This is a genomic window from Streptococcus oralis (genome assembly GCF_001579175.1).
GTDB classification, from domain to species: Bacteria; Bacillota; Bacilli; order Lactobacillales; family Streptococcaceae; genus Streptococcus; species Streptococcus oralis_O.
On the sequence record NZ_KQ970759.1, the window covers coordinates 740,212 to 797,882 of the forward strand.

Here is a 57,671-nt window from a genome sequence, read left to right on the forward strand (position 1 = left end):
CAATACCATTCTCTTTACCTTTCCTATAGAACATATCCATCTCATCACTGGAAAAATCTTGCAACGCTTAGAAGTCTATAAAAACTATCAACATTTATATGACTTGCGAATGGCAATCCTACTCAACCTCTCCACCATTTACTTATACAATCAAGATAGAAATATGTGTAAACAAATATGCTATACTTTACTAGAAGATGCCAAGAACAAGAAAAGCTACGATAGGCTTGCTATCTGCTATGTCCGTATTGGGATTTGTACGGATGATTCTAAACTTATCCAAAAAGGTTTCTCCCTTCTGGAACTAACCGATGAAACCTCCATGCTAGCTCATCTCAAAAAAGAAGTAGAGACCTATCATCAACCAAAGGAAATATAAAAAAGTCGAGGGATTTCCTCGACTTTTACATATTTTTCTGTTAGCTAGTTCTTAATACCAACCGTTGTTAAGCCAGAAGTTCTTGGCAGCTGTCCATGAACCGTAACGTCCTGCAACGTAGGCATCTGCTACACGTTCTTGGTTTTCAGCTGAGTAGTCACCGTTCAAGTATGAATCTGTCAATTGGTAACGTCCGATGTAACGTCCGTTTGTAGCTGTGTAACTACCACCTGATTCTTTTTGAGCGATCCATTCTTTTGCTTCTGCTTCAGAACCACTTACTGTAGAAGCTGCTGCAGTGTTGCTTTCTGCTACTGGAGCTGCTGGTGCAGCTGGCGCTTCATAGGTTGTTGTTTCAGTTGTTTCTTCTGCAGTTTCTTCTGTAGCAGCTGGTGCTTCATAAGTTGTCGCAGAAGCTGCAGCGGTTGCTGTTACTGTCGATGGAGCTGTTCCTTCGATGACCAAGACTTGGTCCACAAAGATCAAGTGGATGTTTTCAATCTTGTTTTTTTCTGCCAATTTTTCAACAGTAGTGTTGTACTTCTCAGCGATTTCTGAAAGAGTATCGCCTGGTTTAACTGTGTAAGTTACATTTTCTTGGGCAGATGCAAGGGCTGGAGCAAAGAAAGCAAGAAAAGCTGCTATTCCTGCAAAAGTTGTTTTAATTTTTTTAGTTGTTAATGACATATCTAAAAATTCTCCTTTTTATCTATGATACTATTTTACTCCTCGAATATTACTGTTTCTTGACGGTTTCGTGTAGAAATATTACAAAAATGTTTTATATTTACCGTTTTACGGAGGTTTTTGTCACAAAAGACCTTGTTTTATACCATCTTTAATCATTTTGAGGTTTTAATAAGGGAAATAAGCGCAGAGGTTCATTCTTTGATATAATAGATATAAGAATCTTTGTAAGGGGAAACAGATGCACTCACTTCGTTTTCAATCTGTCTTTGATATTATCGGACCTGTCATGATTGGTCCATCAAGTAGCCATACAGCTGGTGCCGTTCGTATCGGGAAAATCGTCTCATCCATCTTTGACGATACGCCAACAGAGGTAGAATTTCAATTATTTAACTCATTTGCCAAGACCTACCGTGGTCATGGAACTGACCTTGCTCTCGTCGCTGGTATTTTAGGTATGGATACGGACGATCCCGACATCCCAAACAGTCTCGAGATTGCCCATAAACGGGGCATCAAGATTGTCTGGACCATTCAGAAAGACAGCAATGCTCCTCACCCTAACACCACTAAAATCACTGTAAAGAATGACCATAAGTCCATTAGTGTGACAGGGATTTCCATTGGTGGGGGAAATATTCAAGTTACGGAACTCAATGGCTTTGCCGTCTCTCTCAACATGAATACCCCGACCATCATTATCGTACATCAGGATATTCCAGGTATGATTGCCCATGTCACAGAAGCCCTCTCTCGTTTTGATATCAACATCGCTCAGATGAATGTGACTCGAGAAAAAGCTGGAGAAAAAGCCATCATGATTATCGAAGTCGATAGTCGAAGTTGCGAAGAGGCGATTGAAGAAATCCGAAAAATCCCTCATCTCCACAATGTCAATTTCTTTAAGTAGGAGGAAACATGTTTTATTCTATCAAAGAATTGGTCGAGCAGGCGGATCTAGACTTCCAAGGAAATGTCGCAGAACTCATGATTGCAACAGAATATCAACTAACCGGTCGGGAACGACCAGAAGTTCTCCTCCTCATGGAACGCAATCTAGAAGTCATGAAAGCCTCTGTCGAGCTCGGCCTCAGTGAAAATAAATCCCGTAGCGGCTTAACGGGTGGAGATGCGGCCAAACTAGACCGCCATCTCAAAAGTGGCAAGGCCTTGTCAGACTTTACCATCCTATCAGCAGCCCGAAATGCCATCGCAGTCAATGAACACAACGCTAAAATGGGCTTGGTCTGCGCCACTCCAACCGCAGGAAGCGCTGGTTGTTTGCCAGCTGTTCTCACTGCTGCTATCCAAAAATTAGACCTTAGCCATGAAGAACAACTTGATTTCCTCTTTGCCGCGGGTGCCTTTGGATTGGTTATCGCAAACAACGCTTCTATCTCAGGTGCTGAAGGTGGTTGTCAGGCCGAAGTCGGCTCTGCCTCTGCCATGAGTGCCGCAGCCTTGACCTTGGCCGCAGGTGGAACGCCCTATCAGGCTAGCCAAGCCATCGCCTTTGTCATTAAAAATATGCTAGGTCTCATCTGTGACCCTGTCGCTGGTTTGGTTGAAGTTCCTTGTGTCAAACGAAATGCCATGGGAGCCAGCTTTGCCTTTATCGCGGCTGATATGGCCTTGGCAGGTATCGAGTCTAAAATCCCTGTCGATGAAGTTATCGATGCCATGTACCAAGTCGGATCCAGCCTCCCAACTGCCTTTCGTGAAACAGCTGAAGGTGGACTCGCAGCCACCCCGACTGGTCGTCGCCTACAAAAAGAAATCTTTGGCGAATAAACTCATATATATCTATTAGGAGAAAGTATGCCCTCTATCTCAGCAATCTTTTTTGATCTAGACGGAACTCTGGTTGACAGTTCCCTCGGGATCCACAATGCCTTTACCCATACCTTTAAAGAGCTAGGAGTTCCAAGCCCTGATGCCAAAACTATTCGTAGTTTCATGGGCCCGCCCCTTGAAAGTAGTTTTGCGACTTGCCTTCCGAAAGAACAAATCTCAGAAGCTGTTCAAATCTACCGTTCTTACTACAAGAAAAAAGGGATTCACGAAGCAGAGCTTTTCCCCCGAATGACGGAATTGCTCCAAGAACTCTCACAAAACTACCCTCTCTATATCACTACAACAAAGAATACTCCGACTGCCCATGATATGACTAAAAATCTGGGGATCCATCATTTCTTTGATGGCATTTACGGTTCTAGTCCTGAAACGCCACACAAGGCGGATGTCATCCGTTATGCCTTACAGATGCATCAACTGCCCGCAGACCAAGTCCTCATTATCGGGGACACCAAGTTTGATATGATTGGAGCCCAAGAAACTGGTATTAAAAAGTTCGCTGTTACTTGGGGATTTGGAGAAGAGGCTGATTTGCTCAACTATCAACCTGACTGGATTGCCCATACCATTGACGATATCATTAAGCAGCTATAAATGATACACCATACAAAAATACTCCTAACACTAGTGAACTAGGTTGAGGAGTATTTTTTTGTATAGGTTGTTACTATAAACGATTATTTGCTATGAAACGACTCAGCCGTTTTTAACTAGACTAAAAATAGCTTAATATTTTCGTACCATGTCTTCAAACTGAGAGTCTTGCTTATTCTCTTCATTTTTTTCACTATTTTTTATCACTTTTTCTCTAAAGCGTTGACTGGGCATAGCGAGCATAACGAGCAGTGTTACTGCACCCAAAGGAACAAATACAATAAAGATATAGGCCCAATGGATACCCACATCTCGTAAGCGACGTACTATCAGTGCTAGTAGAGGAACAAACTCAACTAGCAACAAAATAATACACATACTGAAAAGCGCTATATTCATGATGGGATTATCAAATTCTAATCCAGTAAACAGCGAGTAATAGACGGGAAAGAAAATCACCATATTTAGCAGCCAAACCCACCAAAACTCTGGACGTGTAGAACGACCAGAAAAATTTAAATACCCCTTCCAAAAATTTTTATAAGCATTCAGCATGCATGGACCTCCTTTCATTATATCTATTTACCATCTAGCCCATATCTTTATCTTGCTTTCGAAAATAAATTTATCGTTTCAGATCTACTTAATCCTCAAAAACCAGCCTCCTGCTTTAAACAGAAAACTGGTTTAGCATTTTCATTTTAAAAATCAGTCGAAATCCTTACTCAGCATGGGTTGTTTCATTTGCAAAAGAAATGATCGCTTCTTTGAGCTCATCTCCACTGAGTGAACGGAACTCCTCTATTTTTTGATTGATGGCTTCTAGAGGCATGACATTTACCTTACCAACGAAAATCTTGTCCATGACTTGATTATCAACCAATTCGGTCGAAACCAAGAGTTCTTCATAGAGTTTTTCCCCTGGTCGAATCCCAACTTCAACGATTGGAATTTCACTTTCAGTGTGTCCACTTAGAAGGACCATTTTCTTAGCCAAGTCATAGATCTTGACTGGTTTGCCCATGTCAAGGATAAAGACTTCTCCGTCCTTGGCATAAGCGCCTGCATGGATTACCAGACGACTGGCCTCTGGAATGGTCATGAAGTAACGTGTCATACGGAAGTCTGTCACCGTTACAGGACCACCTTCAGCAATTTGACGTTCAAAGACAGGAATCACGCTACCACGGCTACCGAGAACATTCCCAAAACGAACTGCACAGTAGGTTGATTTGCTACGTTGGTTAAAGCCAGTGACAATCAATTCTGCCACGCGCTTAGTTGCACCCATAACATTGGGTGGATTGACCGCCTTGTCAGTCGAAATCATGACCATCTTAGGTACTTTGGCCTCATCCACAGCCTTGGCAACATTGTAGGTTCCGAGGATATTGTTTTTGAAGGCTTCTTTTGGATTGCGCTCCATCATCGGAACGTGCTTGTGGGCAGCGGCATGGTAGACAATGGCTGGCTTGTACTGCTCAAACACCTGCAAGAGACGGTCGTAGTCCTGAATATCTGCAATGATAGGAACATAATCAATCCCTTGGAATGTACGGATCAATTCATGATAAACGAGGTAGATGGAATTTTCGCCATGCCCCAGCAAGATGACACGCTCTGGATTGAAGCGGCTAACCTGACGACAAATCTCCGAACCAATCGAACCACCAGCTCCTGTCACCAAGATAGTCTTACCTGTCAGTTCTGAACCCAGACGGGACTCATCCAGACGAATTTCCTGGCGTCCTAAAAGGTCTGTGATATCAATTTTCTGGAAGCCGCTGCCTCCACCTGGTTGGTGAAGTCCTTGCACAACTGTCTCAACCTTAGGCATCTTGTAACATTTGACGCCTAGCTTATTACACATCTGCAAGATGCGTTCGTACTCTGAAGGGTCAAGTGAAGGAATCGCTACGATGACACGCTCGATTTGGTGACGTTTAGCCAATTCAGGCAGATTGTCATAGGAGCCCAAAACTGGAATTCCACCTAGTTTTTGTCCCTTTTTCTTTTCATCATTATCCAAAATCCCCACCAGCTCAAGCTCGCTAGTTGGATGCTGGTAGCTGTTCATAAAGAGGGCACCACCATCACCAGCACCAATCAAGAAGGTCCGACGGTGTTCTCCATCTCCACTACCTTTTTTACGTTTGGAGTAAATCAATTGCCAAGTGATACGAGGAAGCAAGATGAGGAAGGTACTCAACAAAATGAAAAGTACGATGAAACGGATAGAAAATAGTGGAAGAAAGGCATAGCAGATTCCATAGGAAAGAACACTACTAAATGTTACTCCAAAAAAGATTTTCATGAAATCCGTAATCTTACTGTAGCGGCTAATACTAGCATTCAGCCCCCAAAAAGCAATCATAATCTGATAGAAGAAGAAGGCTAAAAGAGTATAGATCACGTAGTCCACAGGCGCAGGATTTATTAGGCCATAAAACAAGATATAAGATACGATGATGGAAACCACCATACTCAGAATGTCGAATATCCCCCAAAACACCTGTTTTTGTTGTTTATTCAAAATTTCAACCAGATCAATAACATAATCTGTTAGTTTTTTATTCATAGGAATTTACTCCCCCTTAAAAGAGTCAGATGATACTGTTGTTATGATAACCTGAATCATTCAGTCTATCGGGGCTTACTTTCTCTTTCTTAAAAGTTTGACGAAGATAAACTGACGTACAAAGCCTGGACAAAGTGCAACAATGGCCTGAATGGCTACACTTTTAGCATATTCCATGTAAGAAATTTGCCCTCGCTCAAGCATCCGTTGGCGAGCTTGACGATAGAGTTTAAGGTAACGCAAGCCACCTCGACGCTCAAACATCCCTGCACCGACACGAACCTTACACAAGATTTGATCTAGGTTCCCAGTCTTGGCACCTGCAGCAATCATATTGAGCCAAAGGAGGTCATCCTCCATGTAAAGGCCATCTTCATAGTTGCCCGCCTTGAGGACCATGTCCTTTTTGAACATGACTGTCATATGGTTAAAGGCGCTTCTCATTCTCTGATAAGCCACAATGTCTGCATGCTGAGTTGGAACACGACGATAAGACACAATCTCATCTGGATTGTCAATGAACTCTGCGATATGCCCACCTAAGAGGTCGAGATCTTCTTTCTCCATTAGCTGAAGCTGTTTCTCAAAACGATCCGGAACGGCTAAATCATCCGTATCCATGCGGGCAATAATGTCATACTGGCACTGTAAAACACCGTATCGAAGAGCCAAGCCTAAACCTTGGTTTTGTTCTAAGGGGCACCGTTTAACTGGAATGTCTGACTGAGTTTCCACTTCATCTAGCACCTGATAGAGTTCGGGTGTGAGCGGCCCGTCCTCAACAAGAACAAGCTCGCTCGGTTTCAAGGTCTGGTTTTGAACACTTTTGATAGCATCTCTTAAAAACGTCGGATTTTCCTTTACATAGACCGACATCAAGACGCTGATTTTTTGCTTTTCAGGCACAGTTTTTCTCCAATGTATAGATTTCCTTCCACTATTTTATCACAAATTCTCCTAGTTTCCTATTTTTATATCAAATCAAGGAAAATTCTAGTAAAGAAATCTGTCTCTTTTCACTTTATTTTCACTTCCATTGATTGATCTGTCTTGGCTGCCATTACTTGACATTATAAGGAAAAAACCTTAAAATAAGCTGTTATTAAAATCATCCTATCGAGGTTTTTATGAAAAAACAATCACTCTTTTTTGTTCTAGGAATTGTCTTAATCGGGACTGTTTTACGCTCTCCCTTTACTGCTCTTCCAACTATTTTAGGAGATATCGCTCAGGGACTAGGAGTGGAGGTTAGCTCTCTTGGGATTTTAACCAGTCTCCCTCTCTTGATGTTTGCTCTTTTCTCTGCTTTTGCGAGCCGCTTGGCACAAAAAATCGGGTTGGAACATCTCTTTACTTACTGTCTTCTCCTCTTAACTGTTGGCTCTGTCATTCGGATTTTCAATCTTCCCCTTCTCTATCTAGGGACCCTAATTGTGGGAGCAAGCATTGCGATCTTCAATGTACTCCTCCCAAGTATGATCCAGGCAAATCAGCCTCAAAAGATTAGTTTCCTAACAACTCTCTATGTCACTGCCATGGGAATTTCGACAGCCATCGCTTCTTATCTTTCGGTCCCTATCACCCAAGCTAGTTCTTGGAAGGGACTCATCCTCGTTCTCAGCTTTCTCTGTCTGGTCACTCTGCTAGTCTGGTTGCCAAATCATCGCCACAACCACCACCTAGAAAGCCAAAAAGAAAAGCAAGTCAAAGAGAATATTCTAAAAAGTAAAGATGTCTGGGCTATCATTATCTTTGGCGGGCTTCAGTCCTTGCTCTTTTATACAAGCATGACCTGGTTGCCAACTATGGCTGTTAGTGCTGGTATTTCTAATAGTGATGCGGCTCTCCTTGCTTCTATTTTCTCACTGATCAGCATTCCTTTTTCAATGACTGTTCCAAGTCTGACGACTCGTCTGTCAGATGGTCACCGTCGAATCATGCTAGCAATTATCTCTATCGCTGGGATGACAGGAATTGCCATGCTCTTGTATCCAGCTAATAATTTCCTCTACTGGTTAGTCGTCCATCTCTTGATTGGAACGGCCTGCAGTGCCCTCTTCCCCTACCTCATGGTTTGCTTTTCTCTTAAAACCAGTTCTCCTGAAAAGACAGCTCAGCTATCAGGACTAGCGCAAACAGGGGGCTACATCTTAGCTGCTTTTGGACCTGCCTTGTTTGGTTATAGTTTTGAACTTTTTCAATCTTGGATCCCAGCTGTCCTTGCCCTTCTAGTCATCGATATCATCATGACCGTCTCACTCTTTATGGTGGATCGGTCTGAAAAAATCCTTTAAACTTCTAGTTTTTACTAGGAGTTTTTTATATGTAAAATTTTTACACATATTTCTTGACAGGGCTTTCAACTTGAGATACAATATATTTGAAAAGAGTATATATAAAATTTTTATATAATATAAAGGAGGTTTCCCATGTACTTCCCAACATCCTCTGCCTTGATCGAGTTTCTCATCTTGGCTGTACTGGAGCAGGGGGATTCTTATGGTTATGAGATTAGTCAAACTATTAAGCTCATCGCCAATATCAAAGAATCTACGCTCTATCCCATTCTCAAAAAATTGGAAGCCAGTGGCTTTCTGACCACCTACTCTAGAGAGTTTCAGGGGCGTATGCGCAAATACTACTCCTTGACCAATCGGGGCGTAGAGCAGCTCGTTACTCTAAAGGAAGAGTGGACGCTCTATACCGACACCGTCAACGGCATCATAGAAGGGAGTATCCGCCATGACAAGAACTGACTATCTGACTCAGTTAGAAACCTATCTCAATAAACTGCCTGAAGCTGACCGCATCGAAGCTATGGACTACTTTAAGGAACTATTTGACGATGCAGGTTCAGAGGGCGAAGAGGAACTCATTGCCAGTCTAGGAACACCAAAAGAAGCAGCTCATGATGTCCTCTCTAACCTCCTCGACAAAAAGGCCAATGAAGGCCCTGCTCAAAAGAATGACCGCCAACTGCTACACATTGCCCTCTTGGCCTTACTAGCAGCCCCTATCGGCATTCCTGTTGGAATTGCAATTATCTTAACCATTATCGGGCTTTTTATCGCAGCTGTCTCCGTCATTTTAGCCTTCTTTACCGTCTCTGTAACGGGTATCCTGCTAGGTGGACTCTTTATCGTAGAGAGCTTTAGCGTCCTAGTCGAAGCCAAATCTGCCTTTATCTTGATTTTTGGGGCCGGTTTGCTTTCTATCGGTGCTTCTTCTCTTGTTCTACTAGGTATCTCCTATGTAGCTCGTTTCTTTGGCCTCCTAGTCGTCCGCTTGGTGCAATGGATTCTTAAAAAAGGAAAGAGAGGTGACAGACATGCGTAAATTGACAAAAGGATTTCTCATCTTTGGTGTGATTTCTACAATCCTTGGTTTTATCTTGATCATTGTAGGGGCCCAGTCCAATGGTATTCAAAGTTTGCTTGCCATGTCAAAAGACCCCATCTATGACAATCGTATCGAAGAAGTGACCTTTGGAAATGAAGTGGAAAAACTTGATCTAGCCCTTGAAGAACATAGCCTAACCATCACAGAGTCTGTAGATGACAAGATCCACATCACCTATCATCCGCCCGTGTCTGATCGTCACGATCTAAGTACTGGCATGAGTGACAAAACACTGAACGTCACTGACAAACAAGCCTCCCAACATCGTTTTCTCGGTTCAGGAATCGAAGGTCTACTTCGTATCGCCAGCAACTATTCTCATCGTTTTGACGAAGTCGTTCTCTCCCTCCCTAAAGGAAGAAAGCTGCAAGCTATCACCGTCTCAGCCAATCGTGGACAAACTAATATTCGTCAAGCCAACCTTGAAAATGCAACCATCAAAACAAAAGGCTATCTCTTAAGACTAACAGAAAGTTCTATCAAGAACAGCACACTAACGGCACCTCATATCATCAATATCTTTGATGCCGAATTGACAGATAGTCAGGTCAAGACGGAGGGAGCACACATCTATGCTGAAAATATCCAAGTTCACGGCAAGGTCGAGCTAGAGGCTCATTCAACTCTACAACTCATTCTCTCCCAGAAAGAGACCGACCGTATCAATCTAGAAATTTCTTCTCAGCATGGTGGTATCTATCGTCAACCCAAAGAAGAACATCGTGGACAAAAAGAGAATGTACTTGCCAACCCTTATAAAACGGAAAAAGCAGATATCAAGGACCTGCTCATTGCAAAAGCCAACCAGGATATCTACCTACCTAGAGAAGAGTACTCTTCTCCATCTAGAAACCATTGACAAAAACGCTTTCATCTGCTAGTCTAAAGATAGAAAACGACCATAAAAAAGGAGGTTCCACCATGACACAAGAATGGTTTGAAAGCGCCGATCTTGAGAAGAAATCAGCTCAGACGAAATCAGAAATCCAGTCCGACCAACCAGAGACTTCGGAAACTGTGGAAACCGAACAACAAGCAAGCCAAGAAACTCCTGTCTTACCTAAAGAGTCGGAAAGGCATGAGGAGGAAGCTCCCGAAACGATAGAAGAAGCCCAAACCGAGGAAGAGGGAGAAGGGAAAGCTGAAGAGGAACACAAGCAAGAAAAACCAGCAAAAGAGAAAAGTATCTTCAGCAAAGCTTTAGAAAGCCCCTATATCCCAGATATTGACCCTCGTAAAACTGCTCGATTCAAAGAAGAAATCGCACTATTTTGGACTTGGCTGCTGGATGCTATCCAAGAACCAACTGCCAGCAAAACTACGGACCAAAAGCATCGTTACAGTGTCTTTGCCCTACTCACCTTGCTGTCTTCTATTAATCTTTTCTTTAGTATCTATCATATCAAGCACCTCTACTATGGCTATATGGCCTCTATTGCCAATAGTTTACCTAACCAGCTCCCACCTTTAAATCTCTTTGCTGGACTCTCCATCTTGGTCGCTAGCGCTCTATTTTACTTTTCCATCATTCTGGGAGGCTTTACTGTCCGACGTGTGCTGGATCAGGAGAGCGACTTTACATTCCAAGAAGCCTTCGATCGGTATAGCAGACTCTTTGCTATACCACTTATCCTAACAGCTCTAGCAAGTTTCTTTGCACTCTTTGGTGGCATGCGATTTGCTGGCATCCTCACTCTTCTAAGCATGGCCATCTTTGCCCTTGGCAATCTCTTTGTGATTAGCAAGCCAAGTAAGACCAGTAGCCTCGACCCATTTTATCGATTCCTGCTAGCTGTCTTACTTGATGGCGCCATTCTCTTACCCTTCTTCATTGCAGAGTTAGCGCTGACAGTGGACTACCTTCGCATCCTGACATTCTTTTAATCAAAATCCCTGCCATTTGTTAATGACAGGGATTTTTATGCTTACTCTTTTTTAAACAAGGCCTACTAGATGGTTGCCAATCCTTCAAAATCTTGTCCTAGGATGGGTTGAACTTCTAATTGATTGGCATCTAATTGCTGGTAAAATGCTTTTGGTAGTGACTCTAGAAATTTTTCATAATCCAAGCGAGCGATGGCTTCATAGTCTTCTGCTTTTGATCCATCACCAGAAATCTTCACTAGGTCAATCTCCCAAACAAGCTCCTTGCCTGCCAGTTGCTCGGTATAAGGAGCTGGTACAACGGGTTCCTTTGGCAATATTGTCTTGACTCCCTGGGCTAGGTGATAGATACCGTGCACCTTGCCTTGGGCGTCTGGGTAAAATTTCACACTGGCAAGGTAGGCATCAGAGCCTTGAACCTTCTTGACCAGCTCTTCAAAACGTGCCAATCCATCCTCAGCCAAAAAACTCTTGAGGTAGTCCTTGTTGAGATAGATAGGGGACAAGAGTCCTTGGCAATAGACTAGACGAGCTACTTTATCATCTAGATAATGCTTGACCGTTTGTCGGAAATAAACTTCAAACTCAAATCCTTCTAACCCTTCTACCTCTTCCCCCAACTTACCAGATAGGGCATGGAGGAGAGTCTCTACAATCTCCCAGTCCGCTCTAGTAAGAAAATCTGGAATCACCACTTGATAGCCTTTTCGACTATCCGCATAGTTCACTTTAAAGAGAAATTGCGACTGGCCTACAATCCCACACTCGATATACTCGAGACGATTGAGGGGCTGACGGAGATAGACTGCATCATAACTATGCGACTCCAAGCCCTCCACCAAGGCTAAGATAGACTTGGCAGTCAAGACCTCCTGTTGTCCTAGAATGCTTTCTTTATTTGGGATAAAAAATATTTTCGCCATAACTGGCCTCCTTTGAAATCGTTTACATACAGTATAACCTATTTTCCTGAAAGATACAGAAACAAACTTTAGATTTTTAGACAAAAAGCATAGAAAAACAGCCCCTGAAAATTGCTTGACATTCAGCAGACTAAAAGTAATCGGTATTCACACACCCTAGAAATGCAATAAAGACGACCAAAGGAATCGTCTTTATTTAAGGTAAGTATTTCTTTATAATCTCATATATCTTTTTATGATTGTAGATCTTTTTAATTTGCTTATCAATTTAATTGCCTATATGTTCCTTCTTAGCATCATTTCTTCGTATAGGATTTATTTTCATAAAATCTTGCTAATTAAAGTCACAAAATCAATACATATTCTGAGAATATATCTGAATTTCATAAAAAAGCAATGAATGAACTTCTAAGAAAGCAAAACTCATTCTGAGCACTTCTTATTTTTTACCCTGCTGCGTCAGCTCCTGATTATAGGACAAGGCTAGCTTAATCCAGTAAGACAGTTCTTTTTGTCCTTCGCCATCTAAATCAATATAGCCATGATAAAGCCTGCCCTTCATTAACGTCACACTAGCACCATTTTTAGGCAGAACCTGCTTTTCCATTTCCTTACCGATGCGTACCATAACAAGTTCTTGACTTCTCGAACTTACAGTAACGGTCATTTTACCTCGGACCATAAAAGCCAAACCACCAAACATTTTTTTCTCTTCTACCTCTTCTTCGAAAATACGAGGAGGAAGTTCCGTAGCTAAAATGGTACGAATCTGTTGAGCTAAAGATTTACTATATGCCATCGCTCTCCTCTACATCATCATCACATCCCAGCCGATACCAAAACGGTCAATTAAGCGGGCATAAAACTTAGCAAAAAATTGATTCTCTAGAGCATAGAGAATCTGTCCACCTTCAGCGAGCTTGGCAAAAAGCTCATCAGCTTCTTCTCTACTGTCTGGGCTCAGAACCAACCACTGATTGGGCTGGTGATTGCTAGGAATAGATAGGTCGTTAAAAATGCCTACATCTTCACCATTCAGGGTTAAGTTTTCCGTATCTAAGGCAATCCAAGCAAGCTTATCCCGTTTTTCTGCAGGAAGGTCAGCTGGATCCATCATCTCACTGGCTCGGACAAGTCCCTTAATCTCTGTCTGAAAAAGGTCAGCATAAAAACGAAAAGCTTCTTCGGCCTGACCATTAAAACTTAAAAACACGTCTAATTTCATTATTGTTCCTCCAATTTTATATATCTGAGAATAAATCTCTAATATCAGTTTATCAATTAGGATAAAAATTTTCTTATTCTCAATTGCGCTTGTTTGGCTAGGGAACGCATGATTAAAACTGGAAGATTAACTGTAATAGGTGGATCGCTCGGCAATGGCCTGCGCATGCTGATTTCCTCTTGATAGATGCTATCGCCTGCAAAAGTGAGAGGCTCATCGCTGCCCCAGCGAAAGTTATGCTTCAAGACATAGTTTTTAGTTAGGCGTAAATCCTCCAGCAATTCACAGGCCAAAAGATAGTAGCGACCATCGGGTACATTTTCAAAAGTAAACCGTCTCTCCTGACTCAGTGCGACTCCGATAACCGGCTCTTCTTTGGGTATGCGGGTTTTAAAAAGCCCGACACAGCTAATGCGTGGTTCATAGCCCTCAGGATAAGATAGCGCCACAGTCAATCGATTGCCGCTTTTACAGTCGGTATCCTGATGCAATAAAGCTCCCTTCTCATCCAGCTGTTTTACCATAAAATCATAAGCCTTGGTTGATTCTTGGTAGTATTTTTTAGGCGAAAGTCCAGTATGCCGCTTAAAAGTATTGGAAAAACTGCCTAGACTATCATAACCAGCTTCCATAGATGTCTCGGTCACATTTTGCCGGCTTTCTACAATCTCCTGAATCCCTTTTTCCATCTTAAGAGCTTCCACATATTGCTTGATAGAAAATCCCATCTTTTTCTTGAAAGTTCTGGATAGATGGAAAGGACTATAATGGAAATGCTCAGCCAAATCGGTCAGACTCAGCTCTTCATCTGCATGCTGACGCAGATAGGCTGCCACTTCTTCCATGATAGCTTTAGACATAGACCTGCTCCTTTCCCATTTATTTAAGCTCATTATATCACATCAAAAAGAAAGGACAAAAAATCAAAACCGAAGAAAGAAAATCAGAAATCAAGTGATACTCCGCGAGATGCCCCAAAAACATGAGGAAATAGTCTGCTTTCCCAAATCTCTGTCCAACAAACCTTTTACCTGTAGATAAATGATGAAAAAACTTTAGACGCTTGAGTCGTCTAAAGTTTTTAGTTTTTCTTAGGAATTTAGAAACTTGCCTTACCATCAAAAATAGTCAGCTTATGTAAATTTTCCATGCCTGCAATAATAGGTCTAGCTTTTGCAATGAGATTTTGAAAAACTTCCAAGGTCAGACTGTCATTGTGAGCTTGCTCGCTCTCCCAAACCTCATAAATATAGATGCTGTTGGGTTCATCTGCCTTCTCACCTAAGATATAGCAGAAACAAGTATCAAGATTTTGCATTTCTTTAACAACTTCTTGCATATAAGCAGCAAGTTCCTGCGCCTTTCCTTCTTTGGCAATTAATTTACCATAAACGCAAAATTTTTCCATTAGGATCTCTCCTTATTACTGAGCTACCACTGTTTCCAAGCTTTCACCGATAGCTGCTAGGCGCTCAACAACTTCTGCTTGTGTCAATTCATTTTCTGAAACATAGCGGTTGCGTGGATGAACACGACACTCGTGTGAGCATCCACGAAGGTACTTGTCTTCATTTTCTTCTGATGTTAGGATACGACGATTACAGAAGGGATTTCCACAGTTGACATAACGTTCACATGGTGTTCCATCAAACCAGTCTTTTCCTACGATGGTTGGGTTGACATGGTTAACATCAACTGCGATACGCTCGTCAAAAACATACATTTTCCCATCCCAAAGCTCACCTTGGACTTCTGGGTCTTTACCGTAAGTTGCGATTCCTCCGTGCAATTGGCCGACATCTTTGTAGCCTTCACGAACCATCCAACCTGAGAATTTCTCACAGCGAACGCCACCTGTACAGTAAACCACGACACGTTTGTCCATAAATTTTTCCTTGTTGTCACGAACCCATTGTGGCAACTCACGGAAGTTGCGGATGTCTGGGCGGATAGCCCCACGGAAATGTCCTAGGTCGTACTCATAATCGTTACGTGTGTCAAGGACAACGGTATCTTCGTCAAGAAGGGCTTCTTTGAACTCTTTTGGAGACAAGTAGGCACCCGTTGTTTCAAGTGGGTTGATATCGTTGTCAAAGTCATTATCTTCCAAACCAAGGTGGACAATTTCTTTCTTGTAGCGAACAAACATCTTCTTGAAGGCTTGTTCATTTTCTTCGTCAATCTTGAACCAGAGGTCTTCCATTCCTGGTAGGCTGTGAACGTAGTCCATGTATTTTTGAGTTGTTTCGTAGTCACCTGAAACAGTTCCATTGATTCCCTCGTCAGCGACTAGGATACGACCTTTAAGGCCGATTGATTTACAGAAAGCCAAGTGATCTGCAGCAAATTGCTCTGCATTTTCAATTGGGGTATAGAGGTAGTAAAGTAAGACACGAATATCTTTTGCCATAAGATTTGTTCTCTTTTCTATTCTTAAATTTTCAGAATTTTTCATTCAACTATTCTAGTATACCCACTTGAGAAAACGAATGCAATTTATTTGACCGGAAATTAAAAAGGAGCTAATCCCAACGAATGTCTACTCCAATTTAAAAAATCCTTGGATGATCCAAGGATTCATTTTTAAACCTTTTTAGCTTTAGCCATATAGAAGAGTTGGAGCAGAATACCAATGATAGCCATACCGATAACGATAAAGAAGGCCATTGTATAATCTCCTTGATCTGCCTGTGCAAGACGTGCCCCTAACTGAGGACCAGCAATAGCAGCTACTCCATAAGCAGTAAACATCCATCCATAGTTTGTCCCTACGTAGGTCACTCCCCAGTTTTCAGCAGTAATTCCTGGGAAGGAACCGAGGAAGCCACCAAATGACAAGGCAACCATCATGATTCCAAGGATGGCCAAGATGCTTCCAGGACCTTTGAATAAGGCTGTGAGCAACAAGCCAGTAGCAACCGCTCCAAACATGGCAATAACGGTAGGGTAGCGGCCAATCTTATCAGATACCGTACCCCAGAAGATACGACCAAATGTATTTGCAATGGATACCAGCATAACAAAGAGGGTCGCTTCTCCAACAAGTTGGTATTGGTCTGAGATTGCTGCTGCAGTTCCGATAATCATCATTCCGCCTGTAGCACCAAGAACATAAATCAACCATAGAAGCCAGTAATTTCCATCACGGAGCATTTCTTTATAAGTTTTTCCTTCCGGTTGAGCATTCCCAGCCGCTGGAGCAACAGTAGGAGCTTTGGCCATAACAAGGGAAGATGTACAGATCACTAGTAAAAGGACAATACCTAATACCTTAAAGGTAGAGTAAATCCCCATAGAAGCAATCAAAGATTTTGCAACCGGTCCGATAATTAGTGGACCCAAGCCAAATCCTGCCGCTGTCAATCCACCAGCTAGGCCTTTTTTGTCTGGGAACCACTTTGTCGCAATGGACGTAGATGCCCCATAGGCAGAGCCGATACCAAGTCCTAGGATGACACCGTACGTTAGATAAAGCACGGGTAGTGAGTTGGCAAAACCAGTCGCAAACATCCCTGTACCAAAGAGAATACCACCTAGAAAGACAAACTTTTTAGGTCCAACCGAATCTACTTTGGGACCGAAAAGAATCATTCCAACAGGTACCATAGCAAAAGAAATGCTAAAGGCTAAGGAGGTCTGAGCTTGAACCCATCCTTGACTAGCATTGGTTTCTAGGAGTGCCTTCTGAAAGACCGACCAGGCATATCCTGCACCTAGAGAGAGATTCGTTAAAATGGCCGCAGCCAAAATTAACCATCGATTGGGTGTTTTTTTCATATGAATAACCTCATGTAATATTTCTTGTTCCCAAAAGGGATAGCAAACAACTTTTTATCGGATTTTCACTTGCTGTGTTTCACTTGAATCTTTCATAATTTACAAAATATGAACAAGCTGAAATCAGACATAAATGAAACATTTAAGAAGGAATCCTGTCCACTTCTTAAATCAAAATCCAGTTAAATTTCACAATGTTAAGCGCTTTCATCGTACTCTTATTATATGCTAGTTCATTCTAAAAATCTACTTAATTAAACTAATAGAGGTATTAGTCCAATTAATCGATATCTATATTTTATACTGGTATTTCACAAAGTTTTTAACAAGATTTTTTTACTTTTAGCTACTCTAATAAAAAAACCACTACCTCCCCCGGGAGTCCCAGAGGAGGTAGTGATAACATTTTTTAGGAATGAATACACGAAATCAGTTTGTCTTATGATTTTTTGCTTTTCAAAAATTCGTCGTATTGTTTTTGCATTTCATCCAATACTTTTTGGTATGCACCTTCAGATTTCAGTTTTTCCATCAATTCTGGAATAGCTTTATCTGGGTCTACAGTACCAGTGTTGATAGCTGTATCGAATTGTTGCATTGTGTTAGTGATTGCAGAGATTTCAGATTTTACGCTATCAGTGTTAAAGATGAATCCAAGCGCTGGAGATTCTTTAGCTTCTGCCAATTGTTTCTTAGAATCTTCGATTTGTTGGTCTGTAACGTTTTCGTTGATATAAAGGATCCAGTTGTTACCAGTGTTCCATCCACCCATGTGAGTGTTTCCTTTGTATCCTTCAAGGACACGAACACGGTTTTCTTTACCTGGAATTTTCTCCCAGTTCTTGCCTTCTGGACCGTAAACAAGTCCGTTCAAGAGTTCAGGGTTAGTGTTCAAGAGGTTCAACACTTCCATTGATTTTTCTTTGTTCTTAGAGTTGTTTGAGATAACAAAGTTAGCAACTTGAGTTGTTTGGTTTTTCTTGATGAAGTTAGTGAATGGTTTGATTTGGATGTCTTTGTTAGCTACACGAGAGAGCAAGCTGTTACCGTAGTCAGCTGGTCCTACTGTTTCTTCACGAACGAACCAAGTGTCTTGTTGAAGGTCAAATGAAGTGTCGCTTGTTGCTACGTCTTTTGGAATATATCCTGCTTCGTAGAATTTGTGAAGAGTCTTCAAGTGCTCTTTGAAACGAGGAACGTCGTAACGGTTTACGATCTTAGTAGTATCCCCTTCAAGGTCGATAACGAATGGAAGTCCGTTTGCTACTGGGTAGTCAAAGTTTTCAGAAGGGATGAAGTTCTTAGTAACTGCAAATGGTACTACATCTGGAGCTTTTTCTTTGATTTGTTTCAAGACTGGTTCAAGTGTTTCGTATGAATTTACACCTGAAATGTCGATACCGTATTTAGCAAGAAGAGTTCCGTTGAAGGCAAAGTTTTGTGAAGATGCAACGTTAGCCGCAACTGGAACAGCGTAGATCTTACCGTTTACAGTGTTCCCTTTGATGTAAGCTGGGTCAAGTGCTTTATAAAGCTCTGCTCCTTCTTTCTTGTACAATTCTGTCAAGTCAGCATAAGCACCTTTTTGCGCGTTTACGATGTAGTTATCTGCAAAAGCGATATCGTAGTTTTCACCTGATGATGTGATAACGGACATTTTCTTACCGTAGTCACCCCATCCAAGGTATTGGATATCCAATTTAGCGCCAACTTTTTCTTCGATGATTTTGTTTGCATTTTCTAGCAATTCATCCAAGTTGTCTGGTTTGTCACCGATTTGGTACATTTTAATAACAGGTTTTTCTCCTGATCCTGAGTCAGCAGCTTTTTTGTTGTTACCTGAAAGGTTTCCACAAGCAGCAAGACTTGCAGCCAAAGCTACTACGCTAGCAGATGCAAAAGCATATTTTTTCCAGTTTTTCATGATAAAAACTCCTTTTTTTATTTTTAAACTTATAAACGATTTAATGATTTTAACTTCAGCCACTAAGATGAAGTTGGGAAGGGAGAAACGATGTTTCTCAGTAAGTCCTATTCTTTCACACCACCGATGGTCAAACCTTTTACAAAGTAGCGTTGGAAGAATGGATACAGAATGGCAATCGGAAGGGTTGCAACGACAACCATGGCCATACGCCCTGTTTCCTTTGGAAGAGCGACTCCCAGTTGACCAGAAAGACCGACTGCTTTGGCGATGTAGTCCATATTTTGTTGGATTTGCATGAGCAAATACTGCAATGGATACAAGTTGTCACTCTTAATGTAAAGAAGGGCGTTAAACCAGTCGTTCCAGAAACCAAGAGCTGTCAAAAGCGTGATGGTTGCGATACCTGGTAATGACAATGGTAAACAGATTTGGAAGAAGATCCGGGCTTCACTAGCACCATCGATACGAGCGGACTCCAGAATGGCTTCTGGAATGGTCTTCTTGAAGAAGGAACGCATCAAGATGATGTTAAATGGTGAGAGAAGCATTGGAACAATCAAGGCCCAAACTGTATCACCTAGTTGAAGCAAACGAGTTACCACGATATAGCCTGGAACCAAACCGGCGTTGAACAACATACTAAGTAGGACGAAAACTGTAAAGAATCTGCGGTACTTAAAGGTTGTCCGTGAAATGGCGTAGGCATAAGTTGTTGTGATAAAGACATTTGTCAAGGTTCCGACTACTGTTACAAACACTGAGATAAAGAGCGCTTGTAATATCTTATCTTTAAACTGAGCCAAAAACTCGAAGCCATCTAATCCAAACTGTGATGGGAAAAAGCTATATCCATGTTGAAGGATGCTCTTTTCATCTGTGATGGAAATCATGATGACAAAGATAAAGGGTAAGATACAAGAGAGAGCAATCAATCCAGAAATAATACTGAAGAAGATATCTGCCTTCTTACTGAAGGAGTGAATGCCGACATTATCAATTTTTGCTTTTTTAATTTTTTCTGCCATGCTTTCCTCCTTTCTAGAATAGTGCTGAATTTGGATCGACTCGTCTTGCGAGTATATTTGATAAGATAACGAGAATCAAACCGACAACTGACTGATAAAGACCAGCTGCTGATGCCATACCAATATCCGCTGTCTGAGTCAAACCATTATAGACATAGACGTCTAGTACGTTGGTTACATTGTAGAGCTGACCAGCATTGTGTGGGATTTGGTAGAAAAGACCGAAGTCTGCACGGAAGATGTTTCCGACTGCAAGGATAGTCAAAACAGTTATCAGCGGTGTCAACTGTGGAATGGTTACATTGCGAATCCGTTGCCACTTGCTAGCCCCGTCCACTGTTGCTGCTTCGTAGTAGGTAGGGTCAATTCCCATGATAGTCGCATAGTACATGACACTGCTATATCCGAATCCTTTCCAGATACCTAGGAAAAGGAGAAGATATGGCCAAATACCTAAGTCAGCATAGAAGTTAATTTCCTTCAATCCGATGGAAGAAAGGAAGTGGTTGATCACACCCTTGTCAATGTTGAGGAATGCATCTGTAAAGAAACTGATGATAACCCATGACAAGAAGTACGGGAACAACATAGACGTTTGGAAAATTTTAACCATTCTCTTAGAACGAAGCTCACTGAGGATGATGGCAATTCCAACCGACACAATCAAACCAATAAAGATGAATCCAAGGTTGTAAAGGACGGTATTTCGAGTAATGATAAAGGCATCTTTAGAACTAAACAAGAACTTAAAGTTATCGAGGCCGACCCACTTACTATTCATAATACTGTGGATAAATCCTTCACCACTCATATGGTAATCTTTAAAGGCGACCACATTTCCAAATACTGGGATATAGAAGAATAGAATCAACCAAAGTGCCCCTGGTAAAACCATCAAGAGAAAAATCCAGTTATCTCTCAAGGTCTTTGAAAACTTTTTCATAATTTCCTCCCATTTTATTCCTAAAAACTGATTTCATCGAATTTTTAGGTTTGATAACGATTACATAATTAGTATACTCTTATTTCAAGAATAGTTTAAACTACTAATTATAGAAAAAACTCCACAAATTATTTTATGTGGAGAAGTTTTTTATAAGAAATAGGTTTCACGAGAAACACTCTGAACAGGGGACACTGTTCTTGTTTTTATACTCAATGAAAATCAAAGAGCAAACTAGGAAGCTAGCCGCAAGCTGCTCAAAGCACTGCTTTGAGGTTGCAGATAAAACTGACGAAGTCAGTAACATCTATACGGCAAGGCGAAGCTGACGTGGTTTGAAGAGATTTTCGAAGAGTATTAAGTCGTATAAATCGTCGATGCGGTCGCAATGGTGTGCCACTGGTTGGCTGTTGTGGCTGCAAAGTCCTTGTCTCCATAAAAATCATTAAATGGAAGGATTTCGACTTCTAATTCTTCGATACGGTCAATCTGACCAGACAGATAATCCTCTATACGGCTTTCTGCTCGTTTGATGCGTTGCAAGAGTCCGCCCATACGGATATCGACCGTATCCAAACCAAAGACCTTGTTTTCTTTCAGCCATTGTTGGCTAAAGAGTTTGTGGAAGGTTTCTATCTCACTTCTGAGTTTTGGTAATTCTTCTCTGGCGATTTGCTGCAAGCTGACTTTGTCACCGACTTTATAAGTTTCACGGATGCGTCGTCCCACATCCACTTTGCTACTTAAAATAGCATTCAACTGAGCCTGAGTTTCAAAGAGGTAAGAGTAGGCGCCAGCTTTTTCTTTGATTTCAGCAAGGGTCTCCGCAGCATGCGCGAAGTGTGGCTTGTCCTGTTCAGGTGTCATGTGTCGATCAAGAATCGGACAGAGAACATCCTGATAAAAGACATAGCGGTTGGGATTGATACCACTGAGATTGCCTGGTAGATCTGGCAAGAGGTTGGCTAGGTCAATCTGCATGAAATCCTCAACTGATAGACCCGTATTGGTCTTGAAGTGTGCAGACAAACGGTCTAGGTCATTGCGGTAGCTGAGTTCTGCCCAGATTTGCAAGCTGGGTAGGATAGAAAACTGGGCTGTCTCGCCACCATTGTCCCCCCAACCAGTTACGATGACTTCTTTTATCTGATTAGCACGACAGGCTTTATTGGCCTCTATAGCCACTAGACGGCTGAAATGGTTGTGTGGGGTAAAACCAATCCACTTCCAAGCACCACCTGCAAAGGCGATATCTTGGCTAATCTTGTGGTGATTACGGAAATTACGATTGTACTTTTCTTCGCTATCCTGGTAATAATCCCAATAAACCAAGGTTACACGATCTTTGAGACGGTCTAGGTAGACACGAGTTTCCTCAGGAATTTCCACATCACGATCGTACTGGCCATCTGCTGACATGAGTTTGAAGAACATGTCACTCCACATCTGGCAGTGGAAACCATATTTGTCTGCGATATCCAGCACGCGCTCCAAGTGTTGACACATGAGGAGACTACGGTCCACAACACCGTTCAAAATGAGGTAGCGTCCCAAACCAACCAAGTGGGCTTCATCCATCCCAATATTGACCTTGCGTGTCTGCAGTTTAGACAGAGTGGCAAACATCCCGTCAATTAGGTCGTAAACTTTTTCTTCGCCAATGAGGAGGATATCTTCTACATCACGGAGCTCTTGTACTTCTTTGACACCCCATTTGACAAAGGCCGACAAGTGGGCCAAGGTCTGGATGCAAGGCACAAAGGTCATGTCAAACTGCTGGGCGTAGGCTTCTATTTCCTGCAACTCCTCAGCCGAGTAGGCACCACGGAAATAACCAAAGTAAGGTTGTCCCTCAATCTGATAAGTATCTTCCATGTAAAGCTCAAAGGTTGAGTAGCCCATAAGAGCCAAGACTTCAATCATCTGTTTGGCAGAAGCCACATTTAGCACTGCATTTCGCGAACAGTCTGCCATGTAAGCCAAATCTTCGTAAGCAGCTTGTTCTTCAATCTCTACCTTATCACCTTCTACTAGAGCTGTTGCCAACAAGGACAAGGCGCGGTAAAGTTGGTGAGGTTTGCGATAAGTCAGTTGATAGTGGCCATCCTCACCCTTGATAGAGATAGAGGCTTGGTCAGACTGAGCGACTGCTACCTCTACATCTGCTAGCGAAATATGCTTTTTAAGCAACTCTAATGCTTGCTCTTGTTTGGGACTAAGTCCTGTAAAAATTACCATTGGTTTTCCTCCTGCAGCCAGTTGACAAGGGCACCATAGAGATTGGCATCTGCGTGATAGGTGCAGGCTTGAATCACTGGAGTGATGGTATATTCTTCATAGCTTTCGACAAATTCATCGACAGCTTTTTTGACGCCTTGGATAAAGTCTGGATTTTGACTGATAGAGCCTCCCAGACTAATGACATCTGGATCGATCAGATACTGGATATTGAGCAAGCCTTGAGCCAAATTACGGTTCATTCGCTCAATGGCTTCTTGGCAAAGGGCATTGCCTGCTGCAGCTTCTTGGTAAATCTTGCGACCATCCCAGTCAGTCTGACCAGATTTTTCAATTACGTAGCGAACCATGTTTCCTGTAGAGGCTAGTAGCGACCAGTTGTTGAGTTTTTCAGCTGGTTCAATGATTGTCATATAGCCAAACTCACCACCTAAGCCGTGGCGACCTCGGTGAAGTTTGCCATTGATAATCATAGCTCCGCCGATTCCTGTCCCAATCACGACACAGGCTGCATTTTCAATCTCTGGATGAGCTAGCAGTTCACTAAGTCCAACACAGTTGGCATCATTTTCTAGATGGACAGGTAGCTGATGATGAGCAAGAGCCTCATACCAAGAAAAACCGTGAATATAAGGTACGGCACTGATTCCCTCAATTACACCTGTTTCTTGATTGACCGCGCCTGGAACGCTCATGGCAATGCCCTTATAATCTTTCTCTGCCAAGCATTGGTCTAGCCAAGTCAGTAAATCTTCTAGGGTTTCTGGTGTCGGTATACTTGTCTTATCTAGTATTTTTCCATCAGGAGTCAGACTGGCAAACTTAATCCCAGTCCCTCCGATATCAATGGTTGCAATGGTCATATTTTCACCAAAAAGGGGCGAATTAGTAGTTAATCCTTACTCTTTCGCCCCTCCTTTCTATCTCATAGTATTCGTTATAGAACACTTTAAAACTGTTAGATTTCTTCTTTTTTAATCAATTCTGTACGAATTTCTTGTGGAGCCAATAGTCCTGAATGAACTGGATATGGTCGCTCAAGTAAGTCAAGAATGGTTTGTTGGTGTTCTGATATGCGCACATTTTCTTGACTCATATTGTAGTAACGGAGAACATATCCTTCTTCATTTTCCGACACTTTAAAGGCTGTTGGGCAAACTTGTGGTAAGCTGAGTGCCGCATGACTCAAGAGGCTACCAGTCGCTGCAACACTTCCTTCTTGTTTAGCAACCTGAAGGCTAGTGAATGGTGTTTGGAAGGCTTTGGCACGACGGAAAGCTGAGAAGCGTTCTTGCGCTTGGTGGAATTCAATCGCAAACTCGACTTCAAACTCACGCAAGCACTGAGCCTCTGGCGTTGGGAAGTAACCCCAGTCACCTAGCTCGCCTGAAGCACGAAGGATGGTCACTGCAATGGTATTGTCCCCAAGGATTTCATACTCGTGCAGTCCTTTATTGGCCACCGTCACTCCTTTTTCATCATCATAAAGGCTGACAAAGGCTTGTTGGTGTTGTGGATTTTCAGGATTTTCCCAAGAAGCAGCTGGTTTATTTGGTCGTGTCACCACCTCATAGATGCTTTCAGAGTCATTGCTTGGACGTGTGTTATGAGTCTTAACCAAGAGACGGATACGGTGGTCCTTGGCTGTGTTAGTAAAGCGAGTCTTGAAGCGGATTTGTGGATTATCAACAAAGACAGTCATCTCTGTTTCAAGAAGAATACTTGTCAATTCTTCTGAACGCCCAGCTTCACGCGTCATAAACTCGATGATGCCTCTTTGTTCTGCATCCAGTTTTTCGTCTGCACTTACTGGAATTGTCAATTCATGCTTGAGCAAAATCTTGGCAAAACGAGCTGTATTTTCCAATACTTCACAGCCTTTTAGTTCTGCGTAGATAGGCTCTGTTCCTTTTGGTTGGAAGTAGATGTACTCATTTCCAATGTCACCACGATCTTCAAAGCGAATAACATCTTCATAAGCTTCATGAGTTGTCTTGTCGTAGACCGTGACGTTTTCATCCACACTTACTGTTACAAATGGCGTATCAATCACTCCATTTTGGTAAATACCGTCACGGCCTTCTTGTTCTCCTTCAAGCAATTGGAAGGTTGTCCAAGAGAGAGGGGCTAGATGAACAGGGACTGTCACGCGCACTTGTCGAGCGATACGAGCTTGACGGAACTTGTCTTTTGGCAAATCATACTCAAAATTAGCTCCCAGATCTTCGATTTTCGCTTCTACAGCATGTCCTTCCAAGTCTTCGACACGGTAGTTTGGCAAGGTCAAGGCTGCCATTTTCTTGTAGCCTTCTGTTGGGTGCAATTCCTTGAAATCACAAATCGCCACATCAATCACTGTGCTGACAGTGTCAACCTTGTCATGCAAGCCTGTATTGATGACCGTAAAGAGATGGTCGCTTTGAGCTTCCTGAGTTGCAATTTTACCCTTCCACTCGTTGAGAAGATTGGTCTTAACGAAGTTTCCGACTTGGTTGACCTTGGCAAAACGTGTCTCCATCTCGTAGTGAACTTCGTCAATACTACAGCCACAGATACTATCATGGGGCGCATTTTGTAGAAGGACTTTCCAAGCATAGGTCAACTGGTCCTTGTGGTTATGTCCGCCAGTGATGACCGTCAATGGTTCCACCACTTGTTCTAGCAGGTTGCTATTTTCTTGGAAAGCTTGTTTGAGGTAAATACGGGATGAAGAAGTGTTGGCAAGTGTGTACCAACCATCTGTTTCCTGACTGGTCAACTCACCTGTAACCGTAGATAGTTGCTCCGGCAGAGCACTTTCTACTGCGTGGATATAGTCATCAAATGAACTATGCACAAAGGTCACATCTGGGAAGAGTTCATTTGCCACACGAATGGCTTCACTCAGATTTCGCTGTACAGGCTGGTGGTCACATCCATTCATCATCAACCATTGGTTGGTCGAAGCGTAGTCACGCACGTCTGCCAATTTTTGTTTCCAGAAGGTCAAGGCCTCGTCTTTATCCACTGGAATTTCATTCCCATTACTGTACCAGTTGGCAAAGAGGATACCGAGGACACGACTTCCGTCCGCACCCTGCCAGTACATTTCTGAAAACTGAGAAGTAAACTGCTCATCTTCGAGGACTTGGTTGTCAAATCCAATCGGCTTGACACCACGGCCAAAGGCTGCCACGTGAATGCCTGATTTTTGAAGGATTTGAGGAGCCTGCCCCATATTTCCAAAGGTATCTGGGAAGTAACCAACCTGGGTTGATTTGCCCCATTTTGCACATTCTGCTTGACCTATCAAGGTATTGCGAACATTGGCTTCGCTGGAAATCAAGTAGTCATCCTGCAAGATGTAAAAGGGACCAATTTTGAGTTTGCCTTGGTCGATGTAACCTTGGACTTTGTCGCGATTTTCAGGACGAATTTCCAAGTAGTCATCAAGGACAATGGTTTGACCATCCAAGTGGAAGCTCTTGAACTCAGGATCATTTTCAAAAAGGTCAAAAAGATTATCAAATAACTCCACCAACTGCATACGGTGGCTTTCAAAAGGCAAGTACCACTCACGGTCCCAGTGACTGTGTGAGATAATATGTACAACAACATTTTCCATGAAGTAAAACCTCATTCTAAATTAAATTTTTAACGTTTTAAATGTGAATTTGTGATTCTTTGCAAGAACCTATTGAGCTAAGGCTCATTAGCGAATACCCAGGTAATCCAAGACTAACTCACAGAACATCATGTTGGCCCATGAGAACCATTCGCGAGAGTAGAGCGTTGGATCATCTACGTGGAAGCTTTCGTGCATGACACCTGTGCCACCATCGCAGGCAACGAGCTGATCGAGCAAGAATTTCTTCTCCGCCTTATCTCTTGTTGTCAAGCCTTGGATAGAAAGGGCGATTGGCCAGATATAGCGGTAGAAGGTATGAGAACTTCCGAGACCGCTAGCGTATTCTCCTTGGTAGAAGTATGGATTTTCAGGGCTCAAAATGGTCCGACGAGTTGCTTGGTAAACCTCATCGTCAATCGCACAATAACCAAGATAAGGCGCAGCCAGCAGACTCGGTACATTTGGATCATCCATGATGCTAGCATTTCCTAGACCATCCACTTCAAAGGCGTAAATCTTTTCACCCTTGCTATTGGTGGTGTAGGCATAGTTTTCGATCCCTTCTTGGATCTCTGCTTGCAGACGTTTAGCGTCTGCGATGACACTCTCGCTATCAGCTAGATTCAATTCTGCAAAGATTTCTTGCACATACCCCAAGACAACGACTGCAAACATATTGGATGGAATCAAATAGCTATACTGACAGCAGTCATCACTTGGTCGGAAGGCTGACCAGGTCATACCTGTCACTGCAAAATCAGGTCCAAAACCATTATTTACCAAGGTATCTTCTTTTCGATCTGTGTCGCGGACAAAACGATAAGGAGAGTTGTTGTGATCTTGCTCTACCGTCCAGAGATGAAGGATTTCCTTGGTTGCTGTGACAAAAATTTCATCAAACTGGCTGGTTTCCCCTGTTTCTTTCCAAAGGAGATAAGCCAGCTGCAAAGGATAGCAAAGCGAGTCCACCTCATACTTGCGTTCCCAGATCCAGCCGTTAAGATCTGTGTGGTCAGTCTCGTGGTGGCCCTTCCAGTTCTCCTCAATGTTAAAGGAATTGGCATAAGGATCCTTGAGTACCAAGGTCATCTGGCGCTTGACCAAACCTGCAATGGTCTGACGCAGAAGGGCATCTCTTTTAGCCACATGAAGATAGGGTCTGAGTTGGGCCGTCGAGTCACGAAGCCACATAGCAGGAATGTCTCCTGTGAGCACAAAAGTTGAACCATCTTCTAGGATCTCAACCGTATTGTCCAAGGTGTCGGTATAGCAACGTTCAAAGACATCCACCCACTCCGGATGGTCCTTGGCACGCTCTGCTACTTCATCCAGCCACTCTCTGACGATTTCTTTAGAATAAACCATTTTAAATTTTACCTCTTTCAAACAAGTTTCATGTTCAGTATATAGTTTTTGAGACAGAAAATACATACACAAATGATAGTCATTTTTCTACAAAATTGCTTACTTTCGAACTCCATATCTAAAGGTCTCATTTTTCTGATATAATGTAGAAAAACAGCTAAAGGAAAGACTATGAAACCACTACTTGAAACCATCGATACCCGCTTTGGGACTGCTAGCAAGCATGCCTTTTCTCGAGGAAATACCCTACCCTACACGGGCGTTCCTTTTGGGATGAATTATTTTGTGCTTCAGACCAGTGACCAGGAGGGTTCTTGGTTTTTCGATCCGCATCTGCCCATATTTCAGGGAATTCGCTTAACCCACCAGCCCAGTCCTTGGATTGGCGACTACTCTTGGCTCCTTCTGACACCTGTTACAGGCCAGCTAGGTGGAGACAGCCTCTTCCATCGTCAGTCTTCCTATGACCTAGACAAGGCCTCCTTCCAGCCTCATTATATGAAGATTTTCTCCCTGCGCTATCAGATTGAAACCCAGCTCACACCGACTTGCTATGGCGCTTCTATGCGCCTAGAGCAAAAGCAAGGCAAAGCCCTCGCCCTCTATCTTCACGCAAAAGATGAACTGACAGTGGAGCAGGTAGATAAGCGGACTCTGTCCCTCAGACAAGAAGGCAAAACAGAGACCAATAAAAATCCGCTGATACTCTTCACCGCCCTACAAATAAATACGGAGATTCTTGCTGTCAGCCAAGAAAGCAGAGACTGGCGAATTGACCTCGCAGACAGTCATGCTGAGATTCAACTAGCGACTTCTTTCATCTCTCCTTCTCAAGCGCTGCTTAATCTACCTCAAACGGACTTTGATAGCTGTAAAGCAAGTGCGAAAGCGAACTGGGAAAATCTCCTCCACCGTTTTGATATCGTGGAGACAGGGGAAACCGACCGAACCTTTTTTGACCACTGCCTCTACAGACTCTTCCTCTTCCCACAGACATTTTATGAGGTGAACGAGTCAGGGCAAGCCATCCACATGGATTTGTCTACTGGTACTGTCAAGCCCGGTGTCCTCTTTAGCAACAATGGTTTCTGGGATACCTTCCGCACCACCTTCCCTCTCTTTGCCCTTATTATACCAGAACACTATCACCGCTTTCTAGAAGGTTTCCTCAATAGCTACCGCGATACTGGATTCCTGCCTAAATGGCTGGCTCCAGATGAACGTGGTATGATGCCTGGTACTCTATTGGACGGCATTATCTCAGATAGCGCCTGCAAGGAAATGGCTCCCGACTTGGAAGAGGAACTCCTCCAAGCCATGCTGGAGACAGCCACCAAGTCCGACCCTCTTGGCATCAACGGTCGCCACGGTTTAGCTCAATACCAAGAATTAGGTTATCTCTCTACTGACCACCACGAAAGCGTCAGCCACACCCTAGACTACGCCTATAGTGATTTTTGCATCGCCAGCTGTGCCGAAAAACAAGGTCAGAATGACATCGCCCAGACTTATAAGGCCGCATCGCAGAATTTCCGTCATCTCTTTGACTCTGAGACGGGCTACATGCGAGCGCGAGACAACCAAGGCAACTTCCGACCTGACTTCTCTCCTTACAGTTGGGGACGAGACTACGCCGAATGTTCTGCCATTCAAGCGACTTTGGGCGTTCTACACGACATCCCTAGCTTAATCCAACTGATGGGTGGAAAAGGAACCTTTAGCCACTACCTTTTGAAAGCCTGTCAGGATGCTCCTCTCTTTGAAACGACTGGCTATGGTTATGAGATTCACGAGATGAGCGAGATGGCTACTGCTCCTTTTGGACAAGTCGCCATTTCCAACCAACCTAGTTTCCATATCCCTTATCTCTTCCGCTACAGTAACTATCCTGAATACACTAGCCTTCTCATCAAGACGCTACGTCAGAAGACCTTCAAACCAAGCTGGGATGCCTATCCTGGCGATGAGGACAACGGCAGTCTCTCTGCTTGGTACATCTGGTCGGCTCTTGGATTCTATCCAACCTGTCCAGGCAAACCAAGCTACGACCTCGGAATTCCCCTCTTTGACCATCTGCGTGTCTACCTAGCTAAGGAAAATAAATGGCTAGATATCCATGCTGAGCAAAACTACAGCCATTTTAACTTTGTCAAAGAGTGTCGATTGGACAAGACCCCTGTATCTAGCATCCAACACCAAGACCTCTTGAAAACTGAGCAACTGACCTTCACCCTCAGCTGGCTACCAAATCACTAATAACCAAAAGAACCTTTGCATCGCGCAAAGGTTCTTTTATGAAACTTGGACTTGAAGTTGATCTACAAGCTGACCACCCACCATTAGATTCAGATAGAAATCCAAGGTTTTATCTCCTGCGAAATACAAGGTTGGAAGCGTCAATCTTTTTTCAGTCTCGCCAACTTGAAACGCAAGGACTTGAATCTCATCCTGATAAGCGACACCATGCACACCCGTCCCTGGTTGAATCGAAATCTTAGCTTCTAAAGGACCACTACATTCTCTGCGCTTAACTGTAAAATAGGCATCTTCTCCCTTGATCACAGCGAGACTTTTTTCTGAAAACTCCAGTTGCTGAACAGCTTCTTTTTTTGACAAGCTAGGTGTTTTATAAAGTGAAATTTTAGTTAATACTGGCAAATCCTGTGCCTCTGTGATGATGACACGCACCTTCTGAGCCTCTACCATGGATCCTCGCAAAAGGCGTTTATAGCCCACTGTAAATCCTGATCCAAACTCCTGCCAGGCACCATCCAATTCTACCTGAACATGGAAAGCAGCGATGCGTTGCCCTAGTTTCAAATCTTCTCTCAGCTCGATTACATCAAAAGTTTTAGGAATTCCTAAATCAATCTCTAACTGAATTGGCAGTTCTGCATCACTTGCCCAAGAACTAGTCTCCAGTCCATCTGTCAGATGATGACAAGCAAAGTCTTCTGATAGAGCCGGACCAGATACCTTGCTTCCCAGAGCCAAATCTTCTTTATAGAGTTCGTCACGGTAGGCCCTAAATTCATACAATCGCTGGATATCCCTTTCATCAAAGAGACCATCTTGGTTTGGAGGAATATTGAGCAAGAGAGGGGTTCCCCGCCCCACTGAGTGAAAGTAGATTTCGACCAATTCCTCAAGAGACTTGGGATCCTGATCCTCATGGTAAAACCAACCCGGCCGAAGGGAAACATCTGCCTCACCGATTGAAAACAACGTACCCGAGGGATCACCGTGCTGTAAATAATCTAATGCAGCCTCTGTCCCCAACTGATCGGGCTTGACTTTTTGCCACAAGGGATCCCCTGCATAGCCCCGTTCATTGCCAATCCAGCGAATACTAGTTGCCTCAGTTGAGAAAATCAAACAATCGCCCTGCAAGTCACGAATGGTTTCAAACCAAGTCTCAAACTCATAGTTGACCTGCTGGGCCCCTTCCCCTCGAGCACCATCCATCCAAACCTCAGTGAACTTACCGGCATTCCCATAGGCAGGATTTGACAAGATTTCCTTCAATTGAGCCAGATAGTAAGCATTGTAGTCCGCTTCTCGGTCCACATGATAAAGGGGACTATGGGCATCCCAAGGAGATAAATAAACTCCCATATCCATGTCAAACTCAGTTGCAGCTTGGGAAACTTCAAGGAGCAAGTCCCCCTTTCCATACCTCCAAGGGCTAGCCTTGACCGAGTAGTCTGTATAAGCGGTCGGGTAGAGGACAAAACCATCATGGTGCTTGACCACCAAAATCAGCTTTTTAAAACCCGTTTCTTTGAGCACCCGAACCCACTCACGCGCATCCAACTTGGTCGGGTTAAAGCGCTCAGGCTCCTCCTGACCTGTTCCCCATTCCTGGTCATAAAAGGTATTGGGGCCAAAATGGATGAAGGCAGCTAGTTCATCTCCCAGATAAGCTAGCTGGACCTGACTTGGTAATGGTCCATGCGGTTTTATTTTTGTCATCATCTCATATCTCTTTCTCTGATTATTTCTCTTGTTTCCAAAGTTATCCACAGGTTGTGGATAAGAAAACCTGCCTAAAAATTAACTTTCCCAAACACCAGCTCTTAGATTTTGAAACTGTCACCCTCAGGCAGCCTGCTCAAATCCCCACTGCGATACGATTTCTACTAGAAAACTAGCTCGTTACTAGTTGCCGATACTATTCTCAAGATACCTCTAGGCTACTAGCTGAATGTCCTGCTCTCCCCAGACTTATCCACAACTTGTGAATAACCCATTCTTCCTAGTTGTTACCTCGTTGACTATAACAAAAAATCTAGGTAGCGTCAATAAGATAAGGCTGTCTTCCTAAATACTCGGAAAAGATTCTATAATTTGTACAATATACATTCTTAACAGAGTGGCTAAAAGGCTTTTCAGATAGATTTCATATAATTTACTAACATCCTTTCAAAGCATCCTTATCAAGAACGCCCATTAAATCTACATATAAAAGTATCTTTTTCGATTAGAGAAAGGAAATTTAATATAAATCTTTAAAAAATTTTTTATCTTTTTTATTGTATATTTATCTATTTACTCCTTCTTTTTCCTCCCCTGTTGTATATTAACAGAAAACACTATAAAAACCATATTTTGTCGAAATTTTCTCTATATTTTCGTCCTTGACAAGCATTATTGTTTGTGTTATAACGAACATGTAAGCGGTATCAAAAAGTATCGAAGCAAAATTTTAAAGGAGGAAACCACATGTCTTCACATCCAATTCAGGTATTCTCAGAAATTGGGAAACTGAAAAAAGTTATGTTGCATCGTCCGGGCAAAGAGTTGGAAAACTTAATGCCGGACCACCTCGAGAGGCTACTCTTTGATGACATCCCATTTTTAGCGGACGCCCAGAGTGAGCACGACGCTTTTGCTCAGGCACTTCGTGACGAAGGAGTCGAAGTCCTTTACCTAGAGCAACTGGCTGCTGAATCATTGACTACTCCAGAAATCCGAAATCAATTCATCGAGGAATATTTAGACGAAGCCAACATCCGTGGCCGTCAAACTAAGATTGCAATTCGCAAGCTCCTCCAAGACATAGAAGACAATCTCGAATTGATCGAAAAAACCATGGCTGGGGTTCAAAAAACAGAACTCCCTGAAATCCCTGAATCAGCAAAAGGATTAACCGACTTAGTTGAGTCAGATTATCCATTTGCTATCGATCCTATGCCCAACCTCTACTTCACTCGCGATCCATTTGCTACTATCGGACATGCTGTATCGCTCAACCATATGTATGCCGACACCCGTAACCGCGAGACCCTCTACGGTAAATACATTTTTAAATACCACCCCGTTTACGGTGGCCTTGATTTGATTTACAATCGTGAAGAAACGACACGCATCGAAGGAGGCGATGAACTTGTTCTCTCTAAAGATGTTCTAGCTGTAGGTATTTCTCAACGGACGGATGCGGCATCTATAGAAAAACTACTTGTCAACATCTTCAAAAAAAATGTTGGCTTCAAAAAAGTATTGGCCTTTGAATTCTCAAACAGCCGTAAGTTCATGCACTTGGATACTGTCTTTACTATGGTGGACTACGATAAATTTACTATCCACCCAGAAATCCAAGGCAACCTCCGAGTCTTCTCTGTGACCTATGAAAATGAAGAATTGCAAATCGTCGAAGAAAAAGGCGATCTTGCAGAACTCCTTGCCCAAAACCTCGGTGTTGAAAAAGTAACCCTCATCCCATGTGGGGACGGAAACATCGTTGCTGCTGCTCGTGAACAATGGAATGACGGTTCTAACACCCTTGCAATCGCACCAGGTGTGGTAGTCGTTTATGAACGCAATACCGTTACCAATAAGAAACTGGAAGAATACGGTCTTCGCCTCATTAAGATTCGCGGAAGAGAATTGGTACGCGGTCGTGGTGGACCTCGTTGCATGTCTATGCCGTTTGAACGCGAAGAAATTTGACTTCCTCACCCTTCTGATAGATAGACAGATTATACTTGGCCAAGTCCCCTAGGACGAAGTATTAGAAAGAGGTTATCATGACACATTCCCTATTTCAAGGACGTAGTTTTCTAGCAGAAAAAGATTTTAGTCGAGCAGAGCTCGAATACCTTATCGGTCTTTCAGCTCACTTGAAAGACCTCAAAAAACGCAATATCGAACACCGCTATCTAGCAGGCAAAAACATTGCTCTCTTGTTTGAAAAGACTTCTACTAGAACCCGGGCTGCTTTTACAACAGCAGCCATTGACCTAGGTGCACATCCTGAATACCTAGGTGCCAACGATATTCAACTTGGCAAGAAAGAATCAACTGAAGATACCGCTAAAGTTCTCGGACGCATGTTTGACGGAATTGAATTTCGTGGTTTTAGCCAGGATATGGTAGAAGAACTGGCTCAGTATTCTGGCGTTCCTGTTTGGAACGGCTTGACTGACAAATGGCACCCAACTCAAATGTTGGCCGACTACCTCACAGTACAAGAAAACTTTGGTCATCTAGAAGGATTGACCTTGGTCTACTGTGGAGATGGTCGTAACAACGTTGCCAATAGTCTCCTTGTGACGGGAGCAATTCTCGGAGTCAACGTACATGTCTTCTCTCCAAAAGAACTCTTCCCTGACCAATCGGTCGTAGAATTGGCAAAAGGATATGCAAAAGAAAGCGGCGCCCACATCCTGATTACAGAAGATGCTGACGAGGCTGTCAAAGGAGCTGACGTCCTCTACACTGACGTTTGGGTATCTATGGGCGAAGAAGACAAATTTGCTGAACGGGTTGCCCTACTCAAACCTTACCAAGTCAACATGGAGTTGGTGAAGAAAGCTGGAAACGACAAGTTGATTTTCCTTCACTGCTTGCCAGCCTTCCACGACACCAATACCATTTACGGTAAACAAGTAGCTGAAAAATTTGGCGTAGAAGAAATGGAAGTAACGGACGAAGTCTTCCGCAGTCAATACGCACGACACTTTGATCAAGCAGAAAATCGGATGCATACCATCAAAGCTGTCATGGCAGCGACTCTTGGAAATCTCTATATTCCCAAAGTCTAACATTTAGTAACCAAGCACCTTAGGGACTCCGGCTAGTAAGCATTACAATCCATATTTCTAGAAATAAGAAGTTCGTTTAATCAGTTGCCACCTCTAAACAAACCTTCCTATCATCCTTTTATCACTAGTCTAATCCCTGTGGTGGTTTAAACCATTCTTATTCATTTTTGAACTCCCTTCGTCCAGATTGCCTCAATGCATCTACCTCTCACCTCATCAGAAATAGTATTTGCTCCAAGTATCCAATCTTGGTCTTGCTTTCAATCTTTTCTTTGAGGTCTGATAGGTTTGTATCTTAGTGAAAGGAGAGATCATGTCTCATCGGAAAATCGTCGTCGCCTTAGGCGGAAATGCCATCCTCTCCACAGATCCTTCTGCCCAGGCTCAGGAAGCTGCTCTGGTAGAAACAGCTCGTTATCTGGTCAAACTGATTCAAAACGGGGATGAACTCATCATCACCCATGGCAACGGCCCTCAGGTTGGAAATCTCCTGCTCCAACACTTGAAGGCTAATTCTGAAAAAAATCCTGCCTTTCCACTTGATTCTCTAGTCGCTATGACCGAGGGCAGTATCGGTTTTTGGCTCCAAAACGCCTTGGAAAATGCCCTAGTAGACGCTAACATCGAAAAGAGCGTCGCCTCTGTAGTCACTCAAGTCATCGTCGACAAGGACGACCCAGCATTCGCTGATCCAAGCAAACCAATCGGTCCTTTCTATAGCGAAGAAGAAGCAAAAGCAGAAAGTGAAAAGACAGGTGCTACCTTTAAGGAAGATGCTGGTCGGGGATGGCGTAAGGTAGTCGCTTCACCTAAACCAATTGGCATCAAAGAAATCAACAGTATCCGTACTTTACTCAATGACGGACAAATCGTCATCGCTGCTGGCGGTGGAGGCATTCCTGTTATCGAAAATGAAAACGGTTACTTGGACGGTGTTGAAGCCGTTATAGACAAAGACTTTGCTTCTCAACTGCTGGCAGAATTGGTTGAGGCAGATGTTTTTATCGTGCTCACTGGCGTAGACTACGTCTACATCAACTACAATAAACCAAATCAAGAAAGGCTGGAACGCGTTACCGTTAGTCAACTTCAAGAATACATCAAACAAGGACAATTTGCTCCAGGTAGCATGCTACCCAAGGTCGAAGCTGCCATTGACTTTGTCACCCACCACCCTGCTGGTAAGGCTGTTATCACCTCACTCAGCAATCTCGGTGCCCTGATTGAATCCGAAAGTGGAACAATTATTGTGAAAGACTAGTCAATTTTTAAACAAGCTTGATTAGGAGTACACAGGCAGACCAACATCATTCGTTTTATACTTTGTGACATAGTTTAGGAGGAAAAACAAATGAGTGAAAATACAAAAAAAAGGTTCCAAATGCCGTCATCTTACACTGTTTTGATCATTATCATTGCTATTATGGCAATCTTGACTTGGATCATCCCAGCAGGTAAGTATGATACAGACGAAGCAGGTAACCTCATTGCAGGTACCTATCAAACCGTTACCTCTAATCCCCAAGGGATTTACGATGTTTTAATGGCTCCGATTCGGGCTATGCTCGGTCACGAACCTACAAAAGCCGCTATTGACGTTGCCTTCTTTATCCTCATGGTTGGGGGATTCCTTGGCGTTGTCAATGCAACTGGCACACTAGATGTTGGTATTGCCTCTATTGTTAAGAAATACAAGGGACGCGAAAAAATGCTGATCCTCATCCTCATGCCCCTCTTTGCACTAGGAGGAACAACTTATGGTATGGGTGAAGAAACTATGGCATTTTACCCACTCCTCGTCCCTGTGATGATGGCTGTTGGTTTCGATAGCATTACTGCTGTTGCCATTATCCTACTCGGTTCTCAAGTTGGCTGTCTCGCCTCTACACTCAATCCATTCGCAACTGTTATCGCTTCTGATACGGCAGGCGTATCTTCTATGGACGGTGTCATTCTCCGGATTATTTTCTGGATTGTGATGACGGGTATGAGTACCTACTTCGTTTACCGCTATGCAGAAAAAATTCAAAAAGATCCTACAAAATCACTCGTTTATTCTCAAAGAGAAGAAGACCTCAAACATTTCAAAGTCACTGACAATGATGATACTCCATCTGTCTTGAGCAAGAAACAAAAACATGTACTTGCCTTGTTCATCTTGACCTTTATCATCATGATTGCCAGCTTTATCCCTTGGGTAGACTTGCATATCACCTTGTTTGAAGATATGAAGAACTGGTTGATTGGTCTTCCTGTTGTCGGTGGAGTGATCGGTTCATCTGCTCAACCTTTTGGTAGTTGGTACTTCCCTGAAGGAGCTATGCTCTTTGCCGTTATGGGGATTCTCATCGGTATCGTATACGGCCTCAAGGAAAGTAAAATCATTTCTACCTTTATGAATGGTGCAGCAGATCTTCTCACAGTAGCTTTGATTTGTGCGGTAGCCCGTGGTATCCAAGTTATCATGAATGACGGTATGATCACTGCGACAATCCTTCACTGGGGCGAAGTCGGCCTTCAAGGTCTCTCACCTCAAGTCTTTATCGTCTTGACCTACCTCTTCTACCTCCCTATGTCCTTCCTTATCCCATCTTCATCAGGTTTAGCTAGTGCTACAATGGGTATCATGGCACCACTCGGTGAGTTTGTCAATGTCAAGGCAAGCCTCATCATCACTGCCTACCAATCTGCATCTGGTGTACTTAACCTCATCACTCCTACTTCTGGTATTGTTATGGGAGCTCTCGCACTCGGTCGTATCAGCTTAGGAACTTGGTGGAAATTTGTTGCGAAACTCATTATCACCATTGTGATTGTGAGCATGCTTCTGCTTATCCTAGGCACCTTCCTGCCATTCCTATAAAATAGTGCGAGGTAAAACGAATGACCGTCTACATCACTGATTCTATTAAACAAAGCTTTGTAAAGAGCCTACAAACCTTGATTTCTTATCCATCTGTCCTTCGTGAAGGGGAGAATGGAACACCTTTTGGACAAGCTATTCAAGACGTCCTAGAAAAGACGCTGGAAATCTGCCATGAACTTGGCTTTCGAACCTATATTGATCCCAAGGGCTATTATGGCTATGCCGAGGTTGGCGAGGGAGAGCTCCTTGCCATCCTCTGTCACTTGGATGTTGTACCTGCAGGAGATCTATCAGATTGGCAGACGCCACCATTTGAAGCAAGCATTAAAGAAGGAATCCTCTACGGAAGAGGGGCACAGGACGATAAAGGTCCTTCACTGGCAGCTCTCTACGCAGTGAAAAGCTTGCTTGACCAAGGCATCCAATTTCAGAAACGCGTGCGTTTTATCTTTGGTACGGATGAAGAAACCCTTTGGAGATGTATGGCACGCTACAATGCCCTCGAAGAAACAGCTAGTATGGGATTCGCCCCTGATTCGTCATTTCCTTTGACATATGCTGAAAAGGGGCTCCTTCAAGTCAAGCTTCATGGCCCCGGCTCTGATCAACTCAAGCTCGATATCGGAGGTGCCTTTAATGTCGTACCAGACAAGGCAAGTTACCAAGGTCCTCTTTATGAAGCGGTTTGTAGAGGTTTAACAGAAGCTGGTTATGATTACCAAACTGCAGACCAAACAGTGACTGTTATCGGTTTGCCCAAGCATGCTAAAGATGCTAGTCAGGGTATAAATGCCGTCATTCGACTAGCCAGTGTACTCGCAAGCCTTCACTCACATCCTACTCTCCATTTTCTAAGCGACAAAGCCGGACAGGACGGCAAAGGACTGAATATATTTGGAGAGGTCGCTGATGAACCGTCCGGTTCCCTTTCCTTTAATGTTGCGGGCTTGACTATCAATCCCGATCGCTCCGAGATTCGGATCGATATACGTATACCTGTGCTAGCAGATAAGGAGAAACTGGTGGCACAGCTCACTCAGTGCGCCAAAGACTACCAACTTGACTACCAAGAATTTGACTATCTAGCACCCCTCTATGTCGCAAGAGATAGCCAACTTGTTACTACCCTTATGCAAGTCTACCAAGAAAAAACCGGAGATAAAACTCCTCCTCTCTCATCAGGTGGTGCTACCTTTGCCCGCACTATGCCAAACTGTGTAGCCTTTGGCGCTCTTTTTCCAGGAGCACAACAAACTGAACATCAAGCAAATGAAGCAGCTGTCCTAGACGATCTTTATCGCGCTATGGACATCTACGCAGAGGCGGTTTACCGTCTCGCAACCTAACCAGATAAAGTTTCTACCAAAAAAATCCCGCAGATTTGCGGGATTTTTTCTTACATCAATGCGCCAACATTTCTTGGGCGATTTCTTGACCAGATAGCTTATCTGGATAGTAGGTTGGCCAATTATCCATCTCCTCAAAGAGAGCTTCTTGACTGGTGCCCCCAAAGAAGATATGGAAATGTTCTGCCTTGACTGGGGCGATATTGTGGTCGCTAAACTGAACATACTTGAATTGTCCAGCATCTGCATCTGTCGCTTCAAAGAGGAAGCGCACCCCACGATTGCCTTTCTTATAAGTCAAGATTTTCTTGCCGACATACTTATACGTAAATTTCTTACTTTGTCCACCTTGAACAAACTCCATGGTATTGTCCGTGATGTTGATTTTGGTCACATCTGTCTGATAGCCTTTTCTATAGTAGGCCTTGTACTCATCCTTGGTCATCTTGCCAGTCAATTTAGCCTTGTAGTCAAAGACTTGATCAAAAGTTCCATCTTCAAGGAAAGGATAAACTGACTGCCAGTTGCCAGCATAGTCACTCAAGGTACGGTCTTTGACATCTGCATCCTCAAAGTAACCATTGTGAACTGTCTTGGTGTTTTCTTCCTTCTCTGGTTCGATTTCTGGTCCTTCTTGGTCTGTTGTTTGTTTCAAAGCCTTGAGGTTTTTCTCCATCACGGAGATATAGTCCTCACCAGCCTTGGTTGCTTCTTCTGTTAGACTTTCTAGCGGATTGAGCACGTCTAGTTTGACACCTGTTTCTTTTGAAAGTGTATTGGCGAGGGCTTGTGAGGCATTTTCTTCAAAGTAGATATAAGAAATCTTGTTTTTCTTGATATACTCTGTCAACTCTGCTAAACGAGCTGCTGATGGTTCTGCATCTGGTGAGAGACCTGAGATTGATACTTGCTTGAGACCGTAGTCCAAAGCCAAGTATCGGAAGGCTGCATGCTGGGTCACAAAACTCTTTTGTTTAGCTTGAGACAAGCCATCTGTATAGGACTTGTCCAAGGCTTGTAACTTTTCAATATAGGCAGCGGCATTCTTTTCAAAAGTCTCTTTTTTATCAGGATAATCTGCTGACAAACTATCACGGATATGCTCTACCAGTTTGATAGCACGTGCTGGTGAGAGCCATACATGGGGATCGTAGTCATGATGGTGACCTTCATCACCGTGATCATGACCTTCCTCTTCTTCCTCACCTCCTGGTAGGAGCAGCATATTGCCTGTCGCCTTGATAGTCTTGACTTTTTTCTTATCCAAAGACTCTAGCAATTTGGGAACCCAGGTCTCCATGTTTTCATTTTCATAGACAAAGGCATCTGCATCTTGGATTTTGGCAACTGCCTTGGCAGAAGGTTCGTAGTCGTGAGGTTCTGTCCCAGCACCGATTAGAAGTTCTACATTTGCGGTATTTCCCGCGACTTGCTTGGTAAATTCATAGACAGGGTAAAAGGTTGTCACGATATTTAATTTCCCATCTGCTTGTTTTTGATTGGAACAAGCCACTAAGAATACTGTCACAAGACTTGCCAAAAGGAAGGTCAGTTTTTTCATTTTCGTCTCCTATTTGATATAACGCTTGAGTAGACTGACTAATAAAAAGACAACTACAAAGATAATGGTGATACTTGCACTAGCAGGAGTCTCCGCATAATAGGAGATGTAAAGCCCCGCTACCATTCCCAAAAAGCCAATCGCACTAGCCAGTAACATAACAGATTTAAAGTTTTTCCCCAGACGAAGGGCAATACTAGCTGGCAAGACCATAATGGTTGACACCAACAAAGCTCCTGCAGCTGGAATCATGAGGGCAATGGCCACCCCTGTCACCATGTTAAAGAGGATAGACATAGTGCGGACAGGTAGCCCATCTACAAAAGCCGTGTCCTCATCAAAGGTCAGGATGTACATAGGACGTAAGAACAAGAAAGTCAAGAGCAAAACGACTGCAGCAATGACAAAGAGGGCAAGGACCTGCTCCTCACTGATAGTCACAATCGAACCAAAGAGGTATTGATCCAGACTCATGGAACTCGAACTTTTCCCCTTACTCATCACGATAAGGGAGACTGCAAGCCCTGTCGACATGAGGATGGCAGTCCCGATTTCCATAAAGTTCTTGTAAACCGTACGGAGATACTCTAGAAAGACCGCAGCTATCAAGACAATGACAATAGTCGAAATAGTTGGAGAAATCCCCAAGACCAGACCAAAGGCAACCCCTGACAAGGAAACGTGACTGAGAGTATCACTCATCAAACTCTGACGACGTAAAATAAGGAAGGTCCCAAGAACTGGTGAAAAGAGGCTCATGGCAATGACAGCCAAGAAGGCCCGCTGCATAAAGTCATAGGATAACAAACTAAGCATGTTCCACCTCCTGGTCGCTTTCGTGAACGTTGAAACAACGCCATGGCGAATCTTGGTTACGGACTAGATGGATATTGCGATCCGCATAGTCCTTGACCTCCTCAGGGTCATGGGTAATCATCAAAACAGCCTTGCCATGATGATGAGCACTATGGTGCATAAGTTCGTAAAATTCATTTTTGCTTCCAGCATCCATCCCTGTCGTCGGCTCATCCAAGACAAAGATATCTGGGTCAGAAGCAAACATCCGTGCAATAACCGCCCGTTGTTTTTGCCCACCAGAGAGGGAACCAATCCGTTTATCACGGTGTTCCCACATACCAACTGAGTCTAGACTAGCCTTGATATGCTCCTCATCGTGGGCATTCAAACGACGGAACCAGCCCTTTCTCGGATAGCGACCCGACTTGACAAATTCATAAACCGTACTTGGAAAACCAGCATTAAAACTGGCAATCTGCTGGGGAAGATAAGCGATCCTAAGCTTTTTCCCATGAGTGTTTGTCTTTGAGATGGTTACCTTGCCAAATCTCGGCTGCAAGATGCCCAGACTAGCCTTGATAAGCGTCGTCTTGGCAGCCCCATTTTCACCAGTCAGGGTGACAAACTCCCCACTATCAACACTGTAGTTGATGTGCTCGAGGACAGGCTCTTTGTCATAATAGAAAGACAAGTCCTCTACTGTAATATACCGCATTATTTGATTTCTCCTACTAAAGCAGTTAAAAACCGCTGGATGACTTCTTGTTCATTTGGAGTAAACTGATTTGCTACTTGCTCATAGGCTGAGAGCGTGTGCTCATGGTGGTGGTGGTGCTCCGCCGCCACTGGTCGAGCTAGCTCGGTCAGTTGATAAAAAATCACACGCGCATCTTTTGGATCTCTGGAGGTCTCTAACATGCCCTCTTTGACCAAAGACTTGATAGCCTTGGTCACTGCCGCCTGACTGACGTTAAGACGACGAGCCAACTCAGAGTTGGTTAGGGATTCTTCTGACAAGAGCATGAGGATGTGTTCCTGAGTATTGGTCAAGGCTACGTCACTTGTGCAATGCCCGATCAGAATTTCATGCTGGTTCTCAGATCTCAAGATCACCTCGTTTAAAAAGTTATCGATTTCCTGTGCAAGCTGTCTCATGTGTTACTCCTTCCCTAGCTATCTTTTTCGTAAAAAAACTTAGATAGCCACCGATTCTTTACTGGTTAATTATATCATAAACCAAAAAAGAGTCAAGGGAAAAAGGCGTAAAAACGTTTCCCTAAACTCTTCTAGATGTGAAATTTAACCTATTTTAGCTTTGGTTTTCGGCTCGATAAGATACCTGCCAATCCAGCTACCATTCCCATCAAGAGCAAGAAGATGGATTGTTCACTTCCTGTATTTGGGAGAGCTTTTTCTGAGACAACTGCCTTCTTGCTAAATTGACCTGCCACCTCATAAGTAAGTGGTACATTCGTAGTCGCATCGCTAGCAGCTGTATTCGTTTGAGGTGTTTCTACTGGTAGACTAAAGTTTTTAGAATCCACAGAAATCGTCCGTGAGTTCGGATTGATCTTTTCATACTGGGTCAAATCAGCGGTTTTCAGATACTCTTCAAAGGCAGCATCCATAGAAGGACCTTCTTCTCGCGCACCACCTAACATCGTGTAGCCATCGCCACCCGCAGCTAAGAAATCATTGGTTGCAAGATAGTAGGTTTTTGCGAGGTCTAGGAGATCATAACGACCAGTTGTGCGGTTTTTGACCTGGATGGCCAAGACACGTTTACCTGATGGTAGATTGGTATCATAGTAAACCTTCACACCTGAAACTTGCAAGAAGCCACCACTTGGTTCTAGCAATGGTTGCCCCTTCTCATCCAAGACCTTCTTGCCATCCTTATCGACCTGCAAGATAGATCCGAGTGACTTTTCAAACATATCCAATACTTGTTGCCCAGTCACTTGGATTTGTGAGATGGTATTTCCAAATGGAAGAACAGCAATGACATTTCCTTTAGTGATCGGTTTGCCTTTTGCAATAGTTTCACGCAAGCCACCACCATTTGTCACAGCGATGTCAGTCGGACGGCTAAATCCTGTTTGACCATACTGATAGAGCGAGTCTGCTACGACGTTTCCGAGGTTAGTTTCACGAACCCGAACATTTTCACGATCTCCGTTGAGTTCTACAGGGCTGTTTGAAACGACTTCAACCGCATTTTCAGCATCGTATTTTTGTTTAATGTCTTTGACTAGTTTTTCTACTGTTGGATTGGCTGGTAATTTTTTAGCATCAGCAGCCGGAATCTGAGTTGGATTGCCCAAAAGCTGACGTGATTTGTAGGTGATTTTTCCTACATTATGAAGGTAGCTTCCCGTCTGGTTATAGGTAACATTATCTCCATAAGTCGTTGATTCTACTGTATGAGAGTGACCGTCGATTACTGTTACGCGTTTCCCTTTCAAACGAGGATTTTTAGACAAGGCTTCTGCCAAAGTTGAACCACGCCATTCGACTGGGGTTGTGGTATCCACACCCAAGTGAGCCAGCACAACATAGTGTTTGTAGTCCTTGCCTTCTGCACGAGCCTTGGCTTGAACTTCTTCGATGACCTTATTGACTTCAGAGATTGGATCTGTAAAAGTTACTCCTTTGACATTTTTAGGGTGAGTTTTGGTAGCTGTTTCAGGTGTTGTCACGCCGATTACAACAAACTCATCACCTTCCACAGTCTCATCTTTATCAACGATTGTAGAAGCTTCAAAGAGACGAGCACCATTGACGTAGGTATTTGAGCTAAGTAATGGGAATTTCAAGATTTCCTTGTATTTTTTAGCTTCGTCTAAACCAAAGTCAAACTCATGGTTTCCTACTGCCATGGCATCATACTGCATCTGATTGAGAATTTCGGCGCGTGCTTCACCCTTTGTAGAGTTGGAAATCGGTAAACCTTGGAAGGCGTCCCCAGCATCTACGACGAGAGTCGTTTGATTTGATTTCGCGCGTTCCTGCTCGATGACAGTCGCTAACTTAGCATCACCAATTACTCCCTTTTCCTCTACAATACGACCATGGACATCATTGGTGTGTAAGATAACGGTGTCCTTTTCTTCGCCTTTAGTAGATTCAGCAGGAGCTTCCTTTGCTTCCGCCGATTCAGCACTTGTGGGACTTGCCACCTCTGTTGTTGGAGCTACAGGAGTTTCTGAAGTTGCTGGATTTGCTACAACTGCAGGGCTTTCTGCAGGGGTAGCTGCTTCTTCAGCATAGACTTGTCCAGCTAAGAAGGCTGGAGCTAACAGGGCTGTCGACAAGACAGGTAACAAAGAACGTTTGTTCATTTTAAAATCCCTTTCTTTTCTTCTTTTCTATTACATTATACGCTATTTCTGAAAAAATTTAAACTTTTGACCTATTTCTCTCTCAAATATTCGCTATTTAACAAAAAAACCTGAACCAAAAAGTTCAAGTTTTTTCTTGATTTATTGAAAATCTTTGATATTTCCATCATAGGTCGCCCAGTCCTTGCTGAAGAAGCGGTCATTCATTTTATAGTCTGGAGCTGGGGTCGGATCCGTTAAGAAGGGATTGACAACCTTATCAAAAGCTAGCCAACCCAACCAACCAATGTGAATCGTATCCTTGACAAAGTAGGGATCTCCACCTTTTTTAGAAAAGTCAGCAATGTTGGTGAAACCTTGACTTTCTAACTGGTAACGAATTTTTTCAACAGCATGTTGGTACATTTCCTCGCTGAGCCCTGTATGGGCCATCCATTTTTTATTGACAGGCTGGATCACAAAAAGGACATTGACCTTTGATTTGGCAAATTGATTGAGAACCAACTGCAAATCATTGTATTCAGACGACTTGAGGAAATTGTAATTTTTTTGATAGCCCTTATACTTCTCGAGGTAGTCTTTCACCTGAGTCTTATAAAATTGATTTTCAATTCCCATATCGTTATTATTGGTATTGGCTTCTGCATCCTTTCGAGCAATTTTTTCTAACTCCTCATAAGAAAATTGATCCGGAAGATCTTTTAAATAGTTCTCCACATGTTCCTTGTACTTGAGTTTTCCTCGAATGGAGAATTGTCCAAATAGAGAGGCCTGACGCTCATTAAAACGCGCAAAAGCCTTGATAATAGCATGATCAACCTCTGATAATTCCTCACCCTTTGACAGCTTCTCAACGATGCCCTTCATAGAGACTCCTGGATTTTGCTTTAAGAGACGTTTAGCCGCATGTTTGGCTCCTATATCTCCCGATTGATTTTCTAGAAAGGCTGTCAACTGATCGTTGTTAAAGTAGTTTTGGAAGAAGGCTGGCTCATAGTCCTCCTCTGTAAACCACTGAGGGGAAATGACAAATACCGCCTGTTTTTCCTCGATTTCTGGTAAGATTTGCTGCATACCGAAATACTGATTGAGAGAGGCCGCTCCTGCTTGTCCCAAAAAGTAGGGCCGGTAGGGGCGACTATATTTCTCCGCCAAGACCGCAGGATGCATGCTATCAAAACGAATCCACTCGCTTGAGCCAAAAAAGGGAATAAAGCGCATATTGGGTTCCGTAAAGGCTCTTACTTTTTGGCTTCTCTCTTTAAAGCTCTCCGAACTAATCGCTGCAGCAGAATATTTTTCTTCAGTCAAATTATGACTCGGATTGTTTGGATAGAAAAAGATTAGTAAGAAAACAAGAAAACTAGCAAGAAGCAGAGGGCCAAAGATTAACCACAAACGCTTAAGCATTCTGTAACTCCATAATACCTGCTACGATTTTATTGGCTGTATTCCAGTCCTCGCGACCGAACTCCGTCACTGGCACACGAATGTCAAAACGATTTTCAATCTCAACAATCAATTCAACCGTTCCCATGCTATCCAAGACACCTGCATCAAAGAGGTCCTCATCCATCATGTCAGAAACATCTTCCATAAACAACTCATCAATAATTTCGATAACTTCTGATTTGATATCCATATTTTATTTCCTTTTATTTTTTAAACCATAAATCATTCAAGAATCCAGAAAAGATTAAGAATGAAAACATGACGACATGGAAGGTAACAACCATGCCAAGCAACTGAATCCAGCGATTGTCAGGTAAGGCAGCCTTCCCAGCTTTTTTGCGTTCTTTATTGAGTGCTTTTTTCTTGCGAACCCAAGCGTCATTGATGACCAGTCCAATCCCATGAAAGAGTCCGTAGGCGATGTAGTACCAGGTCACTCCGTGCCAAAATCCCATAATCAGCATATTTACAATATAGGCGACACTTGAAGTCACATTGCGATTCTTAAAGACCTTCTTTCTAGTCAAGACCATCACCATTCGCATAAAGACAAAATCACGGAACCAGAAAGACAGGCTCATATGCCAACGATTCCAAAACTCCTTTAAATCCCTTGACAAAAAGGGCTTGTTAAAGTTGATAGGGCTACGAATCCCCATTAAGTTTGAAATGGCTAAGGCAAATATAGAATAGCCTGCAAAATCAAAGAACAATTCCAAACCAAAGGTATACATGACTGCTAGGGCATAATGGTTAAAGAAGCCACCAGTCTGCAGGGCCAAGTTCTTTAAAGGAGGTAGCAAAATCTCTCCTAGAATATGGGCCAAGATAAACTTGTAGAGAAAGCCTAGCATGATATACTTGACTGCCTCTTCTAGCATATCCATCAACTCTTCTCGCTCAGGAATGGTCTCGTAATTTTCATTGAAACGTTTAAAGCGATCGATAGGACCACTCGAGAAAGTCGGCATGAAGAGGAGAAATCGGAGAAATTCCCACAAGGTGAAATCCCTAATCACCCCATCTCTCAGCTCGATGATCATCCCAACCGAACGAAAGGTCAGGTAAGAGATTCCCAAAAAGCCAAGCAAGGACTGGGGAGCATGAATAGCAGGAGCTACTTTCACAAAGATAATTGGCAATAAAGATAAAAAGCTAACTAGATAAAAGACCCACTGACTATCCCGCTTTTTCCTGTACCTTTTGTAGAAAAAAACAAGTAGTAACTGCCAAACGACATAAAGGAGGAGAGCACTGATTTGATCCGTCTTCCCACCTGTTAACATGGCTAGGATAAAGAAAAGACTAACCAGCACCTCATACAAGGCAAAACGTTTCTTGAAAAAGAGGCCGATAAAGATGGGTAAGGTCGCTCCGATGATATATAGAAAATACTGTGGATTCCCATAAGGTTCCAAATGAGGAAATTGTTTAAAAAATTCCATCATCGGCTGTTTACCTCGTTAATCAAGCCCTTGATGTCAATCTTACCATTAGGAGTCAGTGGGAGGCTGTCCCGATAAAGGAATTTAGACGGCATCATATAAGACATCATGATATCAGCCAAGTCTTCCTTGATAGCCTTAGTAATATCGATATCACGTTCAAACTGTTCACGAACACCGTCCTTTAGGATCACATAGGCCAGTAGATTCTGTACCTTGTGGTCCTTGTTATAACGTGGGACAGCAACAGCCGACTCGATATAACGAGACTTGTTGAGATTTTGAGAGACATCTTCAAGCTCAATACGATAACCATTAAACTTAATCTGGAAGTCCATCCGTCCACCGTAGAGAAGCAAGCCCTCATCTGTCATAGTTCCCACATCTCCTGTGTGGTAAGCTGGAAGACCTTCGAACTCAAAAAAGGCTTCTGCTGTTTTTTCAGGATTGTTCATATAACCTTTTGAAACAGCTGGTCCAGAAATGATGATTTCTCCCTGTTCACCATTGGGAACTTTATTGCCATCCTCACCAATGATAAAGGTTGGAGAATCCGCCTTAGTATAGCCGATTGGCAGGCGTTTGAGAGTCGCCAACATCTCATCTGTCACGGCAACTGCCGATAAAGCCACTGTAGCTTCTGTTGGACCGTAGGCATTGATGATACGGGCATTTAGGAAACGCTCACGCAGTTTTTGCGCTGTTTTGACAGTTAATTCTTCCCCATCAAAGTAGAAATGCGTGATTTCAGGCATTTTCTCGCTATTAAAGTCTTCTGACAACATGGCCATATCTGCAAAGGAAGGCGTTGAAGTCCAGATAGCGATGGGTAATGAAAAGATGGTCGCAAAGAGTTTTTTGAAGTCCTGAGTAATGGCTGAAGGAAGAGCGAAAAGTGTACCACCTAGTGCCAAGGTTGGTGCCCAGTACATAACAGACAGGTCAAAAGAATAAGGCGGCTGGGCCAGCATTTGCGGACGACTCGGCGTCGCAAATTCCTTATCTGTAATCATCCAGTTGGTAAAGCTGAGGAGATTGTCATGGGAGATCTGCACTCCCTTAGGCTTACCAGTCGTCCCAGAAGTAAAGATGATGTAGTAGTTGTCATCTCCCTTGACTGGATGCGTTATGGCATAGCTGGAACGTCGAGAAAAGGCTTCATGGACCTGCTCTAAATTCAGTGTTGGTATACTTGTCTGCTCTAATGGAAAATCTGAAATAGCAATAATCAAGCTCGGTTCTGCTACTTCTACGATAGCAGCTACCCGTTCTAAGGCTGAATGGCTATCGATGGGAATATAGGCATGACCTGACTTGGTCAGGGCCACAAAGGTAGCCAACATCTCATACTCCTGCCCGCCATAGACGACAACAGGAGATTTTTCTGGCAAATTCAACTGATCAATGGCTGAAGCCAAACTATCCGAATCAGCCTTCAGATCACCATAAGTATGCTCTTGCCCCAAAACATTGTAAACTGGATAACTGGCTTGTATCTGAGCAAAGTGCTCAATCGTTTCAATCATATCAACTATTGGTTTATTTGACACAATAGATTTTCTCCTTTGAATTAAAATTCATTATAGATAAAGCCGCCTTGTCCCTGTCCAAGGTAACTAAAAAAATATAGCAAGCCTAGTAAAATAACAAAATACAGGAATGTTTGAGCCCAAAAAATATAAAATGTTCTCTTTTTTTTCATATTCGACTTCTTTTCTGTAAACTTTCAGGAATATTGTGCAAATAAGCACTTACTATCTTATCTTTTTACCATTTTACCACTTTATGATGCTAATTTTCAACTGTTTACCGTCACTTAAAAGTTGGTTTTAGCTTATTTTAAGACAAGTTAAGATATTAATGTTTTGGCCATCAAAAAAGAGCCTGAGATTTCCATCTCAAACTCTGTTGCAAAAAGCTCTTTTATCTTAGAAAAGTGAAAATACTAGGACTGCCAAGGCTGCACCAATGATAGGTCCCACAACTGGAATCCAAGCATAAGACCAGTCCCCATCTCCCTTATTTGAAATCGGAAGGATACTGTGCATGATACGAGGTCCAAGGTCACGAGCTGGGTTCAAGGCATAACCAGTTGTCCCACCTAGTGAAAGACCGATACCGACAATCAAGGTTCCCACTGCAAAGGTTCCTAGCCCTGCTTGAAGGTCATAGAGCCCCAAGGCAAAGATTGTCAAGAGCAAAACAAAGGTTCCAAGGATTTCACTAACCAAGTTGGATACTGTGTTCTTGATTGCTGGTCCAGTACTAAAGGTCGCTAGGATATTGCCTGCATTTTCTTCTGCATCATAGTGTGGTTTGAATTGCAACCAAACTAAAATTTGAGCAAGCATCGCTCCAGCGAACTGAGCTAGGATATATGGGAATACTGAAGCCCAAGGCAAGTCACCTTTTAAGGCTACACCAAGCGTCACAGCTGGGTTTAAGTGTGCAGGACTAAGTTTGCCAGATACAAAGACGGCAACCGCAACGGCGATCCCCCATCCCATCGTGATGACGATCCATCCTGAATTGTTACTCTTAGTTTTGGGAAGAACCACACCTGCTACAACACCATTTCCTAGGAGGATAAGGATTAAGGTCCCCAAAAATTCTCCAAATAATTCTTTCATCATATCGTTGTCTCCATTTAAAAGAAGGAGAGAGAAGGCAAGGAAGGCTTGTCTCCCTCTCTTCTAGTTTTTCTTAATTTTTCAATTCCGCTAGATCGTTGTTAGCAAGGGCTGCTTCAACATCCGCACGATAGGCTGCTTTTTCTTCTTCTGACCAATCATAGAATCGTCCCATTTCATCCAGAACTGGCTCCACAATGCTATCCAAACTATCACGCATAAAGAGCATGTGGTTGGTACGGCGAAGGAGGAAGTCAACTGGGCTCAGAGCCAACTCATTGCGCATTGCATAGTGAAGGGACAAGGTATCTGCCAAGCTGAGTCCTGGCGCTTGTTCCAAGCTGTGAGCAAGGGCAAAGACTTTCGGTGCATTTGAACCGTAGAGATTTGCGAGATAGTGGGCTTCCTTACTATCCAAGCCACGTGACACTCCAAGTTGCGCAAAGGCTTCAATTTCTGAGTCCACATTTGCTGGGTTCAATTCTCCGCCTGAAACAGGGTAAGTCTTAGAGTTGATGAGTTTAAAGCTACGGTCAAATTCTGCTTTGAGGATATCAACCACGCGCTCCATAGCTCCTTCAGCCATCTTACGGTAGTCTGTGATTTTACCACCAGCAAGGGTCAAAAGGCCATTGTCATCACGGTCCAAGCTCGAACCACGAGAAACTGCAGATGGGTCCAAATGTTTCTCAGATGTGCTACTTTCAAGCTTGCTGACAGCAGACTCAACATCTTCACGCGTTTTTTCTTTCGATAGATAAGCCTCGACAGTCGCAATCAAGCTATTGAAGCTCTCGTCGCTAATGGTTCCGTTATTTCCGCCATTGTAGTCAGAGGCACTATTGCCTGCGATCAATGGACGAAGACCAGCCCAGCTACTTTCGATATCATCAATGGTGATATTTGCTTCTGGGAAGCGGTTGTTGACAATGCCAAGTAGATAATCCACATCTTCCTGCGTCACTTTTGGATGTTCCAAATCACCTGTGTAGTCTGTATCGGTTGTACCAAAGTAGGTCTTGTTTTCACGTGGGAGAACAAAGACCATACGACCATCTCCCAAGCCTGTGTCAAAGTAAACTGGCTGTGAAACCTTGATCTTACTAGAGTCAACCACCAAGTGAACTCCCTTGGTTGGACGCATTTGTGAGAATTGCGTTCCCTTATTAGACAAATTACGTACCTTGTCACTCCAAGGACCTGTCGTGTTGATAACCAAACGAGCCTTGATTTCAAAGACTTGGTCTGTCAACAAATCACGAGCTACAACACCTGTAATCTTGCCACTTTCGTCAAAGAGGAAACCTTCTGCCTTAACGTGGTTGGCAATGAGGGCACCGTCTTGGTTGGCACGTTTGATATTTTCAATCACGAGACGCGCATCGTTGTTACGGAAGTCAAGGTAAACTCCACCTCCTACCAAGCCTTCTTTCTTCAAGTTTGGCTGGCGTTCCAAGACTTCTTCTTTGCTCAAGACCTTGTTAGCAGCTGGCGTATTGCTAACACCTGCCAAAAGGTCGTATAAGTCCATGGCTACTTTGAGACGGAAGAGGCTAAAGGTTGCTCCATCTTCATCGTAAACTGGCAAGAGCATTGGATCTGGTTTTGGAATATGTGGAGCGATTTGTTGAACCACCGCACGTTCAGAAACTGTATCTGATACCACTTCTACGTCGAATTGTTTGAGGTAACGCAGACCTCCGTGGACCAATTTTGTTGATCGGCTGGATGTTCCTTCTGCGAAATCCTGCATTTCAATCAAACCAGTGTCAAGACCACTGGCTGCAGCCTGCAAAGCTACACCAGCTCCTGTAATCCCTCCACCAATAATCAAGAGATCCAAGGTACGTTCCTGCATTTTTTTAATTGACAATTCACGTGTTTTCTTTGAAAATTCCATATTTACACACTTTCTAACTGAGTCACTTTATTCTTTCAGTATTAGTCATCGATTTCCGCAAAGACTTGAGTTGCTTTCACAGCCTTCTTCCAGCCCTTATAAAGTTGTTCCTTACGAGATTCGTTCATCGATGGTTCGAAGAGTTCTCCTGTCTCGTTCAAGAGTTTCAACTCATCCAAGTCCTTCCAGTAACCCACTGACAATCCTGCTAGGAAGGCTGCACCGAGGGCAGTTGTTTCCAAGTTTTTAGCGCGTGCAATATCGATTCCCAAAATATCAGCCTGGAACTGCATGAGGAAGTTGTTCATAGCAGCACCACCATCCACCTTCAAGACTTGGATAGCTGTCTGAGCATCCACTTGCATGGTGTCAATGATGTCACGCACTTGATAAGCGATAGATTGCAAAGTCGCCTTGATAAAGTCTTCTTTAGTTGTTCCACGAGTCAAGCCAAAGACAGATCCTCGAGCGTTTTGGTTCCAGTATGGTGCCCCTAGTCCTGTAAAGGCAGGAACGACATAGACTTCGTCATTGTTGTGAGAATTGAGAGCATATTTTTCAGACTCTGGTGAGTTTTCCACCATGCGAAGACCATCACGAAGCCATTGAATGGCACTTCCTGCGATGAAGATAGAACCTTCCAAAGCATAGTAAACCTTGCCGTTAATACCATAACCAATCGTTGTCAAGAGATTGTTCTCAGACAACTGCATCTCTTCACCAGTGTTCATGATGATGAAGGAACCAGTTCCGTAGGTATTTTTAACCATACCAGGATCAAAAGCCAACTGACCAAAGAGGGCTGCTTGTTGGTCACCAGCCATACCAGAGATTGGTACTTCTCCGCCGTAGAAATGGAATGGAGCTGTCTTGCCATAGATCTCAGAGTTAGAACGAACTTCTGGAAGCATAGCCTTAGGAATGTTGAGGATTTCCAAAATCTCATCATCCCATTTGAGTTCTTTAATGTTATAGAGCATGGTACGAGCCGCATTTGAGTAGTCCGTCACATGAGCCGCACCGTCAGTCAATTTCCAAACCAACCAAGTATCAATCGTACCAAAGAGCAATTCTCCTTTTTCAGCTCGCTCTTGAGCACCTTCTACATGGTCTAAAATCCAACGAACCTTGGTAGCAGAGAAGTAAGCATCGATGATCAAACCAGTCTTTTCATGGAATTTTTCCACATAACCTTGGCTTTTCAGTTGTTCAGCCAGAGGAGCAGTTTGGCGTGATTGCCAAACGATAGCATTGTAGATAGGGAGCCCTGTTTTCTTATCCCAGACGACAGTTGTTTCACGTTGGTTAGTAATTCCGATTGCCTCGATTTGATTTGGTTTCACACCACTTTCGATGAAAGCACCCGCGATAACTGACTGAACAGAATTCCAAATTTCATTGGCATTGTGCTCAACCCAACCTGCTTGAGGGAAAATCTGAGTGAACTCTTTTTGACTAGAGCTGACCTTTTCTCCTTTTTTGTTAAAAATGATGGCACGAGAACTGGTCGTTCCTTGGTCAATAGCCATGATGTATTTTTCTTGTGACATGTGCTGTCCTCCTGATAAAATCTTGAGGGGGTCCCTCTTTACAGTAACTAGTATACAAAATAAAGCGCTTTCTTGTTTATCAATTTTTTTAAAATTTTAAAAAAATGTGAGGAGATTGTGCGAATTTCACAAAAAAGACCTGAAAATTCAGGTCTTTTAGGCAAAGAGCATCTGACGAATCGTAGCTAAATCTTCGATGTCCAAATCATTTTTCAAATAGTAGACGGGTGTTTGTTCTTTCTTATGGATAGGGTTATTGGTAATCAACAAATCATAATGTCGACTGGGGTCATAGGCTTCGATGCTAATGAAGCGATTGTACTCCAAATATCGTTTTAAAAGGGCCGACATCCTCGAAAAAACAAGGAAGCCTGCTGTTAGATCTAGCCCTATTCTCAGATGTTTTCCTATATTTTCTGCCATATACTCCATCAACTGAAGCCATTCCCAGAGGATTTTCTTATCCAGATCCGTCCCCTGATGAAAGGCTGGCAAGGAGGCGAAAATTTTCTGAGCAATATCTCGAAAGTCATGCTCCATCAGCAAATAAGGGTGCCGATGCTCTATCTGATACTTGTATCGATCTTGCAAGATGTAGCCCTTGTAGAGATAAACTTGACTACAAAGTTGACTCAGTTCATAGGTGACATGGTCCTCTGTGTAGTCCCCCAGCAACTCCTCCTTCTTCATTTCTTGAATCAATTGCGTCAACAAATCGGCTAATTGCCCTCCGAAACCAAGGATATACTCCATAGTATGAAGGGGCAAAATGCGATGAGAAAGGAGGAAAGAGAAGAAAATCATCATCTCCCCATCCTCAGTTCCTAGAGGAATGTGCTGCCCACCAAAAAAAGAAGAAGCCTTGCCAAGTAGACGAAGGTAGAAAATATTGTCAAAATAGCCCCGCATTTTTTCTTCTATAACCTGAAATTGACAGGCGTTAACCCGAAGGCGCTGTTGACTGATATGAGTCCAGAGAACCAAGTCTAATTTCTGGCCCGAAGACAAGCTGGCACCGCAGATTTCTTCTAGGGTAGCAATATCCTGCTTTCTCTCAGCTTTCTGCATATGACTTTCCCACTCCTGACTAGACCAGACCTTGCGGAAAAGGCAGAAATAAAAGTAACGAATCTGATGCTCCGGACCTCGCCAACGGCCATTTTGGATGGATAAGTCAAACTCTGACAAAATATGATTCAAGCTAGATAAATGGCGACCAAGCGTGGCCTCGCTAATCATCAATTCTTGAGCCAGTTGATGGGCTAGGAACTGTTGGTGATAGAGAAGGTAAACCAAAATTTGGTACTTAATGGCATTGTCTAAAAACAAGCTCCGAATCTCTCTCCCCTTTGTGGCAGTACCGACAGACAGACGCAGGCTTTCATCATCCAAGTGGATGGTCAGCTCTAACCCTCTTTCCAAGGCATTTTCGTTAATCAGGGAGATGTACTTGGTTAGGGTCGCCTTTGAAAAGCCTGTTTCTTCCATGGCTTCCTTGACGGTTGTCTGCGAATCTTGTAACAGAAAGGAAAGGACTAAAAATTGACCAGATTCGGCTTTTTCCATCAAATCACCTAAATACATTTGTTACCCCTTTCATTTTCTCCTACAAGCATAGCATAAATCTTAGAAATGCGGAAATAATCTGTTTCTCATTTTATTTCAAAGTTGATTTTCTCGTCATTATTCCACAGAAACAGCAAACACACGGCTCCCCCTTTGGACATTTTTATGCTAAAATAGTAGCTATGGATAAAATTATTAAAACTATATCAGAAAGCGGAGCCTTTCGTGCTTTTGTCCTTGATAGCACTGAAACCGTCCGCACTGCTCAAGAAAAACATCAAACTCAAGCCAGTTCAACTGTCGCACTTGGTCGAACCCTTATCGCTAGCCAGATCCTCGCAGCCAATGAAAAAGGAAATACTAAGTTAACTGTTAAAGTTCTTGGAACTAGTTCACTCGGTGCCATCATCACCGTCGCAGATACTAAGGGAAATGTCAAAGGCTACGTGCAAAATCCCGGTGTGGACATCAAAAAGACTGCAACTGGCGAAGTGCTTGTTGGTCCTTTTGTCGGGAACGGGCAATTTCTCGTCATCACTGACTACGGTACCGGAAATCCTTACAACTCCATGACGCCTCTCATCTCTGGAGAAATCGGGGAAGATCTGGCTTTCTATCTGACTGAAAGCCAACAAACGCCTTCGGCAGTCGGTCTCAATGTCCTTTTGGATAAGGAGGACAAGGTCGAAGTTGCCGGTGGTTTCTTGGTTCAAGTATTACCAGGAGCCAAGGAAGAAGAGATTGCTCGCTTTGAAAAACGCATCCAAGAAATACCTGCTATCTCAAAACTGCTGGAGTCTGAAGACCACATCAATGCCCTCCTCAAAGCCATCTATGGTGACGAACCTTACAAACGACTATCAGAAGAAGAAATCCGTTTCCAGTGCGACTGTAGCCACGAACGCTTTATGAATGCCCTTGCCAGCTTGCCAATAGCCGACTTGCAAGAGATGAAGGACGAGGACAAAGGTGCAGAAATCACCTGCCAATTCTGCCAAACTACTTACAACTTTGACGAAAATGATCTGGAGGAACTCATCCGTGACAAATCTTAATACACCTTTTATGATTGGCAATGTTGAGATTCCCAATCGCACTGTTTTAGCACCTATGGCTGGAGTGACCAACTCAGCCTTTCGTACCATTGCAAAAGAGTTGGGAGCTGGACTCGTTGTCATGGAAATGGTCTCTGATAAGGGTATCCAGTACAACAACGAAAAAACCCTGCATATGCTCCATATCGATGAAGGTGAAAACCCCGTATCTATCCAACTCTTTGGTAGCGACGAAGACAGCCTCGCACGCGCAGCTGAGTTTATCCAAGAAAACACCAAGACCGATATCGTTGATATCAACATGGGCTGCCCAGTTAACAAAATCGTTAAAAACGAGGCTGGTGCTATGTGGCTCAAGGATCCTGATAAGATTTACTCCATCATCAGCAAAGTCCAGTCAGTTTTGGATATCCCCTTGACAGTCAAGATGCGAACAGGGTGGTCTGATAGCTCTCTCGCTGTCGAAAATGCCCTTGCCGCCGAAGCTGCTGGTGTCTCTGCCCTTGCCATGCATGGACGGACTCGTGAGCAGATGTACACAGGACAAGCCGACCTTGAGACCCTGCATGACGTTGCCCAAGCTCTTACTAAGATTCCTTTCATTGCAAATGGTGACATTCGTACCGTGCAAGATGCCAAACAGCGCATCGAGGAAGTCGGTGCTGACGCTGTCATGATCGGACGAGCTGCTATGGGAAATCCCTATCTCT

General features: G+C 43.2%; 49 protein-coding genes and 1 pseudogene (1 of these 50 running past the window's edge). 17 read left to right on the top strand and 33 right to left on the bottom strand.

Features of this window, described 5'->3' with window-relative positions; genetic code table 11:
- Positions 1-379, top strand: a pseudogene (locus SORDD24_RS11635) (DNA-binding protein); the annotation flags it as partial.
- Positions 380-430: 51 nt separating this feature from the next.
- On the opposite strand, the gene SORDD24_RS03740 reads toward SORDD24_RS11635, so the two are convergent.
- Positions 431-1,066 carry an aggregation-promoting factor gene (locus tag SORDD24_RS03740; protein ID WP_061407548.1) on the bottom strand — a complete coding sequence of 212 codons (636 nt, stop codon included), beginning with the start codon at positions 1,064-1,066 and terminating at the stop codon, positions 431-433.
- Between the two features lie 241 nt (positions 1,067-1,307).
- Between SORDD24_RS03740 and sdaAB the strand changes: the two genes are divergently transcribed.
- Genes sdaAB through SORDD24_RS03755 form a run of 3 tightly spaced genes read left to right on the top strand, consistent with a single transcriptional unit; the run spans position 1,308 to position 3,517 of the window.
- Positions 1,308-1,979 (top strand): L-serine ammonia-lyase, iron-sulfur-dependent subunit beta, encoded by a 672-nt coding sequence (gene sdaAB, locus SORDD24_RS03745; protein WP_061407551.1) that lies wholly within the window; start codon positions 1,308-1,310, stop codon positions 1,977-1,979.
- A gap of 8 nt (positions 1,980-1,987) precedes the next feature.
- Positions 1,988-2,860 carry an L-serine ammonia-lyase, iron-sulfur-dependent, subunit alpha gene (gene sdaAA / locus SORDD24_RS03750; protein ID WP_000500031.1) on the top strand — a complete coding sequence of 291 codons (873 nt, stop codon included), beginning with the start codon at positions 1,988-1,990 and terminating at the stop codon, positions 2,858-2,860.
- 27 nt (positions 2,861-2,887) lie between these two features.
- Positions 2,888-3,517 (top strand): HAD-IA family hydrolase, encoded by a 630-nt coding sequence (locus SORDD24_RS03755; protein WP_061407555.1) that lies wholly within the window; start codon positions 2,888-2,890, stop codon positions 3,515-3,517.
- A gap of 132 nt (positions 3,518-3,649) precedes the next feature.
- On the opposite strand, the gene SORDD24_RS03760 is transcribed toward SORDD24_RS03755, so the two are convergent.
- The 3 genes from SORDD24_RS03760 to SORDD24_RS03770 form a co-directional block, all read right to left on the bottom strand.
- On the bottom strand, positions 3,650-4,072 hold the full coding sequence (locus SORDD24_RS03760; RefSeq protein WP_061407558.1) for a DUF805 domain-containing protein: 423 nt from the start codon (positions 4,070-4,072) through the stop codon (positions 3,650-3,652).
- Positions 4,073-4,238: 166 nt separating this feature from the next.
- Positions 4,239-6,095: a polysaccharide biosynthesis protein gene (locus tag SORDD24_RS03765; protein ID WP_061407559.1), complete on the bottom strand. Its 1,857-nt coding sequence runs from the start codon at positions 6,093-6,095 to the stop codon at positions 4,239-4,241.
- Positions 6,096-6,170: 75 nt separating this feature from the next.
- On the bottom strand, positions 6,171-7,001 hold the full coding sequence (locus SORDD24_RS03770) for a glycosyltransferase (RefSeq protein WP_061407563.1): 831 nt from the start codon (positions 6,999-7,001) through the stop codon (positions 6,171-6,173).
- A 221-nt stretch (positions 7,002-7,222) separates the two neighbouring features.
- Here SORDD24_RS03770 and SORDD24_RS03775 point away from each other — a divergent pair, with 221 nt between their 5' ends.
- The 5 genes from SORDD24_RS03775 (at position 7,223) to SORDD24_RS03795 (ending at position 11,378) form a co-directional block, all read left to right on the top strand.
- Positions 7,223-8,389, top strand: a complete 1,167-nt coding sequence (locus tag SORDD24_RS03775; RefSeq protein WP_061407566.1) for a CynX/NimT family MFS transporter — start codon at positions 7,223-7,225, stop codon at positions 8,387-8,389.
- A 135-nt stretch (positions 8,390-8,524) separates the two neighbouring features.
- Entirely contained in the window at positions 8,525-8,851 is a 327-nt protein-coding gene (locus SORDD24_RS03780) for a PadR family transcriptional regulator (protein ID WP_000273860.1), read from the top strand.
- Positions 8,838-9,431 (top strand): DUF1700 domain-containing protein, encoded by a 594-nt coding sequence (locus tag SORDD24_RS03785; RefSeq protein ID WP_061407569.1) that lies wholly within the window; start codon positions 8,838-8,840, stop codon positions 9,429-9,431. Before SORDD24_RS03780 ends, SORDD24_RS03785 begins: the two co-directional genes overlap by 14 nt.
- Positions 9,424-10,353, top strand: coding sequence for a DUF4097 family beta strand repeat-containing protein (locus SORDD24_RS03790; RefSeq protein WP_061407573.1), 930 nt, complete (start codon positions 9,424-9,426; stop codon positions 10,351-10,353). The genes SORDD24_RS03785 and SORDD24_RS03790 overlap by 8 nt, the downstream gene beginning before the upstream one ends.
- Before the next feature lie 62 nt (positions 10,354-10,415).
- Positions 10,416-11,378 (top strand): DUF6574 domain-containing protein, encoded by a 963-nt coding sequence (locus SORDD24_RS03795; protein ID WP_061407576.1) that lies wholly within the window; start codon positions 10,416-10,418, stop codon positions 11,376-11,378.
- Between the two features lie 65 nt (positions 11,379-11,443).
- Here SORDD24_RS03795 and SORDD24_RS03800 read toward each other — a convergent pair whose 3' ends face one another.
- The 14 genes from SORDD24_RS03800 to SORDD24_RS03865 form a co-directional block, all read right to left on the bottom strand.
- Positions 11,444-12,301 carry a DUF4299 family protein gene (locus SORDD24_RS03800; RefSeq protein ID WP_061407579.1) on the bottom strand — a complete coding sequence of 286 codons (858 nt, stop codon included), beginning with the start codon at positions 12,299-12,301 and terminating at the stop codon, positions 11,444-11,446.
- A 439-nt stretch (positions 12,302-12,740) separates the two neighbouring features.
- Entirely contained in the window at positions 12,741-13,100 is a 360-nt protein-coding gene (locus SORDD24_RS03805) for a TfoX/Sxy family protein (protein WP_061407582.1), read from the bottom strand.
- A 9-nt stretch (positions 13,101-13,109) separates the two neighbouring features.
- Positions 13,110-13,526 carry a VOC family protein gene (locus SORDD24_RS03810; protein ID WP_061407587.1) on the bottom strand — a complete coding sequence of 139 codons (417 nt, stop codon included), beginning with the start codon at positions 13,524-13,526 and terminating at the stop codon, positions 13,110-13,112.
- Between the two features lie 56 nt (positions 13,527-13,582).
- Positions 13,583-14,386: a helix-turn-helix transcriptional regulator gene (locus tag SORDD24_RS03815; protein WP_061407590.1), complete on the bottom strand. Its 804-nt coding sequence runs from the start codon at positions 14,384-14,386 to the stop codon at positions 13,583-13,585.
- Between the two features lie 239 nt (positions 14,387-14,625).
- On the bottom strand, positions 14,626-14,934 hold the full coding sequence (locus tag SORDD24_RS03820; protein ID WP_061407594.1) for a putative quinol monooxygenase: 309 nt from the start codon (positions 14,932-14,934) through the stop codon (positions 14,626-14,628).
- Between the two features lie 15 nt (positions 14,935-14,949).
- A complete protein-coding gene (locus SORDD24_RS03825; RefSeq protein ID WP_061407597.1) occupies positions 14,950-15,936 on the bottom strand; it encodes an oxygen-dependent tRNA uridine(34) hydroxylase TrhO in 987 nt (328 codons plus the stop codon).
- Between the two features lie 173 nt (positions 15,937-16,109).
- Entirely contained in the window at positions 16,110-17,303 is a 1,194-nt protein-coding gene (locus SORDD24_RS03830; RefSeq protein WP_061407600.1) for an L-lactate MFS transporter, read from the bottom strand.
- Between the two features lie 439 nt (positions 17,304-17,742).
- Positions 17,743-19,227 carry an ABC transporter substrate-binding protein gene (locus tag SORDD24_RS03835; RefSeq protein WP_000800426.1) on the bottom strand — a complete coding sequence of 495 codons (1,485 nt, stop codon included), beginning with the start codon at positions 19,225-19,227 and terminating at the stop codon, positions 17,743-17,745.
- A gap of 107 nt (positions 19,228-19,334) precedes the next feature.
- Entirely contained in the window at positions 19,335-20,255 is a 921-nt protein-coding gene (locus tag SORDD24_RS03840; protein WP_000818291.1) for a carbohydrate ABC transporter permease, read from the bottom strand.
- Between the two features lie 13 nt (positions 20,256-20,268).
- A complete protein-coding gene (locus tag SORDD24_RS03845; protein WP_049538037.1) occupies positions 20,269-21,198 on the bottom strand; it encodes an ABC transporter permease in 930 nt (309 codons plus the stop codon).
- A 357-nt stretch (positions 21,199-21,555) separates the two neighbouring features.
- Positions 21,556-23,436, bottom strand: a complete 1,881-nt coding sequence (locus SORDD24_RS03850; protein WP_061407603.1) for a beta-N-acetylhexosaminidase — start codon at positions 23,434-23,436, stop codon at positions 21,556-21,558.
- Positions 23,430-24,299 (bottom strand): ROK family protein, encoded by an 870-nt coding sequence (locus SORDD24_RS03855; protein WP_061407606.1) that lies wholly within the window; start codon positions 24,297-24,299, stop codon positions 23,430-23,432. Before SORDD24_RS03855 ends, SORDD24_RS03850 begins: the two co-directional genes overlap by 7 nt.
- A gap of 95 nt (positions 24,300-24,394) precedes the next feature.
- Entirely contained in the window at positions 24,395-27,040 is a 2,646-nt protein-coding gene (locus SORDD24_RS03860) for an alpha-mannosidase (protein ID WP_061407609.1), read from the bottom strand.
- An 87-nt stretch (positions 27,041-27,127) separates the two neighbouring features.
- Positions 27,128-28,408, bottom strand: a complete 1,281-nt coding sequence (locus SORDD24_RS03865; RefSeq protein WP_061407612.1) for a glycoside hydrolase family 125 protein — start codon at positions 28,406-28,408, stop codon at positions 27,128-27,130.
- A 171-nt stretch (positions 28,409-28,579) separates the two neighbouring features.
- On the opposite strand from SORDD24_RS03865, the gene SORDD24_RS03870 reads away from it, so the two are divergent.
- Complete coding sequence (locus tag SORDD24_RS03870) at positions 28,580-30,664, top strand: GH92 family glycosyl hydrolase (protein WP_061407615.1); 2,085 nt, start codon at positions 28,580-28,582, stop codon at positions 30,662-30,664.
- A gap of 36 nt (positions 30,665-30,700) precedes the next feature.
- Here SORDD24_RS03870 and SORDD24_RS03875 read toward each other — a convergent pair whose 3' ends face one another.
- Positions 30,701-32,380 carry an alpha-L-fucosidase gene (locus tag SORDD24_RS03875; RefSeq protein ID WP_061407907.1) on the bottom strand — a complete coding sequence of 560 codons (1,680 nt, stop codon included), beginning with the start codon at positions 32,378-32,380 and terminating at the stop codon, positions 30,701-30,703.
- A gap of 750 nt (positions 32,381-33,130) precedes the next feature.
- On the opposite strand from SORDD24_RS03875, the gene arcA reads away from it, so the two are divergent.
- The 5 genes from arcA (at position 33,131) to SORDD24_RS03900 (ending at position 39,663) form a co-directional block, all read left to right on the top strand.
- Positions 33,131-34,357, top strand: coding sequence for an arginine deiminase (gene arcA / locus SORDD24_RS03880; RefSeq protein ID WP_000094628.1), 1,227 nt, complete (start codon positions 33,131-33,133; stop codon positions 34,355-34,357).
- Positions 34,358-34,434: 77 nt separating this feature from the next.
- Positions 34,435-35,451 (top strand): ornithine carbamoyltransferase, encoded by a 1,017-nt coding sequence (gene argF / locus SORDD24_RS03885; protein ID WP_049538027.1) that lies wholly within the window; start codon positions 34,435-34,437, stop codon positions 35,449-35,451.
- Positions 35,452-35,764: 313 nt separating this feature from the next.
- The gene (gene arcC, locus SORDD24_RS03890) at positions 35,765-36,712 is read left to right on the top strand and encodes a carbamate kinase (RefSeq protein WP_049538026.1); all 948 of its coding nucleotides are present in this window, start codon (positions 35,765-35,767) and stop codon (positions 36,710-36,712) included.
- A 90-nt stretch (positions 36,713-36,802) separates the two neighbouring features.
- The gene (locus SORDD24_RS03895) at positions 36,803-38,314 is read left to right on the top strand and encodes a YfcC family protein (RefSeq protein ID WP_061407619.1); all 1,512 of its coding nucleotides are present in this window, start codon (positions 36,803-36,805) and stop codon (positions 38,312-38,314) included.
- Positions 38,315-38,334: 20 nt separating this feature from the next.
- Positions 38,335-39,663: a dipeptidase gene (locus SORDD24_RS03900; RefSeq protein WP_061407622.1), complete on the top strand. Its 1,329-nt coding sequence runs from the start codon at positions 38,335-38,337 to the stop codon at positions 39,661-39,663.
- A gap of 55 nt (positions 39,664-39,718) precedes the next feature.
- On the opposite strand, the gene SORDD24_RS03905 is transcribed toward SORDD24_RS03900, so the two are convergent.
- The 14 genes from SORDD24_RS03905 to SORDD24_RS03970 all read right to left on the bottom strand — a co-directional run bounded on the left by SORDD24_RS03905 (position 39,719) and on the right by SORDD24_RS03970 (position 55,924).
- Positions 39,719-41,224, bottom strand: coding sequence for a zinc ABC transporter substrate-binding protein AdcA (locus SORDD24_RS03905; RefSeq protein ID WP_061407626.1), 1,506 nt, complete (start codon positions 41,222-41,224; stop codon positions 39,719-39,721).
- A 9-nt stretch (positions 41,225-41,233) separates the two neighbouring features.
- Complete coding sequence (locus SORDD24_RS03910; RefSeq protein ID WP_061407629.1) at positions 41,234-42,040, bottom strand: metal ABC transporter permease; 807 nt, start codon at positions 42,038-42,040, stop codon at positions 41,234-41,236.
- Entirely contained in the window at positions 42,033-42,737 is a 705-nt protein-coding gene (locus SORDD24_RS03915; RefSeq protein WP_001269483.1) for a metal ABC transporter ATP-binding protein, read from the bottom strand. The genes SORDD24_RS03910 and SORDD24_RS03915 overlap by 8 nt, the downstream gene beginning before the upstream one ends.
- A complete protein-coding gene (gene adcR / locus SORDD24_RS03920) occupies positions 42,737-43,177 on the bottom strand; it encodes a zinc-dependent transcriptional regulator AdcR (protein WP_001249325.1) in 441 nt (146 codons plus the stop codon). Before adcR ends, SORDD24_RS03915 begins: the two co-directional genes overlap by 1 nt.
- A gap of 149 nt (positions 43,178-43,326) precedes the next feature.
- Complete coding sequence (gene nt5e, locus SORDD24_RS03925; RefSeq protein ID WP_061407632.1) at positions 43,327-45,363, bottom strand: cell surface ecto-5'-nucleotidase Nt5e; 2,037 nt, start codon at positions 45,361-45,363, stop codon at positions 43,327-43,329.
- Positions 45,364-45,504: 141 nt separating this feature from the next.
- On the bottom strand, positions 45,505-46,773 hold the full coding sequence (gene dltD, locus SORDD24_RS03930; RefSeq protein WP_061407635.1) for a D-alanyl-lipoteichoic acid biosynthesis protein DltD: 1,269 nt from the start codon (positions 46,771-46,773) through the stop codon (positions 45,505-45,507).
- Complete coding sequence (dltC, locus tag SORDD24_RS03935; protein WP_061407638.1) at positions 46,766-47,005, bottom strand: D-alanine--poly(phosphoribitol) ligase subunit DltC; 240 nt, start codon at positions 47,003-47,005, stop codon at positions 46,766-46,768. The genes dltD and dltC overlap by 8 nt, the downstream gene beginning before the upstream one ends.
- 13 nt (positions 47,006-47,018) lie before the next feature.
- Positions 47,019-48,263, bottom strand: a complete 1,245-nt coding sequence (gene dltB, locus SORDD24_RS03940; protein ID WP_061407641.1) for a D-alanyl-lipoteichoic acid biosynthesis protein DltB — start codon at positions 48,261-48,263, stop codon at positions 47,019-47,021.
- A complete protein-coding gene (gene dltA, locus SORDD24_RS03945) occupies positions 48,260-49,810 on the bottom strand; it encodes a D-alanine--poly(phosphoribitol) ligase subunit DltA (RefSeq protein WP_061407645.1) in 1,551 nt (516 codons plus the stop codon). Before dltA ends, dltB begins: the two co-directional genes overlap by 4 nt.
- A gap of 20 nt (positions 49,811-49,830) precedes the next feature.
- Positions 49,831-49,962 (bottom strand): teichoic acid D-Ala incorporation-associated protein DltX, encoded by a 132-nt coding sequence (locus SORDD24_RS03950; RefSeq protein WP_061407648.1) that lies wholly within the window; start codon positions 49,960-49,962, stop codon positions 49,831-49,833.
- Between the two features lie 226 nt (positions 49,963-50,188).
- Positions 50,189-50,893 (bottom strand): MIP/aquaporin family protein, encoded by a 705-nt coding sequence (locus tag SORDD24_RS03955; protein WP_061407651.1) that lies wholly within the window; start codon positions 50,891-50,893, stop codon positions 50,189-50,191.
- 70 nt (positions 50,894-50,963) lie between these two features.
- A complete protein-coding gene (gene glpO / locus SORDD24_RS03960; protein WP_061407654.1) occupies positions 50,964-52,790 on the bottom strand; it encodes a type 1 glycerol-3-phosphate oxidase in 1,827 nt (608 codons plus the stop codon).
- Positions 52,791-52,831: 41 nt separating this feature from the next.
- On the bottom strand, positions 52,832-54,340 hold the full coding sequence (glpK, locus tag SORDD24_RS03965) for a glycerol kinase GlpK (RefSeq protein ID WP_061407657.1): 1,509 nt from the start codon (positions 54,338-54,340) through the stop codon (positions 52,832-52,834).
- A gap of 156 nt (positions 54,341-54,496) precedes the next feature.
- Entirely contained in the window at positions 54,497-55,924 is a 1,428-nt protein-coding gene (locus SORDD24_RS03970; RefSeq protein ID WP_061407660.1) for an AcpB/EbpR/MafR family transcriptional regulator, read from the bottom strand.
- A 164-nt stretch (positions 55,925-56,088) separates the two neighbouring features.
- Between SORDD24_RS03970 and hslO the strand changes: the two genes are divergently transcribed.
- Complete coding sequence (hslO, locus tag SORDD24_RS03975) at positions 56,089-56,961, top strand: Hsp33 family molecular chaperone HslO (RefSeq protein WP_061407663.1); 873 nt, start codon at positions 56,089-56,091, stop codon at positions 56,959-56,961.
- Positions 56,948-57,671 carry the 5' portion of a tRNA dihydrouridine synthase DusB gene (gene dusB, locus SORDD24_RS03980; protein WP_061407665.1) on the top strand. It continues 257 nt past the right edge of the window, so the window shows 724 of its 981 coding nt (coding positions 1-724); the start codon lies at positions 56,948-56,950; its stop codon lies off the right edge, out of view. Before hslO ends, dusB begins: the two co-directional genes overlap by 14 nt.

Coding starts and splice junctions, on each gene's coding strand:
- SORDD24_RS03740 (WP_061407548.1), bottom strand. CDS start 1,066: ATGTCATTAACAACTAAAAAAATTAAAACAACTTTTGCAGGAATAGCA.
- sdaAB (WP_061407551.1), top strand. CDS start 1,308: ATGCACTCACTTCGTTTTCAATCTGTCTTTGATATTATCGGACCTGTC.
- sdaAA (WP_000500031.1), top strand. CDS start 1,988: ATGTTTTATTCTATCAAAGAATTGGTCGAGCAGGCGGATCTAGACTTC.
- SORDD24_RS03755 (WP_061407555.1), top strand. CDS start 2,888: ATGCCCTCTATCTCAGCAATCTTTTTTGATCTAGACGGAACTCTGGTT.
- SORDD24_RS03760 (WP_061407558.1), bottom strand. CDS start 4,072: ATGCTGAATGCTTATAAAAATTTTTGGAAGGGGTATTTAAATTTTTCT.
- SORDD24_RS03765 (WP_061407559.1), bottom strand. CDS start 6,095: ATGAATAAAAAACTAACAGATTATGTTATTGATCTGGTTGAAATTTTG.
- SORDD24_RS03775 (WP_061407566.1), top strand. CDS start 7,223: ATGAAAAAACAATCACTCTTTTTTGTTCTAGGAATTGTCTTAATCGGG.
- SORDD24_RS03780 (WP_000273860.1), top strand. CDS start 8,525: ATGTACTTCCCAACATCCTCTGCCTTGATCGAGTTTCTCATCTTGGCT.
- SORDD24_RS03785 (WP_061407569.1), top strand. CDS start 8,838: ATGACAAGAACTGACTATCTGACTCAGTTAGAAACCTATCTCAATAAA.
- SORDD24_RS03790 (WP_061407573.1), top strand. CDS start 9,424: ATGCGTAAATTGACAAAAGGATTTCTCATCTTTGGTGTGATTTCTACA.
- SORDD24_RS03795 (WP_061407576.1), top strand. CDS start 10,416: ATGACACAAGAATGGTTTGAAAGCGCCGATCTTGAGAAGAAATCAGCT.
- SORDD24_RS03800 (WP_061407579.1), bottom strand. CDS start 12,301: ATGGCGAAAATATTTTTTATCCCAAATAAAGAAAGCATTCTAGGACAA.
- SORDD24_RS03805 (WP_061407582.1), bottom strand. CDS start 13,100: ATGGCATATAGTAAATCTTTAGCTCAACAGATTCGTACCATTTTAGCT.
- SORDD24_RS03810 (WP_061407587.1), bottom strand. CDS start 13,526: ATGAAATTAGACGTGTTTTTAAGTTTTAATGGTCAGGCCGAAGAAGCT.
- SORDD24_RS03815 (WP_061407590.1), bottom strand. CDS start 14,386: ATGTCTAAAGCTATCATGGAAGAAGTGGCAGCCTATCTGCGTCAGCAT.
- SORDD24_RS03820 (WP_061407594.1), bottom strand. CDS start 14,934: ATGGAAAAATTTTGCGTTTATGGTAAATTAATTGCCAAAGAAGGAAAG.
- SORDD24_RS03825 (WP_061407597.1), bottom strand. CDS start 15,936: ATGGCAAAAGATATTCGTGTCTTACTTTACTACCTCTATACCCCAATT.
- SORDD24_RS03830 (WP_061407600.1), bottom strand. CDS start 17,303: ATGAAAAAAACACCCAATCGATGGTTAATTTTGGCTGCGGCCATTTTA.
- SORDD24_RS03835 (WP_000800426.1), bottom strand. CDS start 19,227: ATGAAAAACTGGAAAAAATATGCTTTTGCATCTGCTAGCGTAGTAGCT.
- SORDD24_RS03840 (WP_000818291.1), bottom strand. CDS start 20,255: ATGGCAGAAAAAATTAAAAAAGCAAAAATTGATAATGTCGGCATTCAC.
- SORDD24_RS03845 (WP_049538037.1), bottom strand. CDS start 21,198: ATGAAAAAGTTTTCAAAGACCTTGAGAGATAACTGGATTTTTCTCTTG.
- SORDD24_RS03850 (WP_061407603.1), bottom strand. CDS start 23,436: ATGGTAATTTTTACAGGACTTAGTCCCAAACAAGAGCAAGCATTAGAG.
- SORDD24_RS03855 (WP_061407606.1), bottom strand. CDS start 24,299: ATGACCATTGCAACCATTGATATCGGAGGGACTGGGATTAAGTTTGCC.
- SORDD24_RS03860 (WP_061407609.1), bottom strand. CDS start 27,040: ATGGAAAATGTTGTTGTACATATTATCTCACACAGTCACTGGGACCGT.
- SORDD24_RS03865 (WP_061407612.1), bottom strand. CDS start 28,408: ATGGTTTATTCTAAAGAAATCGTCAGAGAGTGGCTGGATGAAGTAGCA.
- SORDD24_RS03870 (WP_061407615.1), top strand. CDS start 28,580: ATGAAACCACTACTTGAAACCATCGATACCCGCTTTGGGACTGCTAGC.
- SORDD24_RS03875 (WP_061407907.1), bottom strand. CDS start 32,380: ATGACAAAAATAAAACCGCATGGACCATTACCAAGTCAGGTCCAGCTA.
- arcA (WP_000094628.1), top strand. CDS start 33,131: ATGTCTTCACATCCAATTCAGGTATTCTCAGAAATTGGGAAACTGAAA.
- argF (WP_049538027.1), top strand. CDS start 34,435: ATGACACATTCCCTATTTCAAGGACGTAGTTTTCTAGCAGAAAAAGAT.
- arcC (WP_049538026.1), top strand. CDS start 35,765: ATGTCTCATCGGAAAATCGTCGTCGCCTTAGGCGGAAATGCCATCCTC.
- SORDD24_RS03895 (WP_061407619.1), top strand. CDS start 36,803: ATGAGTGAAAATACAAAAAAAAGGTTCCAAATGCCGTCATCTTACACT.
- SORDD24_RS03900 (WP_061407622.1), top strand. CDS start 38,335: ATGACCGTCTACATCACTGATTCTATTAAACAAAGCTTTGTAAAGAGC.
- SORDD24_RS03905 (WP_061407626.1), bottom strand. CDS start 41,224: ATGAAAAAACTGACCTTCCTTTTGGCAAGTCTTGTGACAGTATTCTTA.
- SORDD24_RS03910 (WP_061407629.1), bottom strand. CDS start 42,040: ATGCTTAGTTTGTTATCCTATGACTTTATGCAGCGGGCCTTCTTGGCT.
- SORDD24_RS03915 (WP_001269483.1), bottom strand. CDS start 42,737: ATGCGGTATATTACAGTAGAGGACTTGTCTTTCTATTATGACAAAGAG.
- adcR (WP_001249325.1), bottom strand. CDS start 43,177: ATGAGACAGCTTGCACAGGAAATCGATAACTTTTTAAACGAGGTGATC.
- nt5e (WP_061407632.1), bottom strand. CDS start 45,363: ATGAACAAACGTTCTTTGTTACCTGTCTTGTCGACAGCCCTGTTAGCT.
- dltD (WP_061407635.1), bottom strand. CDS start 46,773: ATGCTTAAGCGTTTGTGGTTAATCTTTGGCCCTCTGCTTCTTGCTAGT.
- dltC (WP_061407638.1), bottom strand. CDS start 47,005: ATGGATATCAAATCAGAAGTTATCGAAATTATTGATGAGTTGTTTATG.
- dltB (WP_061407641.1), bottom strand. CDS start 48,263: ATGATGGAATTTTTTAAACAATTTCCTCATTTGGAACCTTATGGGAAT.
- SORDD24_RS03950 (WP_061407648.1), bottom strand. CDS start 49,962: ATGAAAAAAAAGAGAACATTTTATATTTTTTGGGCTCAAACATTCCTG.
- SORDD24_RS03955 (WP_061407651.1), bottom strand. CDS start 50,893: ATGATGAAAGAATTATTTGGAGAATTTTTGGGGACCTTAATCCTTATC.
- glpO (WP_061407654.1), bottom strand. CDS start 52,790: ATGGAATTTTCAAAGAAAACACGTGAATTGTCAATTAAAAAAATGCAG.
- glpK (WP_061407657.1), bottom strand. CDS start 54,340: ATGTCACAAGAAAAATACATCATGGCTATTGACCAAGGAACGACCAGT.
- SORDD24_RS03970 (WP_061407660.1), bottom strand. CDS start 55,924: ATGTATTTAGGTGATTTGATGGAAAAAGCCGAATCTGGTCAATTTTTA.
- hslO (WP_061407663.1), top strand. CDS start 56,089: ATGGATAAAATTATTAAAACTATATCAGAAAGCGGAGCCTTTCGTGCT.